Source organism: Streptomyces sp. NPDC037271 (assembly GCF_055603605.1).
This window is the reverse complement of sequence record NZ_JBVJVN010000009.1, coordinates 77273-133761: the sequence shown is the minus strand read 5'-3', so window position 1 is coordinate 133761 and position 56489 is coordinate 77273. Positions and strand designations below refer to the sequence as shown.

At 73.7% G+C, this 56489-nt stretch carries 46 protein-coding genes and 3 pseudogenes (1 of these 49 cut by a window edge); 21 read left to right on the top strand and 28 right to left on the bottom strand.

What is annotated here, in order from left to right; all coding sequences use genetic code 11:
* Window positions 1-1710: the 3' portion of a protein translocase subunit SecD gene (secD, locus tag ACZ7G3_RS18045; protein WP_470926808.1), read on the top strand. The gene continues 636 nt to the left of window position 1, outside the view; only the last 1710 of its 2346 coding nucleotides appear in the window; its start codon lies off the left edge, out of view; its stop codon occupies window positions 1708-1710.
* A gap of 150 nt (window positions 1711-1860) precedes the next feature.
* Here secD and ACZ7G3_RS18040 read toward each other — a convergent pair whose 3' ends face one another.
* On the bottom strand, window positions 1861-2688 hold the full coding sequence (locus ACZ7G3_RS18040; RefSeq protein ID WP_470926633.1) for a GntR family transcriptional regulator: 828 nt from the start codon (window positions 2686-2688) through the stop codon (window positions 1861-1863).
* Window positions 2689-2855: 167 nt separating this feature from the next.
* Between ACZ7G3_RS18040 and ACZ7G3_RS18035 the strand changes: the two genes are divergently transcribed.
* Together ACZ7G3_RS18035 and ACZ7G3_RS18030 are read left to right on the top strand one after the other, a co-directional pair.
* Window positions 2856-3701: a (2Fe-2S)-binding protein gene (locus tag ACZ7G3_RS18035; protein ID WP_470926631.1), complete on the top strand. Its 846-nt coding sequence runs from the start codon at window positions 2856-2858 to the stop codon at window positions 3699-3701.
* Between the two features lie 290 nt (window positions 3702-3991).
* Window positions 3992-5035 carry a DUF2637 domain-containing protein gene (locus ACZ7G3_RS18030; protein ID WP_470926629.1) on the top strand — a complete coding sequence of 348 codons (1044 nt, stop codon included), beginning with the start codon at window positions 3992-3994 and terminating at the stop codon, window positions 5033-5035.
* Window positions 5036-5168: 133 nt separating this feature from the next.
* Here ACZ7G3_RS18030 and ACZ7G3_RS18025 read toward each other — a convergent pair whose 3' ends face one another.
* The 3 genes from ACZ7G3_RS18025 to ACZ7G3_RS18015 form a co-directional block, all read right to left on the bottom strand.
* Window positions 5169-5552 (bottom strand): ATP-binding protein, encoded by a 384-nt coding sequence (locus tag ACZ7G3_RS18025; RefSeq protein WP_470926628.1) that lies wholly within the window; start codon window positions 5550-5552, stop codon window positions 5169-5171.
* A 225-nt stretch (window positions 5553-5777) separates the two neighbouring features.
* A complete protein-coding gene (locus ACZ7G3_RS18020) occupies window positions 5778-7520 on the bottom strand; it encodes a pyruvate dehydrogenase (RefSeq protein ID WP_470926626.1) in 1743 nt (580 codons plus the stop codon).
* Between the two features lie 28 nt (window positions 7521-7548).
* Window positions 7549-8817 carry a protein phosphatase 2C domain-containing protein gene (locus ACZ7G3_RS18015; RefSeq protein ID WP_470926624.1) on the bottom strand — a complete coding sequence of 423 codons (1269 nt, stop codon included), beginning with the start codon at window positions 8815-8817 and terminating at the stop codon, window positions 7549-7551.
* 1104 nt (window positions 8818-9921) lie between these two features.
* Between ACZ7G3_RS18015 and ACZ7G3_RS18010 the strand changes: the two genes are divergently transcribed.
* On the top strand, window positions 9922-10905 hold the full coding sequence (locus ACZ7G3_RS18010; protein WP_426599348.1) for a helix-turn-helix domain-containing protein: 984 nt from the start codon (window positions 9922-9924) through the stop codon (window positions 10903-10905).
* 108 nt (window positions 10906-11013) lie between these two features.
* Window positions 11014-11496 carry a DUF456 domain-containing protein gene (locus tag ACZ7G3_RS18005; protein WP_470926622.1) on the top strand — a complete coding sequence of 161 codons (483 nt, stop codon included), beginning with the start codon at window positions 11014-11016 and terminating at the stop codon, window positions 11494-11496.
* Here ACZ7G3_RS18005 and ACZ7G3_RS18000 read toward each other — a convergent pair.
* The 4 genes from ACZ7G3_RS18000 to ACZ7G3_RS17985 all read right to left on the bottom strand — a co-directional run bounded on the left by ACZ7G3_RS18000 (window position 11485) and on the right by ACZ7G3_RS17985 (window position 16099).
* Window positions 11485-12009, bottom strand: a complete 525-nt coding sequence (locus ACZ7G3_RS18000; RefSeq protein ID WP_470926621.1) for a methylated-DNA--[protein]-cysteine S-methyltransferase — start codon at window positions 12007-12009, stop codon at window positions 11485-11487. The two genes, ACZ7G3_RS18005 and ACZ7G3_RS18000, sit on opposite strands and share 12 nt — an antisense overlap.
* The gene (locus ACZ7G3_RS17995) at window positions 12006-13529 is read right to left on the bottom strand and encodes a DNA-3-methyladenine glycosylase 2 family protein (protein WP_470926806.1); all 1524 of its coding nucleotides are present in this window, start codon (window positions 13527-13529) and stop codon (window positions 12006-12008) included. Before ACZ7G3_RS17995 ends, ACZ7G3_RS18000 begins: the two co-directional genes overlap by 4 nt.
* Before the next feature lie 71 nt (window positions 13530-13600).
* On the bottom strand, window positions 13601-14713 hold the full coding sequence (gene rsgA / locus ACZ7G3_RS17990) for a ribosome small subunit-dependent GTPase A (protein WP_470926619.1): 1113 nt from the start codon (window positions 14711-14713) through the stop codon (window positions 13601-13603).
* 495 nt (window positions 14714-15208) lie between these two features.
* A complete protein-coding gene (locus ACZ7G3_RS17985; RefSeq protein WP_470926617.1) occupies window positions 15209-16099 on the bottom strand; it encodes an NAD(P)-dependent oxidoreductase in 891 nt (296 codons plus the stop codon).
* 186 nt (window positions 16100-16285) lie between these two features.
* On the opposite strand from ACZ7G3_RS17985, the gene ACZ7G3_RS17980 reads away from it, so the two are divergent.
* The gene (locus tag ACZ7G3_RS17980; protein ID WP_470926804.1) at window positions 16286-17377 is read left to right on the top strand and encodes a GlxA family transcriptional regulator; all 1092 of its coding nucleotides are present in this window, start codon (window positions 16286-16288) and stop codon (window positions 17375-17377) included.
* Window positions 17378-17543: 166 nt separating this feature from the next.
* Here the strand turns inward: ACZ7G3_RS17980 and ACZ7G3_RS17975 are convergent, their stop codons facing one another.
* Window positions 17544-18200 carry a hypothetical protein gene (locus tag ACZ7G3_RS17975; RefSeq protein ID WP_470926615.1) on the bottom strand — a complete coding sequence of 219 codons (657 nt, stop codon included), beginning with the start codon at window positions 18198-18200 and terminating at the stop codon, window positions 17544-17546.
* Entirely contained in the window at window positions 18197-18595 is a 399-nt protein-coding gene (locus ACZ7G3_RS17970) for a hypothetical protein (RefSeq protein WP_470926614.1), read from the bottom strand. Before ACZ7G3_RS17970 ends, ACZ7G3_RS17975 begins: the two co-directional genes overlap by 4 nt.
* A 237-nt stretch (window positions 18596-18832) precedes the next feature.
* Here ACZ7G3_RS17970 and ACZ7G3_RS17965 point away from each other — a divergent pair, with 237 nt between their 5' ends.
* Genes ACZ7G3_RS17965 through ACZ7G3_RS17955 form a run of 3 tightly spaced genes read left to right on the top strand, consistent with a single transcriptional unit; the run spans window position 18833 to window position 23960 of the window.
* Window positions 18833-22633, top strand: coding sequence for a CHAT domain-containing protein (locus ACZ7G3_RS17965; RefSeq protein WP_470926613.1), 3801 nt, complete (start codon window positions 18833-18835; stop codon window positions 22631-22633).
* A complete protein-coding gene (locus ACZ7G3_RS17960; RefSeq protein WP_470926611.1) occupies window positions 22630-23307 on the top strand; it encodes a hypothetical protein in 678 nt (225 codons plus the stop codon). Before ACZ7G3_RS17965 ends, ACZ7G3_RS17960 begins: the two co-directional genes overlap by 4 nt.
* Entirely contained in the window at window positions 23307-23960 is a 654-nt protein-coding gene (locus ACZ7G3_RS17955; protein ID WP_426599357.1) for an RES family NAD+ phosphorylase, read from the top strand. The genes ACZ7G3_RS17960 and ACZ7G3_RS17955 overlap by 1 nt, the downstream gene beginning before the upstream one ends.
* 274 nt (window positions 23961-24234) lie before the next feature.
* Here the strand turns inward: ACZ7G3_RS17955 and ACZ7G3_RS17950 are convergent, their stop codons facing one another.
* From ACZ7G3_RS17950 to ACZ7G3_RS17940, 3 genes are read right to left on the bottom strand one after another with little or no spacing between them, the layout of a single operon-like run.
* Entirely contained in the window at window positions 24235-25869 is a 1635-nt protein-coding gene (locus ACZ7G3_RS17950) for a hypothetical protein (protein ID WP_470926610.1), read from the bottom strand.
* The gene (locus tag ACZ7G3_RS17945) at window positions 25847-26605 is read right to left on the bottom strand and encodes a hypothetical protein (RefSeq protein ID WP_470926608.1); all 759 of its coding nucleotides are present in this window, start codon (window positions 26603-26605) and stop codon (window positions 25847-25849) included. The genes ACZ7G3_RS17950 and ACZ7G3_RS17945 overlap by 23 nt, the downstream gene beginning before the upstream one ends.
* Before the next feature lie 26 nt (window positions 26606-26631).
* On the bottom strand, window positions 26632-27315 hold the full coding sequence (locus tag ACZ7G3_RS17940) for a hypothetical protein (protein WP_470926606.1): 684 nt from the start codon (window positions 27313-27315) through the stop codon (window positions 26632-26634).
* Between the two features lie 238 nt (window positions 27316-27553).
* On the opposite strand from ACZ7G3_RS17940, the gene ACZ7G3_RS17935 reads away from it, so the two are divergent.
* Entirely contained in the window at window positions 27554-28243 is a 690-nt protein-coding gene (locus ACZ7G3_RS17935) for a 4Fe-4S single cluster domain-containing protein (RefSeq protein WP_470926605.1), read from the top strand.
* Here ACZ7G3_RS17935 and ACZ7G3_RS17930 read toward each other — a convergent pair.
* Entirely contained in the window at window positions 28218-29411 is a 1194-nt protein-coding gene (locus ACZ7G3_RS17930; protein ID WP_470926603.1) for a macro domain-containing protein, read from the bottom strand. The genes ACZ7G3_RS17935 and ACZ7G3_RS17930 overlap by 26 nt on opposite strands.
* Window positions 29412-29595: 184 nt before the next feature.
* On the opposite strand from ACZ7G3_RS17930, the gene ACZ7G3_RS17925 reads away from it, so the two are divergent.
* From ACZ7G3_RS17925 to ACZ7G3_RS17910, 4 genes are read left to right on the top strand one after another with little or no spacing between them, the layout of a single operon-like run.
* Window positions 29596-31881, top strand: a complete 2286-nt coding sequence (locus tag ACZ7G3_RS17925; protein WP_470926602.1) for a serine/threonine protein kinase — start codon at window positions 29596-29598, stop codon at window positions 31879-31881.
* 57 nt (window positions 31882-31938) lie between these two features.
* A complete protein-coding gene (locus ACZ7G3_RS17920; RefSeq protein ID WP_470926600.1) occupies window positions 31939-33585 on the top strand; it encodes a hypothetical protein in 1647 nt (548 codons plus the stop codon).
* A 32-nt stretch (window positions 33586-33617) separates the two neighbouring features.
* Window positions 33618-35621, top strand: coding sequence for an AAA family ATPase (locus ACZ7G3_RS17915; RefSeq protein WP_470926598.1), 2004 nt, complete (start codon window positions 33618-33620; stop codon window positions 35619-35621).
* Window positions 35618-36217, top strand: a complete 600-nt coding sequence (locus ACZ7G3_RS17910; RefSeq protein ID WP_470926597.1) for an FHA domain-containing protein — start codon at window positions 35618-35620, stop codon at window positions 36215-36217. Before ACZ7G3_RS17915 ends, ACZ7G3_RS17910 begins: the two co-directional genes overlap by 4 nt.
* 164 nt (window positions 36218-36381) lie before the next feature.
* Here the strand turns inward: ACZ7G3_RS17910 and ACZ7G3_RS17905 are convergent, their stop codons facing one another.
* Complete coding sequence (locus ACZ7G3_RS17905; RefSeq protein ID WP_426599367.1) at window positions 36382-37701, bottom strand: radical SAM protein; 1320 nt, start codon at window positions 37699-37701, stop codon at window positions 36382-36384.
* 107 nt (window positions 37702-37808) lie between these two features.
* Between ACZ7G3_RS17905 and ACZ7G3_RS17900 the strand changes: the two genes are divergently transcribed.
* Complete coding sequence (locus ACZ7G3_RS17900) at window positions 37809-39065, top strand: FAD-binding protein (protein WP_470926595.1); 1257 nt, start codon at window positions 37809-37811, stop codon at window positions 39063-39065.
* A 158-nt stretch (window positions 39066-39223) separates the two neighbouring features.
* Here the strand turns inward: ACZ7G3_RS17900 and ACZ7G3_RS17895 are convergent, their stop codons facing one another.
* The 3 genes from ACZ7G3_RS17895 to ACZ7G3_RS17885 form a co-directional block, all read right to left on the bottom strand.
* Entirely contained in the window at window positions 39224-40489 is a 1266-nt protein-coding gene (locus tag ACZ7G3_RS17895) for an alpha/beta hydrolase family protein (protein WP_470926593.1), read from the bottom strand.
* Window positions 40490-40574: 85 nt separating this feature from the next.
* The gene (locus tag ACZ7G3_RS17890; protein WP_470926591.1) at window positions 40575-41099 is read right to left on the bottom strand and encodes a hypothetical protein; all 525 of its coding nucleotides are present in this window, start codon (window positions 41097-41099) and stop codon (window positions 40575-40577) included.
* Window positions 41096-42817, bottom strand: a complete 1722-nt coding sequence (locus tag ACZ7G3_RS17885) for a PHP domain-containing protein (protein ID WP_470926589.1) — start codon at window positions 42815-42817, stop codon at window positions 41096-41098. The genes ACZ7G3_RS17890 and ACZ7G3_RS17885 overlap by 4 nt, the downstream gene beginning before the upstream one ends.
* 150 nt (window positions 42818-42967) lie before the next feature.
* Between ACZ7G3_RS17885 and ACZ7G3_RS17880 the strand changes: the two genes are divergently transcribed.
* On the top strand, window positions 42968-43552 hold the full coding sequence (locus ACZ7G3_RS17880; protein WP_470926587.1) for a TetR/AcrR family transcriptional regulator: 585 nt from the start codon (window positions 42968-42970) through the stop codon (window positions 43550-43552).
* An 18-nt stretch (window positions 43553-43570) separates the two neighbouring features.
* A pseudogene (locus tag ACZ7G3_RS17875) lies at window positions 43571-44014 on the top strand (WYL domain-containing protein); the annotation flags it as partial.
* A gap of 16 nt (window positions 44015-44030) precedes the next feature.
* Here the strand turns inward: ACZ7G3_RS17875 and ACZ7G3_RS17870 are convergent.
* The 7 genes from ACZ7G3_RS17870 to ACZ7G3_RS17840 all read right to left on the bottom strand — a co-directional run bounded on the left by ACZ7G3_RS17870 (window position 44031) and on the right by ACZ7G3_RS17840 (window position 50456).
* Window positions 44031-44873: an isocitrate lyase/PEP mutase family protein gene (locus ACZ7G3_RS17870; protein WP_470926586.1), complete on the bottom strand. Its 843-nt coding sequence runs from the start codon at window positions 44871-44873 to the stop codon at window positions 44031-44033.
* The gene (locus ACZ7G3_RS17865; RefSeq protein ID WP_426599375.1) at window positions 44870-45343 is read right to left on the bottom strand and encodes a hypothetical protein; all 474 of its coding nucleotides are present in this window, start codon (window positions 45341-45343) and stop codon (window positions 44870-44872) included. The genes ACZ7G3_RS17870 and ACZ7G3_RS17865 overlap by 4 nt, the downstream gene beginning before the upstream one ends.
* Before the next feature lie 108 nt (window positions 45344-45451).
* The gene (locus ACZ7G3_RS17860) at window positions 45452-46504 is read right to left on the bottom strand and encodes a rhamnogalacturonan acetylesterase (protein ID WP_470926584.1); all 1053 of its coding nucleotides are present in this window, start codon (window positions 46502-46504) and stop codon (window positions 45452-45454) included.
* Complete coding sequence (locus ACZ7G3_RS17855) at window positions 46501-47652, bottom strand: glycoside hydrolase family 43 protein (RefSeq protein WP_470926582.1); 1152 nt, start codon at window positions 47650-47652, stop codon at window positions 46501-46503. Before ACZ7G3_RS17855 ends, ACZ7G3_RS17860 begins: the two co-directional genes overlap by 4 nt.
* Window positions 47653-47788: 136 nt before the next feature.
* Window positions 47789-48448: a response regulator gene (locus ACZ7G3_RS17850; RefSeq protein WP_470926580.1), complete on the bottom strand. Its 660-nt coding sequence runs from the start codon at window positions 48446-48448 to the stop codon at window positions 47789-47791.
* On the bottom strand, window positions 48445-49623 hold the full coding sequence (locus ACZ7G3_RS17845; RefSeq protein ID WP_470926578.1) for a sensor histidine kinase: 1179 nt from the start codon (window positions 49621-49623) through the stop codon (window positions 48445-48447). Before ACZ7G3_RS17845 ends, ACZ7G3_RS17850 begins: the two co-directional genes overlap by 4 nt.
* A complete protein-coding gene (locus tag ACZ7G3_RS17840) occupies window positions 49620-50456 on the bottom strand; it encodes a lysostaphin resistance A-like protein (protein WP_470926576.1) in 837 nt (278 codons plus the stop codon). The genes ACZ7G3_RS17845 and ACZ7G3_RS17840 overlap by 4 nt, the downstream gene beginning before the upstream one ends.
* Window positions 50457-50630: 174 nt before the next feature.
* On the opposite strand from ACZ7G3_RS17840, the gene mmuM reads away from it, so the two are divergent.
* Entirely contained in the window at window positions 50631-51539 is a 909-nt protein-coding gene (gene mmuM, locus ACZ7G3_RS17835; RefSeq protein ID WP_470926575.1) for a homocysteine S-methyltransferase, read from the top strand.
* Between the two features lie 75 nt (window positions 51540-51614).
* Here mmuM and ACZ7G3_RS17830 read toward each other — a convergent pair whose 3' ends face one another.
* The 3 genes and pseudogenes from ACZ7G3_RS17830 to ACZ7G3_RS17820 all read right to left on the bottom strand — a co-directional run bounded on the left by ACZ7G3_RS17830 (window position 51615) and on the right by ACZ7G3_RS17820 (window position 53477).
* On the bottom strand, window positions 51615-52646 hold the full coding sequence (locus ACZ7G3_RS17830; RefSeq protein ID WP_470926573.1) for an alpha/beta fold hydrolase: 1032 nt from the start codon (window positions 52644-52646) through the stop codon (window positions 51615-51617).
* Window positions 52647-52671: 25 nt separating this feature from the next.
* Window positions 52672-52842, bottom strand: a pseudogene (locus ACZ7G3_RS17825) (mycothiol transferase); the annotation flags it as partial.
* 8 nt (window positions 52843-52850) lie between these two features.
* On the bottom strand, window positions 52851-53477 hold the full coding sequence (locus ACZ7G3_RS17820) for an SAM-dependent methyltransferase (RefSeq protein WP_470926571.1): 627 nt from the start codon (window positions 53475-53477) through the stop codon (window positions 52851-52853).
* A gap of 86 nt (window positions 53478-53563) precedes the next feature.
* Here ACZ7G3_RS17820 and ACZ7G3_RS17815 point away from each other — a divergent pair, with 86 nt between their 5' ends.
* The 3 genes and pseudogenes from ACZ7G3_RS17815 (at window position 53564) to ACZ7G3_RS17805 (ending at window position 56352) form a co-directional block, all read left to right on the top strand.
* Window positions 53564-54172, top strand: a complete 609-nt coding sequence (locus ACZ7G3_RS17815) for a helix-turn-helix domain-containing protein (protein ID WP_470926569.1) — start codon at window positions 53564-53566, stop codon at window positions 54170-54172.
* A 102-nt stretch (window positions 54173-54274) separates the two neighbouring features.
* Window positions 54275-54466 (top strand): annotated as a pseudogene (locus ACZ7G3_RS17810) (transposase); the annotation flags it as partial.
* A gap of 572 nt (window positions 54467-55038) precedes the next feature.
* The gene (locus ACZ7G3_RS17805; protein WP_470926567.1) at window positions 55039-56352 is read left to right on the top strand and encodes a vanadium-dependent haloperoxidase; all 1314 of its coding nucleotides are present in this window, start codon (window positions 55039-55041) and stop codon (window positions 56350-56352) included.
* Window positions 56353-56489 lie beyond the last annotated feature (137 nt).

Here is a 56489-nt window from a genome sequence, read left to right as displayed (position 1 = left end):
CTCGACAACAAGATCATCTCCTCGCCGCAGGTCGACCCGTCGGTGGCCTGCGGGGCCGGCATCGCCGGTGGCTCCACGCAGATCACCGGTTCCTTCGACGACGCCGAGGCCCGCGAGCTGGCCCTGCTCGTCAAGGGCGGCGCCCTGCCCGTACCGGTCGAGACCATCGAGCAGCGCACCATCGGCGCGACCCTGGGCGACGAGGCCATCTCGGCCGGCGCCTGGGCCGCCGTCATCGGCACCGCGCTGACCGGGCTGTTCATCATCGTCGTCTACCGGCTCATGGGCGTCCTCGCGACCGTGGCCCTGCTCTGCTACGGCCTGATCGCCTACGCCGCCCTGGCCGCGATCGGCGCCACCCTGACCCTTCCCGGCCTGGCCGGATTCGTCCTGGCCATCGGCATGGCGGTGGACGCCAACGTCCTCGTGTTCGAACGGGCCCGCGAGGAACAGGCCGCCCGTACCCGGCCGAGCACGCGCTCGTCGCTGACCGCCGGTTTCCGCAGTGCCTTCAGCGCGATCGCCGACTCCAACATCACCACGCTGATCGCCGCCGCCCTGCTGTTCTTCCTGGCCTCGGGCCCGGTGAAGGGCTTCGGCGTCACCCTGGGCATCGGCGTGCTCGCCTCCATGGTCAGCGCCCTGGTGATCACCCGGGTGCTCGCCGAGTTCGCCGCGAGCCGCCCGTCGGTCTTCCGCCGCCCGCACATCACCGGCATCTCGACCACCGGCCCGGTCCGCGACGCCCTGCTGCGCCGCGACCCGTTCCTGATGCGCCGGCCGCGCCGCTGGCTGGCCGCCTCCGCGGTCGTCCTCGTGGTGGCCGGCTCCGGCATCCTGGTCCGCGGCCTGAACTTCGGCATCGAGTTCACCGGCGGACGGCTCATCGAGTACTCCACGGCCACCCAGGTCGACGCCGACCGGGCGCGGGACGCCCTCGCCGACGCGGGCTTCCCCCGTGCGGTCGTCCAGTCCTCCGGTGACAGCGACCTCACCGTGCGCACCGAGAAGCTGACCAACGCCGAGGCGGAGACCGTCACCAAGACCATCGGCGAGCTGGGCGGCGAGACGGAGAAGGTCCGCGACGAGCTGATCGGCCCCAGTCTGGGCGAGGAGCTGCGGAAGGACGCCCTGATCGCCCTGGCCCTGGCCCTGGCCGCCCAGCTGCTGTACCTCGCCGTCCGTTTCCGGTTGCTGTTCGGCACCGCGGCGGTCGGCGCGCTCGCCCACGACGTGGTCATCCTGGTCGGCGTGTTCGCCTGGCTGGGCAAACCGATCGACGGGGTCTTCCTGGCCGCGCTGCTCACCGTGATCGGCTACTCGGTCAACGACTCGGTCGTCCTCTTCGACCGCATCCGGGAGCTGCTCGCCGGCCGGGACCGGAAGACGCCGTTCGCCCGGCTCACGAACCAGGCGATCCTGCAGACCCTGCCGCGTACGGTCAACACGGGTATGGGCGCGGTGCTCATCCTCGCCTCGCTGGCCCTGCTCGCCGACGACTCGCTCACCGACTTCGCCCTCGCCCTGCTGATCGGCGTGGGGGTCGGCACGTATTCCTCGGTGTTCACCGCCTCTCCGCTGGCCATCGAGATGTACGACCGCGGCAGCGGATCGCGCCCCGCACGCCGCAAGGGCCGGGCCGCGGCCACGGCCGGGGCCGCGGAGAGGAAGGTGCCGGCGAGCCGCACCGAACGGGAGGAGGTCGGGTAGAGGCAACACCCGCGGCGCCGCACCCGCGGCGCCGCGTTCGGACACCGCGTTCAGAGCACCGGGCTCAGGCACACCGCGGTCAGAGCACCGGGCTCAGGCACACCGCGGTCAGAACGCCGGGCTCAGGACGCCGCGTTCAGAGCACCGCGTTCAAGGCGCCCCGGTGTAGTGCTCCCCCACCAGGGCCCGCACCACGTCCAGGTCGCCGGCGATCAGCGCGTCGAGCAGCGCCGTGTGTTCGTGGGCGTCGGCGATCAGGTCGGCCCGCCCCCGTACCGCGGGGGCGCCGGCCGGCGGCCACTGGGCGCGGCGGTGCAGGTCACCGGCGATCCGGACGAGCTGGTCGTTGCCGGCCAGCGCCAGCACCGCGCGATGGAAGGCGCGGTCGGCCTCGGCGTACGTGGCCGGGCAGCCGGACGACGCGGCCCGGACGGTGGCCTCGGCGAAGGGGCGCAGCTCCGCCCAGCGCTCGGCGGGCACCGTGCGGGCCAGGCGGAGCATCACGGGGACCTCGATCAGGGCCCGGACCTCCGCGAGCTCGGCCAGTTCCCGGTCGCCGCGCTCGACGACGCGGAAGCCGCGGTTGGGGACGACTTCGACGGCGCCCTCCAGGGCGAGCTGCTGCATGGCCTCCCGTACGGGCGTGGCGGAGACGCCGAACCGCTCGCCGAGCGCGGGCGCCGAGTAGACCTCGCCGGGGCGCAGCTCACCGGAGACCAGCGCCGTGCGCAGGGCGTCGAGGACCTGCCCGCGCACGGAGGAACGCTGGACGAGGGCGCGCGGGCGGGGCGGGGGAGGTTCGCTGTGCGTGTGTTCGCCGCGCGCGGCCCCGACCGGCTCCCCGGCACCCCGTGCCCGTGCCCGGTCCGTGTCCCCGGCGCCGGGCTGCGCCGGGACCCGCACCGGCCGGGCGGCGCCGGCGGATGTACCGGTCCGCCCGGTGCCCGCCCCGGCCGCATCCTGCGCGCTCGGTCTCACGGGTCCTCCTGAGGGACGTGTCGGTACTTGGGGTCATTACGGCGGGTTGTCGCTTGTCCGTCAAGCACCATAAGGGCACGGGCCGTCAGTTCAAATCCCGAGGATCTTCGGTAAGGTAAGGCTTACCTGAAACTGTCCGTTGCTCCGACGTGGATCGGTGGTCCCGCATGCCTGTCACCCGCTCGGCCTTCACGGACGCCTACGCGCGCCTGTCCGAGGTCCTCCCGGGTCTGGGCGTCACCGAGCTGGACGCGGCCCACGAGGTCCCGCGCGGTGGCGGATGGGTCGGCGCCGCCTCGCTCGCGGCCGGCGGGGCGGAGCTGGAGGCCTTCCTCGCCTGGGACGACGCCCAGGTGCTGCGGGACTACGGGCAGCGGGCCCGGCCGGACGTGGTCGCGAGCTTCGGGCTGCACCGGTACGCGTGGCCGGCCTGCCTGCTCATCACCGTGCCGTGGTTCCTGCACCGCCGGGTGCCCCGCTGTCCCGTGACCGACGTCGCGTACGACCGCTCCGCCGCCGGCCTCCCCCTCGGCCGCATGGCCGTGCGGCCGACCGGCTTCGCCTGTCTGCCGGGGGATCCGGCCGCGACGCTGCCAGGCGCCCGGGTGGTCGCCGACGAGGAGGCGCTGCGGACCGAGGTACGGGCCGCCGTCGCCGAGCACCTGGAGCCGGTGCTGGCCGGGTTCGGACCACGCATGCGACGGCGCGGACGCGCCCTGTGGGGCATGGCGACCGACGAGGTCGTCGAGGGCCTGTGGTACGTCGCCCATCTGCTCGGCGAGCAGGAGCGGGCACGGCACGAGCTGGAGCTGCTGCTGCCGGGCGCGACCAAGCCGTACGTCGGCGATGCCGCGTTCCGGGAGCTGAAGGGGCCGGACGGCGAACCGCTGCACACCCGGGACCGGGCGAGCTGCTGCATGTTCTACACGCTGCGCCCCGAGGACACCTGCGCCACCTGCCCGCGCACCTGCGACGCGGACCGCGTCAACAAGCTCCTCGCCACGGCGAGTTGATCCTCACCGGGCACGCTCTCGCGCGACCGTCCCCGGGATCGTCGACTAAGATCACCGACGTCGTTCACACATCCCTCACGCGTGGCGGGAACTTTCCGCGGAACCACACGTACGGGTAGTCTTATTCGAACTCAACTCCCGCCCCTCACGCGGCAGTTCGAGCAGAACGTCGCCTTGGGCACCCCCTCGCACTCTCTTGGCGGCCTCTTGCCCCGAAACCCCCTGAGGGCCGCTGGGTTTGGGCCACCATGGCGGGCGTTACGCCCTATCCCAATGCAAGGGACCCCTAGATGAGATTGACCGACATATCGCTGAACTGGCTGCTTCCGGGCGCCGTGCTGCTCCTGGGCATGCTGGCGGCGGTGGCGGTGCTCGCGCGTGGCAAGCGTTCCTCGGGGAAGGACGCGGGCGCGGACGACTCGTGGGAGCGCATGGAGGAGCGCCGCAGGCGCAAGGAAGCCCTCTACGGCAGCGTCTCCTATGTCCTGCTCTTCTGCTGCGCCGCGGTCGCCGCGGCGCTCTCCTTCCACGGTCTGGTCGGCTTCGGCGAGCAGAACCTCGGTCTGAGCGGCGGCTGGCAGTACCTGGTCCCGTTCGGACTCGACGGGGCGGCGATGTTCTGCTCCGTCCTCGCGGTGCGCGAGGCCAGCCACGGTGACGCGGCGCTCGGCTCCCGCATACTCGTGTGGACCTTCGCGTTCGCGGCGGCCTGGTTCAACTGGGTGCACGCGCCCCGCGGCATCGGTCACGCGGGTGCCCCCCACTTCTTCGCCGGCATGTCCCTGTCGGCGGCGGTGCTGTTCGACCGGGCCCTGAAGCAGACCCGCCGGGCCGCCCTGCGCGAGCAGGGTCTGGTGCCGCGTCCGCTGCCGCAGATCCGCATGGTCCGCTGGCTGCGGGCTCCCCGGGAGACGTACCGTGCCTGGTCGCTGATGCTCCTGGAAGGCGTGCGCAGCCTCGACGAGGCGGTCGAGGAGGTGCGCGACGACAGGCGTCAGAAGGAGGAGAAGAAGCTGCGGCGGCGCGAGCAGGAGCGCCTGGAGCGGGCACAGCTGAAGGCGATCAGCCGGGGCCACGGTCCCCGGGGCCTCCTCGGTCGTGGAGTCGAGGTCGAGGTGCAGCAGGTGGAACGGGGCACCGAACGCGCCGCCGCGGAGCCTGCCATATCCACGCCGGAGCCACTGCCCGTGGGCGGGCGTCCCTCCCTGCAGCCCGTGCGTCGCGGAACTGACCAGGTCACCGTCGACCTCACCGCGGAGGACGACACCCAGGCCCTGCCGCGCCTCGACTCCCTGGAGCGCAAACTCAAGGACCTGGAGCAGCAGTTCGGCTAGAGGCGGCCCCGGGCGCGGTCACCGGTCATCGGCCAATCGGTCATCAGCCATCGGCCATCGGCCATCGGCCATCGGCCATCGGGAACCGTCGCCCGGGCAAGGGGCGTGACCAGGTGTCACGCCCTTTCGTCATTCACGCGGCCTCGGCGTCCAGTCGGAACCAGACCGACTTGCCCACCCCGTGCGGCCGTACGCCCCACGCGTCCGCGAGGGACTGCACCAGGACCAGTCCCCTGCCGTTCGTGCTCTCCTCCGGCTCGGCGGACCGCGGCCGGGGCAGCCCGCCGACGAAGTCCCGTACCTCGACCCGCAGTCCGTCCGGTTCCACCGTCGCCGTCAGGACCGCGTCGTCGTCCGTGTGGACGAGCGCGTTGGTGACCAGTTCGCTGGTGAGCAGTTCGGCGATCTCCGACCGTCCGGGCTTGCCCCAGTGCCGCAGCAGGTCGCGCAGCGCCCGGCGCGCCTCGGGCACCGCCCTCAGGTCCGCCTGCCCGAGTCTGCACCTGAGCTGTGACACCGCCCGCCTCTTCCTGTCCCCCGTCCGCGTGCCGATGTCCGTTTCCTTCCGCTCGACGTCCCTCGAACACGTTCACGGGGGAATCCTTGCCCGGCTGGGTCCCGGGCAGTCATGTCGCACGCTCAACGACCGGTTGTTCGGCCACGGAGCGGCCGAACTGGCCGGTTCCCGCCGGGTGGACGACGGGAATGCGACGGAAATGCGGCAGGGACGTCCGGTCAGGCCCTACGGTCGCGGCACGTTGCGCAGGTTCGACCGGGCCATCTGGACCATGCGTCCGACGCCGCCGTCCAGGACGATCTTCGAGGCGGACAGTGCGAAGCCGGTGACCATGTCGGCGCTGATCCTGGGCGGGATGGACAGGGCGTTGGGGTCGGTGACGACGTCGACGAGGGCCGGCCCCTTGTGCTTGAACGCGGCCTTCAACGCCCCGGCCAGCTCCTTGGGCTTCTCCACCCGCACCCCGAAGGCGCCGCAGGCCTCGGCGACGGCGGCGAAGTCGGGGTTGACGTTGGCCACGCCGTGCGAGGGCAGGCCCGCGACCAGCATCTCCAGCTCGACCATGCTGAGCGAGGAGTTGTCGAAGAGGACGACCTTCACCGGCAGGTCGTGCTGGACGAGGGTGAGGAAGTCGCCCATCAGCATGGTGAACCCGCCGTCACCGGACATGGAGACCACCTGCCGGCGCCGGTCGGTGAACTGGGCGCCGATCGCCATCGGCAGCGCGTTCGCCATCGAGCCGTGCGAGAAGGAGCCGATGACGCGGCGCTTGCCGTTGGGCTGGATGTAGCGGGCGGCCCAGACGTTGCACATGCCGGTGTCGACGGTGAACACGGCATCGTCGTCGGCCATCTCGTCGAGCACGGCGGCGACGTACTCGGGATGGATCGGCACGTGCTTGTCGACCTTGCGGGTGTACGCCTTGACCACGCCCTCCAGGGCGTCCGCGTGCTTCTTCAGCATCCGGTCGAGGAAGCGGCGGCTCTTCTTCTCCTTCACCCGCGGGATCAGGCAGCGCAGGGTCTCCTTCGCGTCGCCCCACACCGCGAGGTCCAGCTTGGACCGCCGGCCCAGGTGCTCGGGCCGGACGTCGATCTGCGCGATCTTCACGTCGTCGGGCAGGAAGGCGTTGTACGGGAAGTCCGTGCCGACCAGGATCAGCAGGTCGCACTCGTGGGTGGCCTCGTAGGCCGCGCCGTAGCCGAGCAGCCCGCTCATCCCCACGTCGTACGGATTGTCGTACTGGATCCACTCCTTGCCGCGCAGGGCGTGCCCCACCGGCGACTTGATCTTCCCGGCGAACTCCATGACCTCGGCGTGCGCGCCCGCCGTGCCGGCGCCGCAGAACAGGGTGACCTTGTCGGCGTCGTCGATCAGCCGCACCAGCCGGTCGATCTCCTCGTCGCCGGGCCGGACGGTCGGCCGGGAGGTGACGAGTGCCGTCTCGGCGGCCTTCTCCGGCGCGGGCTCGTCGGCGATGTCGCCGGGCAGGGAGACGACGCTGACGCCGCCCTGGCCGACGGCGTGCTGGATGGCGGTCTGGAGCAGCCGCGGCATCTGCTTCGGGCTGGAGATCAGCTCGCTGTAGTGGCTGCACTCGCGGAACAGCTGGTCGGGGTGGGTCTCCTGGAAGAAGCCGAGGCCGATCTCGCTGGACGGGATCTGCGAGGCGAGGGCGAGGACGGGGGCGGCGGAGCGGTGGGCGTCGTAGAGGCCGTTGATGAGGTGGAGGTTGCCGGGGCCGCAGGAGCCGGCGCACGCGGTGAGCTTCCCGGTGATCTGGGCCTCCGCCCCGGCGGCGAAGGCTGCGGTCTCCTCGTGCCGGACGTGCACCCACTCGATGCCGGAGTGGCGGCGCACGGCGTCCACGACCGGGTTGAGGCTGTCGCCGACGACTCCGTAGAGGCGTTCGACCCCGGCACGGGTGAGGATGTCGACGAACTGTTCCGCGACGTTCTGTTTGGCCATGGCTCCAGCTATGGCACAGCGAGCGGCGTCACGCCTCCCAGACGGCGGCGGCCGTACGGTCGTCGGCGTGGCCCTTGACCCGGACGCGGCTGTCGGCGAGGAACTCCGCGAGGCCGGGCGGGGTGCGTCCGGCCCATCGCCGTGCGAGGAGTTCGCCCAGCTCGGGCTCGCTCAGCAGCGGCTCGGCGAGGCCCGCGGTGCACATCAGGAGCACATCACCCGGGCGGGCTACGGAGGCGCGGAAGCGGAACGGCTCGCGTGGTGGTCCGGCGAGCGGTTCGCCGTTCGGGCCGGGTGGTGGGGGGATGCCGAGGTCCATGGTGAGCCGGTCGCCGCCGCGCGTCCCGTTCGGCGCCTCGCCCCGCTTGCCGTCCGGCCTGCCGCCCGGTGCCGAGCCGAACCCGACGACGGGTTCGCCCGTGACGTCGCCGGCGCTCGGCTCCATGTCCCGCCAGGCGCCGTCCCGCAGCCGGAACAGTCCGCCCGCGCCGACGCCGAAGAACACCCGCGTACGGCACTCGGGGTCGGCGGGCAGCAGCAGACAGCGCAGGGTGGCCGCGTACTCCTCCGGGTCCAGGCCCTGTTCGGCGGCGCCGGCCCGGAGCCTGCCGAGACTGCGGTCGGTGAGGCGGTGCAGGCCGGACTTGAGGTCGCCGCGCCGGGCGGCCCGCAGGTCCTCGGCGAGCCGGTCCCGGCTGCGGCCCACCGCCCGCCCGATCCACCGGCACACCTCGGCGGCGGCGAGGTGCGCCCCGGCGGTCGCGCGGGCACCCGTCGCCATCGCCACCAGGATCAGTGCCTGCTCCCCCGCGCCGAAGCGGGCCACGAGCAGCGCGTCGCGCCGCGGGTCGCCCCGGTACCGCGCGGAGTCCCCCCGTACGGACACGGCCCGCAGCGTGCAGGTCCCGTACCGGGCGCCGTCCAGCACGGTGTCCGCCACCAGCCCGTCGAGCCCGTCCGGGTCGGCGGGCGGCAGCGCGGTGGGCTCGGCGTCGTAGGTGGGCGGCCCGGAACCGACGTAGTCACACGTGGAGGGGGAAGCGTCGCCGGTGCCGTACCGGGCCGCCTGCGTGGGCAGCGGCTCCGGAGGCTGGGACGGGAGGAAGGGCGGCGGGAGCGGGGGCAGACCGGGGCTGGTCCTGGGCGGGGGCGGTGGTGCGCCGGGGGCCGACCGGGCGGAGGGGAGGGGGGTGGCGGGGGGTTCCGTGAGATCGGCGGGGCCGGTCCCCGAGGTGGTGCGGCCGTGCGGTCCAGGTCGGTGCCCGGCCGGTCGCGGAGGCGGCGGGGCCGGCCGCACGGGGTCGGGCTGCCGCTCGGCTGCCGGTTGTGGGGTGCCGGGCTGCCGCTCGGCTGACGGCTGTGGAGTGCCGGGCTGCCGCTCGGCTGACGGCTGTGGAGGGCCGGACTGCCGCTCGGCTGCGGGCCCTACGGGACCGGGCTGCCGCTCGGCTGACGGTCGCGGGATGCCGGACCGCCGCTCGCTTGACGGCTGTGGAGGGCCAGGCTGCCGCTCGGCTGCGGGCCCTACGGGACCGGGCTGCCGCTCGGCTGACGGTCGCGGGATGCCGGACCGCCGCTCGCTTGACGGCTGTGGAGAGCTGGACTGCCGCTCGGCTGGGGGCTGTGGAGCGCCGGGCTGTTCCCTGCCGGACGGCCTCGCCCCGGACGGCCGTCCGGGTTCCGGCGGGAAGTCGTCCGGCGGGAAGCTCACCGGGCCGGCGGGTGCGGCGGGCGGCGGTTCCCAGGGGGCCCGCGGCCGGGGCGGGCCGGGAGAGCCCGGCGCAGCGCCGCCGCGGAGGCCTTCGTCGACGTCCGGTGAAGCCGCTGGAGCGTCCGGACCCGCGGTACGGGGGCCGGGGATGCCGGCGGGCGGCGCCGCCCGCCGAGGGGGCCGGTCCCCGGCCGGAGGCGGTTGCGGCGGTTGCGGCTCCTCCCGGGTGTCCTGGTCCGGCCGGCCGGACACCGTCCCCGCCGCCGAGGCGAAGCGGTCGTCCACGGAATCGGGTGCGGCCGTGGGGCCGGTGTCGTCGGTGGAGTCGTCGTACAGCTGCGCCCACCAGTCGTCGTCATGACCGGCGGGCCTTCCCCCCTGCTGACTCATGCCCCTGATTGTCCACCGCCGGAGCCGTATGAAAACGGTGCATCCGGAAAATCCGGGCGCACCGGCGCGCGCCGGACGGCGTGTCGGGGGACACCTCGAACGATGGTGCGAGGCGGGTGCGAGGTGGGGTGGCCGAGCGGTCCCACCCCCCACGGGAGAACCGCCCGGCGACGCCACATTGGCAGAGTGACCGGCGGTACGGCGATGATGTCCGCAGGCGGGTTCCCGCCGTGGCCGTTTTCCGCCACGGCGGCTGCGCGCGGGTGATGGCGGGTTTGTTCTCGGGGAGGGGCGACGTTGGTGCTGGGAGTGCTGGGGCTGGAGGACGCGCACGAGTCGGCGTACCGGGCGCTGGTGTCCGTGGGCGCCGCCGACGTGCCGGATCTCGCCCGTCGGCTGGCGCTCGGCGAGCAGGACACCGAGCGGGCCCTGCGCCGGCTGGAACAGAACGGGCTCGCGGCCCAGTCCTCGGCCCGGCCCGGCCGCTGGGTCGCCGCGCCGCCGGGAGTGGCGCTGGGCGCGCTGCTCACCCAGCAGCGGCACGAGCTGGAGAAGGCGGAGCTGGCGGCGGCGCTGCTGGCCGAGGAGTACCGGGCGGCGGCGGCCGAACCCGCCGTGCACGACCTGGTGGAGGTGGTGACCGGCGCCGCGGCGGTCGCCCAGCGCTTCTTCCAGCTCCAGCTGGCGGCGAGCGAGGAGGTGTGCGCGCTGGTCACCGGCACCCCGGTCGCCGTCACCGGCATGGAGAACGACGCGGAGGAACAGGCCACCGGACGCGGGGTGCGCTACCGGGTCGTGGTCGAGCGGTCGGTACTGGACAAGCCGACCGGCATCACGGAGCTGACCGCCGCGCTGGGCCGCGACGAGCAGGTGCGGGTGGTGGACCGGGTGCCGACCAAGCTGGTCGTCGCCGACCGGTCCCTCGCCCTGGTGCCGCTCACCGCGCGCTCCTCGGAGCCGGCCGCGCTGGTCGTGCACGCCAGTGGCCTGCTGGAGCTGCTGTCGGGCCTGTTCGAGTCGGTGTGGCGGGACGCGCTGCCGCTGCGGCTCGGCGCGTCCGGCGTCAGCGAGCACGGACCGGACGGGCCCGACGAGACCGACCTGGAGATCCTCTCCCTGCTGCTGGCCGGCCTGACCGACGCGAGCGTCGCCAAACAGCTCGACCTGGGCCTGCGGACCGTACAGCGGCGGGTGAAGCGCCTGATGGAGCTGACCGGGGTGACGACCCGGCTCCAGCTGGGCTGGCACGCGTACGAGCGGGACTGGGTGGCCCGGAAACGCTGAACCGGCCCCACCGGCCCCCACCCGCCCCACCCGCCCCGCCCGCTCCGCCCGCCTCGTCCGCTCCGCCGGGCGGCTGCGCCGCGCACCCGTCTCCGGCACCCTGGACAGATGGGAGCGTGGGACCTCATGCTGTCCGGCCTGGTCATTCTGCTCGGGCTGTGCGGCGTGCTGCTCCCGGGCATGCCCGGGGCGTGGCTGGTGTGGGCCGGGGTCCTGTGGTGGGCGTTGAAGGACCCGCGGCCTGTCGCGTGGGCCGTGCTCGTCGGCGCCACGGTCGTCCTGCTCCTGTCCCGGGCGGTGCGCTGGACGCTGCCGCCCCGGCGGCTGGGCGGGGACGACGCCACCCGCCGGGTGACGGCGTACGCGGGTGCGGGCGCCCTCCTCGGCTTCGTCCTGGTCCCCGTGCTCGGCGCGATCCCCGGCTTCGTGGGCGGCGTCTACCTCGCCGAACGGCTGCGGCTCGGCCGGCACGGCGAGGCGGTGGCGGCGCTGCGCACGGCGATGCGCTCGGGCGGCTCCAGCGTGCTGACGGAACTGTTCGCCTGCCTGCTGATCACCGGGGCGTGGCTGGGCGCGGTGCTAGCGGGCTAGCGCGGCGCCCTCCAGGGCGAGCAGCCGCGTCTTGCGTTCCAGACCTCCCGCGTACCCCGTCAGGGAGCCGTCGGCGCCGATCACCCGGTGGCAGGGGCGCAGGATGAGCAGCGGGTTGGCGCCGATCGCGCCGCCCACGGCGCGTACCGCGGGCCGGGAGGCCCCGATGCGCGCGGCGATCTCGCCGTAGGTGGTGGTCGTCCCGTAAGGCACGGCGTCCAGGGCGTCCCACACGCGCTCCCGGAAGGCGGTGCCCTCGGCGCGCAGCGGCAGCCGGAACTCCGTCAGCTCCCCGGCGAAGTAGGCGGCGAGCTGCTCCTCGGCCGCCCGGAAGGGCCCCGCGTCGTGCCGCCAGCCGTCCTGGACGCTCCGGCCGCCCTTCTGCCCGGGTACGGACAGGGAGGTGAGCGTCCCGTCCGGGCCGGCGGTGAGGAGCAGCCGGCCGACGGGGCTGTCGGTCTCCGTCCAGTACGTGGTGGTCGTGGTGGTCGTGGTCGTGGTGGTCGTCGTCATCGGTGCTGCTCCCACTCTCCTGCTGCGCGCAGGTGGTTCAGGGCGTACGAGCGCCAGGGGCGCCAGGTGTCGGGCACGGCCGGCCCGGGCGGGGCGACGTCCGGGTCGCCGAGGGCGCGGGTGCGCACGACGGCGGCCGTGCGGGCGTCCAGGCCGGGCACGGTGAGCAGCGCGCGCTCGGCGTCGTCCCGGTCGGCGCCCGGGTCCAGGCGTACGGTGCCGTCGGCGAGGGCCGCGGCGAGCGCGCCCGGGGTGCCGTCCGGCTCTGCCCCGGCGAGGACGGCCGGTTCGGGGAAGAGGTGGGTGAGGGTGCCGCACGGCGCGTCCAGCGTCTTGCCGTACCGCCGCACCAGCCGCTCGGCCTCCGCCCGCCCGGCCACGGTCCGGACGGCGAGTTCGTCGGGGTCGGCGGTGCCCGGTGAGCGCAGCCCGGGGCGGGCGGCGACCAGCGGGCCCAGCCGGGGGTCGGCGCCGAGTCGCTCGTCGACGGCGTACGGGTCGGCGTCGAGGTCGAACAGCCGGCGCAGCCGTTGCACGGCGGTGGTCAGGTCGCGGAGGTCGGTGAGATGGAGGCGGGCGGCGAGCCAGCCGCCGCTGCCGGTGCGTGGTCCGCCCGGCCGTTCGTCGACGGCGACGATCCCCGTGCCGTACGGGAGGCGCAGGGTGCGCCGGTAGACGCGGTGGCCCGGGGGGCCGCTCATCTCCTCGACTCCGGCGACGGCCTCCCGCTGGAGCAGGTCGAAGACGGGCCCGGACTGGTAGGGGCCCCGGTGGGCGAGCCGCAGCGGGATGCCCGCGGAGGGCGTGGCCGACCGCCGGGAGGCCCGGTCGCGTGCCGGTGCGGCGGCGCGCAGCGCGCTCGGGGTGGCCGCGTAGACGGCCCGGACCGTGTCGTTGAACTGCCGCACGCTGGCGAACCCCGACGCGAACGCGATCTCGGTGACCGGCAGGCCGGTGGTCTGCAGCAGGACCCGCGCGGTGTGCGCCCGCTGGGCGCGGGCCAGGGCCACGGGTCCGGCGCCGAGCTCGGCGGTGAGCTGCCGCTGCACGTGGCGGGCGCTGTATCCGAGCCGGCCGGCGAGTCCGGCGACGCCCTCGCGGTCGACGACGCCGTCGCCGATCAGCCGCATGGCCCGGCCGACGACGTCGGCGCGGACGTTCCAGTCCGCCGAGCCCGGCACGGCGTCCGGACGGCACCGCCGGCAGGCCCGGAACCCCGAGCTCTGCGCGGCGGCGGCCGTCGCGTAGAACCGCACGTTGTGCCGCTTCGGCGTGACCGCCGGGCAGCTGGGCCGGCAGTAGATGCCGGTCGTCTCGACGGCGAAGAAGAAGGCACCGTCGAACCGGGCGTCCCGGCTGCGGACGGCCTCGTACCTGCTGTCCTCGGACGCCGTCCTGCCCTCGGACGCCTTGCTGTCCTCGGGCACCCTGCCGTCCCCGTGCGCCCTGCCGTCCCCGTGCGCCCTGCTGTCCTCGGGCCCGGTCCTGTCCTCGGGCGCCCGATGCTCCGCGGTCTCCATCACACCGTCCAGTCTCCGCCAGGCCGGAGACCCGGGCTGGCGGAAATCGGACATGGCGTTCGGCGGGACGGCTACCGCACGCGGCCCCGCTTGGCCTCCATCGCCGCCTTGCCGATGGCGCCCCGGCGCTTCCACTCCTTGCGGATCTCGGCCCGCAGCCGGGCATCGGTCTTGGCGACGATGCGCTGGTTCTCCCGCATGAGCTTGCGGTAGCTCTCCAGGCGCCGCACGGACAGCTCACCGGTGTCGATGGCGGCGGCGACGGCGCAGCCCGGCTCGCTCTCGTGGGCGCAGTCGTGGAACCGGCAGTCGCCGGCCAGCTCCTCGATCTCGGCGAAGACCTGCCCGACCCCGCTCCCCGCGTCCCAGAGCCCGACGCCCCGCAGGCCGGGGGTGTCGATCAGCACTCCCCCGCCGGGCATGACGAGGAGGTTGCGGGTGGTGGTGGTGTGCCGGCCCTTGCCGTCGACGTCCCGGATGGCCTGTACCTCCATGGCGTCCTCGCCCAGCAGCGCGTTGGCGAGGGTGGACTTGCCCGCGCCGGACTGCCCGAGCAGCACCGCCGTACCGCCGGAGACGACGGCGCCGAGGACGTCGAGCCCTTCCCCGTGCGCGGCGCTGACGGACAGCACCGGCACGCCGGGCGCGGCGGTCCCCACGTCCTGGACGAGGTGCGCCAGGGTCACCGGGTCGGGGACGAGGTCGGCCTTGGTGAGCACGACCAGGGGCTGCGCCCCGGACTCCCAGGCGAGCGCGAGGAAGCGTTCGATCCGGGCGAGGTCGAGTTCGGCGGCGAGCGACACGGCGACGATGGCGTGGTCGACGTTGGCCGCGAGGATCTGCCCCTCGGACCGCTTGGAGGAGGTGGAGCGCACGAAGGCCGTACGGCGCGGCAGGTACGTCCGTACGTAGCGCGGGTTGCCGTCCGGTTCGACGGCGGCCCAGTCGCCGGTGCAGACGACGCGCAGGGGGTCGTTCGGAGTGACGAAGGCGGTGTCGGCCCGCAGGACTCCACCGGCGGTGACGACGTCGCACTGCCCGCGGTCGACCCGGACGACCCGGCCGGGCAGCAGCCCTTCGGCGGCGTACGGGGCGAACGCGTCGGCCCAGTCCTCGTCCCAGCCGTACGGCACGAGCGGATGCGAGGAAGACGGGAACGAGCTCGGGAGAGAGGAGAAAGACAAGGGGGTGACCCTTCACAGGGGTGGCCCCGGCACCGCGCTCACGAGCGCGGGAAGGAGTGAGGTCAGCCGGCGGCCACGGAGGTGGACTTGACGAACTTCCGGATGCGGGCAACGCCCATCGCAACGACAGCCATCGGTCGACACCTCCCAGATCGGTCACACACATCGAACAGTGGCGGCAGAGCGGCCACGGGAACGGACACAACCCTAGCCACCCTCCCGGGGACGCACCAGCGATTTACCGGCGCCGCGCTTCGGTGCGGCGCGGTCCCACGGCCCGCGGTCGACGCGCGGCACGGGGCCGGGCACGAGAGCGCACTCGCCGGCGCTGCCCCGGACGGGCGGCGAACCGGAACAGACCGGGCTGCTCCGGACGGGCGATGAACCGGAACAGGCCAGGAGCGACTCGACGCGCACCTCTCTGCCCGGGGCCCGTCACGCCCGGCGGGAGCCGCCGGGTGTGACGGGCCGTCCGTCGGCCGCCCGGCCCTCTGCTCAGCCCCTCTCGCTCGGCTTGCGCAGGACTTCGATCACACCGGCGTAGCTGTCGGAGCCGTGGCCGGCTGCCTTTGCCCGTTCCATCATCGACTTGAGGAGCGCCGGCAGCGAGGTGTCGACGCCCCGGGCCTGCGCGGCGTGGACCAGGTGCTCGATGGTCGCGATCTGTACGTCGATGGTGGCGTCGTCGCCCGGGTAACGCCCGGCATCGATCTGGGGCGCGTACGTGGTCATGAAGCCGGTGACCGCGGTGAGCCAGCGGATGGCGACGGGGGTGAACGCGGCGGCGTCGACGCCGTCGGCTCCGGCCAGGGCCGTCCCGTGCAGCCAGCCGGTCAGCGTCGACCACATGAGCCCGAGCAGGGCCGCGTCGTAGAGGGACGCGAGGCCGGGATCGGTGCCGAGGTACACCGGGTCGCCCAGCGCCTCCAGAACCCCGCGGTGCCTGTCGAGGACGGTCGGCGAGCCGCTGTAGAGGAACATCATGCTCGGGTCGCCGACGCCCGGCGGGGTCGTCATGATCCCGCCGTCCAGGTGGTCGGCCCCGTGCGAGCGCAGCCACCCGTCCAGCTCGCGGGCCTGCTCGGCGCTCCCGGAGGTGACGTTGACCACCGCGCGGCCGTCGAGGGCACCGGCAGCGGGGTCCAACACGCCGCGCAGCACGTCGTAGTCGAAGAGACAGGGGATCGTCAGCCGGCTCGCGGCAATGGCCTCCTGGGGAGTGGCCGCCGGCCGAGCGCCTCGGTCGACCAGGGCGCGGGCCTTGTCGGGCGTGCGGTTCCACACGGTGACGGAGTGCCCCCGGTCGAGCAGTGCGGTGGCGAGTGCGGAGCCCATGGACCCGAGTCCGATGACGGTGACGGCCTGCTGTTCGTTGGTGCTGGACATGCTTCAACTCCTGCTGATTCCGTGATGTCCGAGGTGGGCGTGGCCCGGTTCGCCGTGCACCTGGGAGTGCCGCCCATCGGTCCCACCACGCTCGCAGGGCGGGCCGGTCCGGGACAGTGACAGCAGTGACAGCGACCACCAAAATCGTGCCGTTACGCTGGCGGGGTGAGCGTTGGTTCAGTCGCCGTGGTCGTGACCGAGGAGATCGACGTCCCCGCCTGGGACCTCTACGAGTTGAGCATTCCGTGCACGGTCTTCGGCAAGCCGCAGCCCGACCTGGCGGATCCCTGGTACGACTTCCGCCTGTGCAGCCTCGGCGACGGGGGCGCCGGGCCGGAGGGCGAGCGGCCGGGCCCGTCCGGGTTCTCGGTCCGCACCCCGTACGGCATCGACGACATCGTGGGCGCCGACACCGTCATCGTCCCGTCCGTGCCCGACGCCTGCGTCGACGAGGGCCGGCCCCTGCCGCAGGGGCTCGTCACCGCGCTGCGCCGGGCGTACGACGCGGGGGCCCGTGTGGTCTCCCTGTGCAACGGCGCCTTCGCGCTCGCCGAGGCGGGGCTTCTCGACGGCCGCCGCGCCACCGCGCACTGGATGCACGCGGCCCAACTCGCCGAGCGGTACCCGAAGGTGGAGGTGGACGACTCGGTCCTGTACGTGGACGAGGGCAACGTCCTGACGAGCGCCGGGCTCACCGCGGGTCTCGACCTGTGCCTGCACCTCGTACGCCGTGACCTCGGCGCGCACGTCTCCAACCAGCTGGCCCGCCGCATGGTCGTCCCCGCCCACCGCCCCGGCGGACAGGCGCAGTTCATCGACATGCCGATGCCCGCGACCGACGACGCCGGCCTCGCCCCGGTACTCGCATGGGCCCGTGCCCACCTGAACGAACCACTGACCATCGAGGGCCTGGCCCGGCGCGCGGCCCTGAGCCCGCGCACGTTCTACCGCCGCCTCCAGGCCGCCGGCGGGACCACACCCCTGCAGTGGCTCCTCAACGAACGGCTCACCCTCGCCCGCAGCCTCCTCGAATCCACGACCCTGCCCATCGAGCAGATCGGCACCGTCACCGGCCTCGGCACCGCGAACAACTTCCGCCACCACTTCCGCAAGCACGTCGGCGTCTCTCCCAACCAGTACCGACGAGCCTTCCCGCCACCCCGCGCACAGCGGGGTGACGTGACACCCGGCTCCCCTCCCCCTCCGAGCGAGGCCGTGCGCCTTGGCCCGGCCGGGGACGGGCTCATGGCCGCGCCCGAAGATCCCGAGGCTCCTTGAACAGGGCGTCCTCGGGCGAGCAGGCCACAGCGTTCGACCCGGGCGCGGCCGAGCTCGGCCGCGAGCTCCACGGCGGGCCGGGGCAGGCGGTGCGGGGCAGGCGGTGCGGCGGGCACGGACGGGACGGCCGACGCGCGGTGCGCTCCGTGCGGCCCCGAGGGCCCTCTCACTGGCTCGCCCCGGCCGCCGGGCAGACGTCGACGGGGCCCAGGGAGACGATGTCCGCCAGACGCACCGTCACCTCGCCCGTCTCCGTCTTGAGTACCAGTCCGCCGTCGGTGACCCGCAGGGACTGCCCGCAATGGGCGGCCGAGGAGGTCCGCACGAGCAGCCGCGGCCCCTCCTGGACCGGGCCGTACCAGGTGAGCGCGACCGCTCCCACCAGCGCCGCACCGCAGACCAGGGTGAGGAGCACGCCCAGCCGCAGCGCACGCACGGCGCGCAGTGTCTCCACGTGCGCGTCCGCCCGGAGCCGGGCGGCGGCCGGTGCGGTGTCCGGCGCGAGGGAGACCATGCCGGGCGCGCCGTGGGCCGCGCGCAGCAGCAGGAGGGCGCCGGCCGTGCCGCACACCAGGGAGACCAGGAGCGCACCGCCGACCAACGCACCGTAGGGCGCGGCGAGTTTGCTGACGTCGGTCCGTCCCTTGATCAGGCCGAAGCCGAGCAGCCCGACGAAGAGGCCGGCCAGTCCGTGCCGCCAGGCGTACGCGGCCTCCCGGACGCGGGGCAGTTCGGCGGCCAGCAGGTCCACGGTCCGGCGGGCCGCGTCGCGGTCGGAGGGCGTCGCCGGGGGTCCGGGAACGACGCGCCGGCCGGCCGTCACACGCGCTCCAGCCGTACGTTCCAGTAGGCGCCGCAGCCGGTCTCGCCCTCCGGGCGGCCGGGATGCGCGGTCTCGCACGTGCAGATGACCGGGATGCCGTCCGCGCGGCGCGACGGTCCGCGGAACGCGCGCCGGACGTGGAGGTAGGTGCACGCGCATCCGCACCGCGGGCACCGTCCGCTGAGCACCAGCGTCTCCTGGTTGACGGGCACGACGTCCAAGGCGTCCGTGTACGTCGACGCGTAGTCGGCCCGCGTCGTCTCCCGGTAGGCGACGGGCTCCCGGGCTCCCGGCGTCGAGCCGGCCGGATCCGGACCGGACTGAGCCTGACCGGCCGGAGCCGGACCGGCCGGAGCCTGGCCGGCCGTGTCGGTGCCCGTGTCCGCGTCCGCCATGTGTGCCTCCTCGCACCACCACGTGCCTGCCGGGCACGCGTCGGCCCGGATACCCGCCAGGACATCACGGGACGCCCCGCGTCGACGGGCCACGACCGGGAAACGTCCGGTTCGGACGGAGAGTGGTCGGCTGCCGGGCGGCAATCGGTCGATCTCCGGTCGGGCGGCGGCGGCCCTCGCCAACCGGCCGTGCCGGATCGCACGGACGGGCATGATGAGTACGGGAGGGAACACCGGATGGACGACGCCGCGCACGACGCACACGCCCCGCACCACTCGGACGACTCACCGGTCCGCGCACGCGCCGAGGCCGCCCTGGCCGGGACGGCGGACTGCGCCGTCCCCTTCCGTGCCGGGGAGCACAGCGGCCCCAGCGGCCCGGAGCTGGACGCCCGGATCGACGAACTGGCCCTGCTCGCCGAGGAGTCGGAACGGGCAGTCGGCCAGGAGCTCCTCCGGGCCCGGCTCAGGGCACGCCTCGGGACGCTGGTCGCCACGCGGTACGTCCTCGGCCAGCGTCCGCAGGACCGGCTCCGGGCTCGCGAGCTGCTGCAGGAGGCCCGCGAGTCGGCGCTGCTCGACGCGGAGTGCCGCGGCACCGCGCGCCGCGATCTCGTCGCCCTGCTGGCATCGCGGCTGGTGCGGTTGGAAGCGGAGGTGCGGGAGGCGGGGGTCGACGCCACGGACGGTCTGCGGCTGGACGACGTACGCATCGCCATGGAGGCCGGCAGGCCCGAGCGGTACGGCGGCTCCGGCCTTCCGGAGGACACCCAGCTGCTGCTCCAACTGCTGCCGGCGAACGACTCGGAGAACCTGAACCCTGAGCAGCGGGAACACTTCCTCCTGCTCGGTGCCGCCCTGGAGGCGGTGCGACGCGACGACATGCACGCCGTGTTCGCCTCGGCCGAGCGGCTGGTGCGGTCCGGCCGGCACGAGGGCTCCTTCCTGCCCCGTTTGCTGAACTCCGTACTGCCCACCCTGGCGTCGCTGCTGCCGCACGACTCTGCGGCGGACGCGGAGGAACAGACTCCGAACCCGACGGGCGGCATGAACGTCCTGTGGGAGATCCTGGCCCTGACCGAGGCGCAGGACCCCGGAACACTGGCCCCCGCCGAGCTGCCCAAGCTCCTCGGCGCCCTGACGGGCCGCGCGGACACCGGGCCGGACGACTCCTCGCTGTCCGCCCGGATGATCGCGGCCATGCTCCACCTGGCCCAGGCCACCCGCACCGGCGACATGACGGGCATGAACGCCGGGCTGAAACTCGTGCACGAGGCGTTCACGGCCGGCGAGTTCGACGCGGACCAGCTCACCGACTGGCTGCCGGGCGTCACGGCCGGCATGCTCGCCGGAGCCTCGATGACCGGGGGCAGTCTCCAGGACGAGGAACTGGCCGACGCGATTCTGCGCGACCTCGACCGGACCGGCGGTCCGCCGGGCGGCCAGCTGGCGATCACGCTCCGCGCGTGCGGCCATTTCCTGCGGCTGCAGATCGCCCTGTCCCGCGCGTCGGACAGCGGTGACCTGGACGCCGTCGAGTCAGTACTGCTCGAGCTCCAGGAACTGGACGACGCGCTCGCCGGGGCCGAGGAGTGGGTGACGGTGATGCACTCGTTCCTGCTGGGCTCCGCGTCTCTGGCGATGGCGCTGCTCAGCCGGACAACAGAGGACGTCCGCACGGCCGTGCACCACTTCGAGCAGGTCATGGAGCAGTCGGTGGACATCCCCGCACTCCGGAAACTGCTGGACGCCTCCTGGGCCCCGCTGCTGGCGCTCACCGCGACGGTGGAGAAGGACCCGAGCCGCCTCGCCGCGGGCATCGAGCGCACCCGGTCCACGCTCGAGGGCCCGGGAGTCACCTTCGACTTCGAGTCCCGGGTACGGAGCGCGCTCGCCATCGCGCTGGAGACGCTGTACGAGCTCACGGGCGACCCGGCCGCCCTGGACGAGGCCGTGGCGGAGCTGCGGCAGGCCCGGGCGGCGCTGCCGCCGGACGCCCCGGGCAACGCCTCCGTCCACGGATCGCTGGCGAAGGCCCTGGCCGGCCGGGCGGGCACGCGGCCCGGCACTCCCGAGGCCACCGAGGACCTGCGCGCCGCCGTGGGCGCGGCCCGGGACGCGCTGCGGGCCACGGCGGACGACGTGCTGCTGCAGGCCGGGGTGCGCCACGGACTGCGGATGGCCCGGCAGGGTGCCGACCGGGGACGCACGGCTGCCCTGTGGGCCCTGCGGATCGGTGACCCGGAGGAAGCGGTCGGCTGTCTGGAGGCCGGCCGCTCGCTGGTGCTCCGGGCCGCCGCGGTGTCCTCCGGCGTCGCCGACCGGCTGGCCGCGCTCGGCGCGCGGGACCTCGCGGAACGCTGGCGCACCACCGCGTCGGCGGCCGAGGTCCCGGCCGCCGACGGGGTGTCCCGCTCCCCGCTCGACGAGCTGCTGTCCGGATCGCCCGGCGGGCCCTCGCTCCCCGGCGACCTGCGGCGCGAGTCGCTGGCCCTGCTGCGCGGCCGGGAGCGGCCGGCCGACGAACCGTCGGCAGAGACGGTGACCGCACTGCGCGCCGGTCTGGCGCGCTCCGGGGTCGACGCCCTGGTCCATCTGGTGCCGGGCTCCGGTACCGAGGACGGCGCGCTGCTCCTCGTCACCCCTCAGGGGCCGGTCGGCGTGGTCCGGTCTCCGGCGCTGTCCGGCGACGGCCGGGCCCCGGTGAGAGACTTCCTGGCGGCCGGGGCGGCCCGGCAGCGGCTGGAGTCGGCCGACGTGGAGGTGTCGCACCAGGAACACGACCGGGCGGACCGGGCCTGGTCGGCGGCGCTCACCGCGCTGTGCGACTGGGCCGGTGGCGTGGTGGGCCCGGTTCTGGACCACCTCGGCCTCTGGGAACGGGCCCTGCACGAATTCGGGCTCACCCGTCACCCGGCGGACGCGGACGGTGCGCGCGAGGCCGCCCCGGACGGCACGCGCTCCACCGACGGGCACGGCACAGACACCCCCGACCCGGGAGACACACGCTCCCCCGACCCGGCGGACCCAGGCTCCCCCGACCCGCAGGGCACGCGCTCCCCCGACCCGGCGGACCCAGGCTCCCCCGGCGCCGAGGGGCCGCGCGAGGCCGCCGTACGGCTGGTGCTGGTGCCCTGCGGTGAGCTGGGGGTAGTGCCGTGGCAGGCGGCCGTGCTGCGGCCGCCCGCCGGGGCCGGCGGCCCGGACACCGTGCGGCTGTGCGAGGTCGCGGTCGTCTCGCACGCGGCCTCGGGACGGGAGTTCCTCCGCGCGTCGGCACGGCGGCGCATGCGCCCGGCCGAACGGCCCGCCCTGGTCTTCCACGGGCACGACCTGATGTGGGCGGAGGAGGAGGTCGAGGTGCTCCAGGAGCGGTACTACCCGGATGCCGAGCACTTCACCGAGTCGAACGGCACCACCCCCACCCCGGAGGCGGTCCTGGGGCTGCTCGGCGCGCGGGACGACGCTCCCGCCTCGCTGGTGCACCTCGCCTGTCACGGGCTGGCCGGGCCCGACCCGACCGCCTCCGCCCTGCGGCTGGCCCCGCCCCCGGCGGCCGCGGCGGACGGCGCCGTCAGCGCCGACCTCACCCTCAGCACCCTGCTGGACACCCCGTCCGGCAGCGCCCCGCCCCGGACACCGGGCCCGCTGGTGGTGTGCAGCGCGTGCGAGACGGACCTCACCACCCGCGACCACGACGAGGCCCTGACGGTGACCTCGGTCCTGGTCCACCGGGTCGCGGCCGACGCCATCGGTTCCCGGTGGCGGGTCCCCGACGGCAGCTCCGAGATCCTCATGCTGGTCCTGCACGACCGGCTCGCCGCGGGGCTCGCACCGCCGGACGCCCTGCGGGCCGCACAGCGCTGGATGATCACCCCGCCGGACCTGCGTCCCGCGGTGGCCGGGCTGGCGGACGTCTCCGGCTACCGGCTCCGCCAGGACTTCCGCGAACGGCCCGAGACCTGGGCCGCCTTCGTCCACCAGGGCAATCCCGCCCCGGCCGCACCGCCCGAGACCGCCCAGGGGGGAATCCGGTGAACCCGACCGACCTGCTCGTGTCCCTGAAGGAGAACGCCCGCCTGCTGCCGGGCGAACTCGACGAGGAATCCCGGCGGAAGGTCGTCGCCGCGCTGCGCCTGCTGTACGACGAGACCGTCGCCGGCCGGGTGCCGGGCACGGCCCGCGCGCTGCGCCGGCTGGTGCGTGCGCTGGCGGTGCTCCCGCCCGGCCATCCCGTCGCGGAACATCTCGACGGCAGGCGGTACGCCACCGGAGCCCCGAGCGTTCCGTCCGCCGCGCTCGTCGCGGATCTGATCGGCATCCTGGACGAAGCACCGGACGGGCCGGAGGAGTTGCGACGCTCCGCCCGCGCTCGCCTGCTCGCCGCCCCGGCCCTGTCGCCGCGGGAACACGCGAGCCTGCTGGCCCGTGTGCCCGACGGCGGGCCGGAGCCGCCCGGTGTGATCCGGCTCAACGACCCGGGGAACGGCCCGCGTTACCCACGGTTCCAGTTCAGGCCGGGCACGGCCGAGCCGCTGCCCGTCGTGCGGCGGATCAACGAGCTGCTGCGGGCCGACCGGGACCCCTGGGGCGCCGCCGACTGGTGGCTGGGCGGCAACGCGTGGCTGCGCGGGGTCCCGGCGGAGCTGCTCGGCACCCTGCCGGACGAGGACCTGGTCGAGGCCGCCGCCGAACTGGTGGAGGGCGGCTGATGGTCGGTCAGATCCCGCCCGAGGGCGTGCCTATGGAGCCGGTGTGCACCGAGCTGCCGGCCGGGTCCCTGCTCTGGCGCTGCCACGACGCCCGGTACGGCGTGGGGCAGTACAACCCCCGTACGGCGCACGAGCACTTCAAGGGGAGCCGCTTCGACTCCACCGAGAAGGACCCGTACCCGTACCTGTACGCCGCGCTCGATCCGGTGACCGCGCTCGCGGAGGTGCTGCTGAGGTCGGTGGAGTTCGACGAGCGGGCGGCCGTCCGGCAGGTTCCGTGGGCACAGGCGTCCCGGTACCTGCTCTCGGCGGTCCGTACGGTCTCGGACGTGACGCTGGTCGACCTCACCAGCGCGGAGGGCCTGGCGGCCGTGTGGCAGGACGACTGGCTGGTGACGAGCATGGAGTACGCGCAGACCCGGTACTGGGTCCGGCTGATCCGGGCGAACAGCCCGGACACGCAGGGCTTGTGCTGGACGTCCAAGCGCTGCATGCCGCGGAAGGCCCTGCAGTTCTTCGGGGACCGGTGCCCCGAACCGCTCTTCGCGTCCCGGCCGGAGGAGTGCTACCGGCTGGACTCCGCCACCGGCCTGGCAGAGGTCAACCGGCTGCTGGGCCCGCTGCGGGCGGTGATCTCGGAGCCCGAGTTCTGACCGGTGGAATCCGGGCCCACGGGCTCCGTCGACGGGGCCCTGCCGAGGGGCTCCGGCCGATCGCCCGGTCGCAGCACCGGCAGATCGGTCGCAGCACCGGCGGCTCGGTCGCAGCACCGGCGGCTCGGTCGCAGCACCGGCGGCTCGGTCGCAGCACCGGCGGCTCGGTCGCACAGCCGGCAGCCCGGCCGGTGGCAGTCGGTCCAAGGCCGTCGCCCGGACTGCCGCCCGGTCGGGCGGCAGTCCGGGCGACGGCGCCCGAGGCGGTCGGCGGTCAGCGCCGTCCGGCGGCCGGCAGCAGCGGCCAGGTGTCGGCGAGCTTCATGGCCGCCTCCGTCACCGCCGGGTCGCCGGATCCGGTGACCAGGCCGTTCAGGTAGGCCGCCGCCGCCGCGTCGTACAGCGCGTGCACGGCACGGATCCGCTGCTCCGTCGCCTGCCGGCGGTCCTCCCGGCGCGCCTCGGCGGTGTTCCGCGTGGCCCGTGCCCGCTCCGTCGCCGCGACGCTCTCCTCGCGGCGCCGCAGGAGTGCGTCGTGGCGTTCCACCGCCGTCCGGTAGGCGTCGAGGAAGGGGTGTTCGCGGAAGAGTCCCAGGAGGAGACTGATCCCGCCGGACAGCAGCAGGAGGGCGCAGAAGATCGCGGTGACCGTCTGGGGTGCCAGGTCGAGACGGTCCAGCAGGGTGGCGGTCGGTCCGGTGTCCGCGCCGGCGAATCCCTCGGCCTCCGGCGGCGGTTCGGTCTCGCCCTCGCTCTGCGTCACGAACTTGGCGCGCAGGACGCCGAAGAGGACGGTCAGCGCCACCCACACCCCGAGCAGGGTGAGGGACGGCAGCCACGAGGCGCGGACGGCGCCGGTCGTGGCCCGCCAGCGCAGCATGCGTCCGGCGAGGTGGGGCAGCAGGACCATGACGAACGCGGCGGCCGCCGCCAGCGTGATGGTCTGGGTGTCGGCGTCGACGCTGCCCACCCCGTGGAACGGCTGGAAGGCCGCCCAGTAGATGGGCGCCTCCACCAGCACGATCGCCAGGAGCGTCACCCACGTCAGCCAGCCGGGCAGCCCGGGCCGTTTGGCCAGTCCCTCCCAGGCGTCGGCGGGAACGTCCCCGACCGCGGCCCGCGCCCCGGTGAACGGCGTGCGGGCCGGTGCCGTGCCGTCGTCGCCTTCACCGTCGGCGGGACGGGGTGCCTCGCCGGTGCGGGGCACCGGCTGGAGGATGTCCGGCTCCTCCCCGGAACGGGTCTGCCGGGCCTGGGCGGGGACGCCCGCGGGCGTCTGCTCCGGCCGGCCGGCGCCGTCGTCGCCCTCGGCGCCGCCGTCGGCGGTGGCGTCGTCGCCGCCGCGGCGGGGCGACGGGACGGCGGGGAAGGTCTGCTCCATCCACCGGGCCTCCAGCCGGGCGCGGATGGCGTCGCGGAAGCGGTTCCAGCGGGTGGTGCGCCGGGCGAGGATGTCCAGTTGTTCCTTGGCGGTGGCGATCTGCTCCTCCGCCTCGCGCAGACGGTGGTCGAGCAGCGTCGTGTCCGCCGTGCACTTGGTGACCTCGGACTCCGCGCGGGCGTCGTGGAGCTTCTCCTGTTCCTCGGTGAGCCCGGCCTGTTCACCGATCCTTCCGATCACCCGGTCCCGCACGGAGGCGAGTTCGGCGAAGTAGGGGACGCGGTCCCCGCTCTGCAGCACCCAGGGGTCGAGCACTCCCCGCTTGGCCGCCTTGCCGCCCATGGCGCTCGCGGTCCGCAGCAGTCGCCGCTCGGCCCGGTCGTCGAGGACGGCGGAACCGTCGGGCCGCGGTACGGGCACACCGCCGCGGCCGCGGACACCGCTCGGCCGGTCCGCTCTGCGGGGTGCCGGCAGGCTCAGCCGACCGCGCCGCTGGCGGCGCGGCTCACTGGTATTCGTTGTGGACATCGGCCTTCGCCCTCTCTTCCAGGACCTCCATCCAGAACTTCTCGAACCCCTCGTACTCGCTGGCCCGGTCCCCGTACTTCATGCCGAAGCCGACGGGGTAGACGCCCATTCCGTCGATGGCGGGCAGGCCGCGTCCCTTGACCAGGGAGGCAATGGCCTTGTCCCGCCCCGCCTGCGTCGTGAGGTCGGCCTCGCCGATCGAGAACTCGGGGTCGGACTGCTCGAAGTCGCTCACCACGAGCAGCTTGGCCTTAGGGCCGTCGGAGGGCATCACCGAGGCGATGCGGTCGAGCGCGCCCCACACGTCGGAGCCGGGACGCTCCTCTTTGGCGCACTTCAGTTCCTTGAGCGCCTCGCCGGCGGCGCGGGCGCGGGCCTGGCGCCGCTGGCTGTCCTGATCCGTCGTCTCGTCGTGCGGCGGGTCGAGGTCGACCCGGTCCACCTTGCAGGACGAGATCTGGGAGGTGTAGGTGATGGGGGCGAAGTCGACGGTGCCGCACTTCTGTTCCTGGAGGAACGGCAGCAGTTCGTCCTTCAGCTTCGCCTCGGCGTCGAACCCGTTCTTCGTCGCGCCCGCCGAGCCCGAACCGTCGACGACCACTCCGCAGGGTGTGGTGAGCGCCTCGGACTGGGAGGTGCAGGACGCCAGGGCGGCGACCAGGGCGGCCGCCGGTATGAGGGCGAGCAGCCGGCCGCCGCGGGGCGGACGGGGCCGCACGTGTGCTGAGAAGTGCACGGTGACCTTCCTTGTGGAGGGGGAACTCATCCCCTGTTGCCCGTTCCGCGCAGCGCGCCGCCCCGGGTTGTCTGGCTGTCGAGGATGGCCAGGGCCTGCGCGACGGCCGCCGGGTCGGCGGCCGTCGCGGGTGCGCCGGGCCCGTACCAGCGGTCGGACAGCAGGCCGTCGTCGACCCGGTGCCAGGTGGCGTCCAGTTCGGTCCGGCCCGGCAGCCAGCCGGTGGGGCGTCGCTCCGGGATCTCGCGCGAGCGGCGGGCACGTGTCCAGGCGGCGTCCCAGTAGCAGGCCAGCAGGTGGTTGGCCTCGTCGACGAGGCCCTGGGCGCGGGACCGGCAGACGGTCGCGGAGTTGCGCCAGGCGCCGACCATCTCGCCGTAGCGGGCCAGGGCGGCCGGTGCCGGCGCACCGCGCACCGTGTACTGGGTGACGACCCGTACGGACTCCGCCTGGATCCGTTCGCTCAGCGCGCGGTTGCCGAGCAGCATGCGCGAACGCAACCGGGTGGTGCTGCGGACGACCTGCGCCCGCACGCCCAGCACATAGGGCGGCAGGCCGTCCGTGGAGGAGTGCCGCCCCTCCCCGACGTCCGTCAGCACGTCCAGCAGTCCCGGTGCGTCGCGTCGGCCGTGGCCGCGGGCGACGGCCGTCGAGACGATTCCGATTCCCAGTCTTCGGGCGGTTCCGCCCGTGCGGCCGGAATTGATCATTGGAGCTACCCCCATTCCCCGCGTGATCTCCGTGGAGATCGTGGCGCGGTGACGGAGAGAGTAGCGGAAACGATCGCCTCCGGAGAGGCGAAAACAGAGGGGGAATCGACCATTCCGGCGGGCCTCCGAAAAACAACCGGATTCCGTCCGGTATCCGGCCGGGTACAGGCGGGAACACGATTGCGGGCCGGTTCCGGAGCCCGACATACTCGCGGTCTGCACCCGAGGAGGAGCGGTCATGGACGTCCGGATCAGCGGGACCCACTTCCCCCTGGAGGCACTGGGGCCGGGCAGGCGTCTCGGTGTCTGGTTCCAGGGCTGCTCCCTGGCGTGCGCGGGCTGCATGTCCCGGCACACATGGGATGCCCGAGGGGGGACGCACGTCTCCGTTTCCGCGCTGCTGGAGTTGTGGGGGGAGGCGTTGGAAAGGGGTGCGGAGGGGCTCACGGTCAGTGGCGGTGAGCCCCTCCAGCAGCCGGACGCGCTGGCCGGGTTGCTGGCCGGCGCGGCCGGTCTGCGGGACGAGGCGGCGGGCGGCTCGGCGGCCGGGGCCGGGGGGGTCGCCGCGGCCGATCTGCTGGTGTACACGGGATACGAACTCGACGAGTTGACGGAACATCAGGTCGCGGCGCTCCGGCACGCCGACGCCGTGGTCACCGGGCGGTTCCGGGTGGCGGAGCCGACGAATCTGGTGTGGCGGGGCTCCGCCAACCAGCGCATCCGGCCGTGCACGCCCCTGGGCGTCGTCCGCTACACGCCGCACCAGGAGCGGGAGAGCACCGGCGCCCGCCTCCAGGCGGTGGTCGACACCGGGACCGCCATGGGCCTGCGGCTCTACGGGGTGCCGTTGCGCGGCGAACTGGCGGAACTGGAAAGGCGGTCGAAGAGAGCGGGAGTGTCGCTCAGCGATCCGAGCTGGCGGCCCTGAGCACGTCGGCGTGGTCCGGTCGGCGTGTCACGAGACGCACCGACCAGGTGGTGTCCTCGCGCAGTTCGCGCCGGACGGCCCACAGCAGCCAGCGGGCGGCGGTCGGGGCGGGCAGGCCGCCGCGACCCGCGCCGATCAGGGGGAAGCAGATGGTGGACAGGGGCAGGGAGAGGGTCGCGCGCTCCTCCCGGGCGAGCGCGAACGAGGCCTGCACGGCCTCGGCCAGTGCGGCGGGTGCGACGTGGTAGCGGTCACCGTCTTCCACGGGGGTGGAGACGGCGGCGTGGTGGATGCGTCGTACGCCGTGCGCGGCGAGCGCGCCGGGAGAGGTGGCGACCACGGTGCCGGGCCGCACCGGCAGGCCGGCCCGGCCGTGGCTGCGGAGCCAGGTGCTCAGCTCGCGCGGCAGGACGTCGTCGACGATCTCCCCGGCGGCGTTGCGGGTGGCGGCGGCCCTGCGCAGCGCCGCGGAGACGGTCGGACGGAAGATCTTGGACATCTCGAGGTAGACGTTCTCCGAGGAGACCAGGATGTCCGCGTCCCGCACGAGTTCCATCGGGCAGACCCGGATCTCGATCCGGGCCGCCACGTGCGCGGGCACCGGGGCGGCGGGCGGCGGATCGGCGAACAGGAGGGACGCGGCCGGTTCCGGCGCGGTCCGCGACGAGGTGTCCTCCGCCGTGCCGCCCGAGTCGGTCGGGTCACCCGTGCCGCTCGGGCTGCCCGGGCCGCTTCGGCCCGGACGGGCCGTGGCCTCCCGGGCCAACGCCAGTGCGCCGGTCGCCAGTTCGGCGAAGACCTCCAGCTCGTGGCTGCGCCGGAACCGCTCGGTGCTCACCCCGTAGACGGCCGCCGCGGCCTTCCTCCGGTCGGCCGCGGGCACACCGCGCCGGTCGGCGAAGAGCCCGAAGGTGTGCGCGGCGGCCCGGGCCAGCGGATCGCACCCCGGTCCGTCGTGCAGCGGGCCGCCGCCCGTCAGACGGCGCACGGCCGCCGCCAGCAGCCGCTCGATGCCCTCCAGTTCGTCGTCCTCCCCGCCGCACAGCCCGGCCGCGACGGCGGTGTCCCGCAGCGCTTCCCGGGCGCAATGCCGGAGCCTGGGCAGGCCGGGCCGCCGGAGGGCCCTCAGTTCATCGACCAGGGCCTGGTGCGGGGGAAGGGTGCGCATGCGGTGCATGGTAATCCGGGGGGCGCGCGAGGAGAGCGGTCCGGAGTGCGCTCTCTTTGTGCGCCGGTACGCGCCCCGGTAATTCCGTGGAACACGTTCGTACCGGAATTCCCTTGGGTATTGTCGTGCCACCCCCGCACCCATCATTGCGGTCGTCCCCGAAGTCGACTTCCCGGAAGGCCGGATGGTGACTGATTTCGTTTCTCCCACGGACGGCGGATTCACCGATGCCCGCCGGACCGAAACCCGCCCCGTACGCGACGACGTACCACCGGCGCTGGCCCGGAGGTTCGCCCTGGTGAAGCTGCTGAGGGCCGCCGAACGCCCCAGCCAGGCCGTCGTGCTGCGCGTCCGGGAGGCCGACGCTCAGGCAGGTGACGCGCCGCTGGTGCTGAAGTGGTACCACCGCATGCACGCCCCGGACCCCGCGGTGGGACGGCTGCTCGGCGAGGAGCCCGGCCCCCACCTGGAACGGCTGGTCGAGGCGGGGCTCGCCGACGGCCACCCGTACCAGCTGTTCCGGTCGCACGGGGAGACCGACCTGCGGGCCTACCTCGACGGGAGTCCCGGCCCCATGCCGCCCGCACGGGTCGAGGCCGTGGCCCGGCAGCTGCACGCCGCGGTGTCCGCGCTGCACGAGCGGGAGATCGTCCACCGCGACGTCACCCCGGACAACATCATGGTCGAGAGCCGCCGCGGGAACGCGCTGGAGCTGGTGCTCGTCGACTTCGGGGTCGCCGCGTACCGGCCCGACGAGGACCCCGGACCGCGGCGGGCCTGGCGGGGTAAGCCCAAGTACCTCGCGCCCGAGGCCGGCGCCCTCCACCAGACCGTCTCCGAGGCCGGAGACTGGTGGGCGGTCGGCATGATCCTCGCCGAACTCGCCCTGGGGACACACCCCGTGGACTTCTTCAGCGACGAAGCGGTACTCAGGGAGATCGCCACGCACGATCCCGACGTCAGCGGCGTCCGCGACGGGCGGACCCGCCGGCTGTGCGAGGGGCTGCTGACGCGCGCCCCGGAGGACCGCTGGGGCGCGGACGAGGTCGCGGCGTGGCTGGCCGGGGAGTCCCCGCCGGTCCCCGGCCGCACCCGGGAGCAGGCACCGGGCACCCCGCCACCCTCCGACCTGCGGCCCTTCCACTTCCTCGGCGAACGGCACACGGAACCGGAGCACCTGGCCCGGGCCCTGGACTGCCATCCGTCCGCCACGGACGCGATGCTGGCCGACGCCGAGGACCGCGCCGCCCTGGTGGAGTGGCTCGGCCAGTTCGAGACCGCCGGCGGGCGCAGCCCCGAGGAACTGCGGCGGCTCGCCGCGCTCCGCGGCGAGCTGCGCGAGCCCCCCGGCCCGGAGACCGGCGCCCGGCTGATCACCTGGCTCGGCCCGTACCGCGAGGTGTCCCTGTGGGGCGTGCCGCTGACCGCCGAAGGCATCCGCGCGCTGAGCCGGGGTGCCCGCCGGGACGACTCCGAGGCGCTCGCCCTGGTCCGGCACCTGACGGGGGCACCGGGGATCCTGACCGTCCTGTCCCGGCGCCCCCGCGGGGAAGGTCTGGACGAGGTGCGCGAGCGCTGGGGCGCGCTGCGGGACCGCTGGCCGCACCTGGTGCGGGAGCTGCGCCGCGCCCCGGACATCGGCGGACTCGACCGGGTCCGCAGGGCCCTCAGGCGGACCCCCGCCGTGGACGCCCGGCTCCTCGAACTGGCCCGTGAACCCGACCGCGCGGCGGCACAGCTCGCGCGGGAGGCCGCCACGGTACGGGGCCGGCTCGCCGCGCCCGTGCCCTGGTTCGACCGGCTCGTGGAGTCCGGCGAGGACGGCGAGCCGCTGCGGCTGCTGGTGGCGGCGCTGCTCGCCGAGCACGCCGTCCGCGAGGCCGCCGAGCGGCACTCGCGCCAGGTCGACGAGGAGGTCCAGCGGCTGATGGACGAGGACGCGGACGGTGTGGTGGCCGTCATGCGGCGCATGGACCGGCCGCCGACGCTGGCCTGGGCGCTGTTCGGCGCCACCGTGCTGACGGCGCCCTGGTGCTTCGTGATCGCGCTGGCCGACGCGCTCGGCCGCGCCTCCCAGGAGGCGGTCGTCACCGCGTGGGTGCAGACGGTCCCGGCGGCGGCCGCGGTCTTCGCGGCGGAGCTGCTGACCGCCGCCTACATCGGGCCGCCCGCCTACCACCCGCACCGGTCGCTGGCCGGGCTGCTGATCCGCACCGCCGACCGGCCCGCGAGGTTCGTGCGGTCGCGCCGGTTCGTGACGGTGCTGCTCGGCGCGGCCGTCCTGGCCGGTGCGGTGCTGCTCGGCTTCTACGCGCTCGCCGTCGCCCCGTGGGTGTGGCCCCTGGCCAGTGCCGTGCTCCTCGCCGGGTGGAGCGTGCGCCGCTGCCACGCCTGGCGCCGGGAACGGCGCGCCCGGCTGGCCCGCCGCGTGGGCGTGCGGCGCGGCCGGATCGCCGCGCGCCGTGCCTGACGGGCCCGTCCGGCACCGACATTCCGATGCACATGAGCAGAGAACGGGAGGCAGGGGATGAGCGCAGGAGCCGCGTTTCCCACCCTCGACCTGGTGGCACCGGCCGTGGCCTTCCCGGCCCCGGCACCACCGGTCGACCTGTCCGCGGTGCCCGATGCCGGTGCGGCACAGCTGGGCGACGCCGCCGCCCGGGCGTCCACCCACGCGGGCGACGCCGCCACGCAGGTGTCGGACGCGGTGAGCCACGGGCTGCAGGAGGCGGCCCAGGCCGCCGTGGAGGTCCTCGGCACGCTCAGCGGCGTCCTGCTCGCGGGCCGCGCCGCGATGCTCACCACCCGGGCCCTCGCCTCGGCCGCCGTCCGGGCGGCCGAGGAACAGCGCTGCCTGGAGCGGCAGGAGGCCCTGTCGGCCACCTGCGCCGAACAGTGGGAGGCGGCCGCGTACGCGGTGGTACGGGCGAACGCCCGCAGGACCGCACTGCTGGCCCGGCACGCGCGCGCCGGCGTCCCGTCCGGCGGCGACCAGGGGCCGCCGCGCCCCGACCTGCCTCCGCCACTGGACCCGGTGGGCCGTCCGCTCGGCGCGCTCCGCGCCGACCTGGCCCGTTTCGAGGAGGCCGTACGCCGGGCCGAGGAGACGCAGACGGCCTGGGAGGTCGGCCGGCTCGCGGACGTGATGGACGACGCGGACGAGGCCGACGACGCCTGGCGGCGCCTGATCCGGGAGCGCCGGGACGCCATGCTGACCCGCCACATGTCGCACCGTGAGCCGGCCGCGGAGCGGACCGGTCAGCCCCCCGCGGAACCGCCCCGGGCGACGGCGGAGACGGAACGGGACGCCGAGGCCGTCCGCCGGCTGGGCGCGGACATCCTGGCCGCGCTGGATCCGCAGGCGGCACCGGCCACCGTCGAACTGGCCGTCGCGTCGGTGGGGCGGGCCGCACGGCACGCCGGGGAGAACCCGACACGGGCCCGCCGCCACCTGGGCGAGGCCCGCAAGTTCGTGCAGGACGCCAACCGAAAGGCACGCCTTTGCCGGGCCGAGGAGGAGTGGGCCGCCGCCCAGCTGGACTTCCTCACCCGCCGCGCCCCCGAGGACACGGAGCCGCTGCCCGAGGCGCCGGACGCGGAGCAGCCCCTGCGCCGGCTCCTGGCGGACGGGGTGCCGCTCACTCCCGAGGAGCGGCGGCTGGTGGAACTCCGGGTCACCGAACGGCTGACGTATCTGGAAGGGCTGTACGTGCGCACCCAGTTGACCGGGGTGATGGCCGAACTGGCGGAGCGCTACGGCGGCCCGGCGGACGCGACGCGTCCCGAGGGGCAGGAACTGCGACTGGACTGGACCCCGGACGGCTGGGGGCCCGACCACTGGCTCCGGTTGACCCTGGTCCACGGCACGCTGCGCATCGCCACGATGTACCGCGGCGGCGGCCCGGGCGAGCGGCGGCCCGAGGACCTGGCGGTGGACGACGCACGCTGCGCGGAGGCCCGCCTCCGGATCGACGAGTTCGCCGTCGTGGCACGCGGGCTGGGGCTGGACCTGGACATGCGCGTCGAACAGACCGGGGGCGCGCTGCCGGGCCTGCGCGGCGAGGACGGCGCCGTCGCACTGGACGAGGTGCTCGCGGCGGGCGCGCGGAACCGCGCACCGGACCACGGGACCCCCGCCCGCAAACACCGGACCGTCGGTGACCGGACCCGCTGACACGGCGGGGGCACCCCCATCGGGAAGGACACATGAACCTGCAGAAGGAAGCCCGGTTCCCGCTCTTCGCGGAGGAGCTGGCGGGCACCCTGAGCGTGCACGCGCAGTACGTCCTGTACGGCAACTTCCGCGACCTGCACCTGGTGCGGATCCGCGACCGCGACCATCCGCTTCCCCTGCTGGGGGTGTTGTGGAACCGGTTGCGCCCGCTGGGCTACCAGGCGCTGCTGCTGTGCGACCAGGTCTCGGGCATCCAGGTGATGCAGGCGGACGACAACGTCCGGGAGGCGGTGCTGACGCTCCTGGAACCGCTGGACTTCCCGGGCGCCGGTCCGGCACAGACCCAGCGCACGGTGGCGCAGCTGAGGGCGATCGGTGAGGGCTGGGGGCCGGAACGGGCCAAGGTGCGCGGCGACCGCGTACTGCCGCCGCTGCGCGTGGCCCTGGTGATCGACCACGCCTCACGGCTGGTGGGCGACGTGAACCGGCTGACCCCCGAGGAGCGCGACTTCTTCCTCGCCTGCCTCCAGCTCGCGGTCGAGGCCAAGCCCGTACCGGGCCCGCCGGGCGCCACCGACGACGCGGCCGGATCGCTGTTCAACCCGCTGATCTGGCTGGCCGACGGCGAACGGGACCTGCCGAACTGGCTGCTCACGGGCAGCGAGCGGATCCGCACCGTCGCGGTGCCCGAGCCGGACGCGGACGAGCGGCGGCGGATGGCGCGGCAGCTGCGGCGGGAGTACCTGCGCGCCGCGCCGTCCTGGCAGCCGGACGGGGAGCGGACGACGACCGCGCGGGCGGCCGGCCGCGCGACGGAGGAGGAGGCGGAGGAGTCCGTCGGGGCGTTCGCGCGGGCCGCTTCCGGCATGAACCTCACCGCCATGCAGGAGAGCCTGCGCCTCGCCCTCGCCCGGCACCTCCCGTTCGACCGGATGCCGGACGCGGTCCGGATCTACCGGCTCGGCGTGGAGCGCAACCCGTGGAGCCGCGACGAGATCCGCCGGCGCATCCTCAAGGGCGAGGACCCCACGGACGAACGGGCCATCCCGCGACGGGTCCTGGGCCAGGAGGCGGCCGTGGCGATGACCCTCGACATCCTGAAGCGGGCCGCGCTGGGGCTCTCCGGTGCGCAGGCCACCAGCCCCGGGCACCGGCCGCGCGGCGTGCTGTTCTTCGCCGGGCCCACCGGCACCGGCAAGACCGAGCTGGCGAAGGCGGTCGCCTCGGTGCTGTTCGACAGCGACCAGGCGTACCTCCGGTTCGACATGAGCGAGTTCTCCGCGGCGCACTCCGCCGACCGACTGGTCGGGGCGCCGCCCGGGTACGTCGGTTTCGAGGCGGGCGGTGAACTCACCACCGCGGTACGGGAGAACCCGTTCCGGGTGATCCTCTTCGACGAGATCGAGAAGGCCGACAAGGGCGTCCTCGACAAGTTCCTCCAGGTCCTGGAGGACGGCCGGCTCACCGACGGGCAGGGCGTCACCACGTACTTCAGCGAGTGCGTGCTGATCTTCACCTCCAACCTGGGGGTGCAGCGCACCGATCCGCAGACCCAGGAGTGGCAGCCGCTGGTGGAGCCGGGCACGCCGTACCCGGAGCTGGAGGCCCTGGTCCGCAGGAACATCAAGGAGCACTTCGAACGGGTCATCGGACGGCCGGAGCTGATGAACCGGCTGGGCGGGAACGTCGTGGTGTTCGACTTCATCTCCCCCCAGGTGGCGGAGCAGATCTTCGATCTCCAGGTCGGCAACGTCCGGCGGCAGCTGGCCGCCGGGCACGGCATCGTGCTGGAACTGACCGACGAGGCGCGTGAGGTGCTGCTCGGCCACTGCACCAAGGACCCGTGGAAGGGCGGGCGGGGCATCGGCATGGTCCTGGAGACCCACCTGATCAACCCGCTGGCCCGCGCCCTGTTCGCCAAGCCCCATCTGGCCCCGGGGGCGGTGGCGCTGGTCTCGGACGTCAGGCAGGACGAGGCCGGACGGGTGGAGATCGCGGTGGACTTCGGGAACGGCGCGGAGGGCGGGGCGCGATGACGGTGCCCGGCCACGGGGGCGACGACGACGCGGGAGGGCCCGAGGACGACGGCCTGGACCTGGTCCCGCTGTCCGGTGTGCGTCCGCTCGGGCGCGGCGCCACGTCACCCGTGGCGCCGCCCGCCGCCACACCACGCCTCGTCACGTGTCCGCACTGCGGTGCCCGGCTCCCGGCCGGCACGGCCTCCTGTCCGGCGTGTCTGTCGCCGCTCCGGAGCGGCCCGGCGCCGGCGGGCACCGCGCGGGGGCCGTCCCGGACCGCGGCGCTGCGGCTGGTGTTCCGCGGCGCCGGGAGCCACCTCGAAGTACCGCCCGGCGGGGAACTGCGCCTCGGACGGGACCCGGCCTGGGCCCCGGAGGCGGCCGGCCTCCTCGCGGAGGAACCGACGGTCTCGGACCGGCACGCCGACATCACCCACGGCGAGGACGGCACGGTCTCGCTGACGGAGGTCCCGCAGGGCGCCACCAACGGGGTGCGGGTCAACGACCGGGTCCTGGCCCCCGGCCGGACGGAACGCCTCGCGGACGGCGACCGGGTGTGGCTCGGACCGGTGGTCAGCTTCACCGTGCGGGTCCCGGGACAGCCGTCCTGCTGACCCCTCCCCGCGGGCCTGGGGCGGGGAGTCGGACTCGTCTCCCCGCGGGCCCGGGGCGGGCAGCCGGCCTCCCCGCCCCGGGCCGGGCCTTCGCCCGGTCACCGCCGTCCGGCGTGGAGACCTGTGGCGGTGACTCGTGTCTTCGGGTCCGCTCGTACGGCGGCTCACACCTCGACGGGCTCGTCCTCCGGCAGGCTGTCCATGAAGGAGCTGACCGAGAAGACCGCGCGGCCGGCGCCGGGCAGGCCATAGCCGGGGGGCGAGGACAGGCCGAACTCGTCCATCGTGGCGCGGTACGCCTCGAGCAGCCGGATGTGGTACTCCAGCGGCGCGCCCTGCGGGTTGGCCTTGCCGAGCGGGGTGGTGGGCTCGGGGCACCAGGTGGTGAAGCGGGGCGTGATGCCGTGCGACATGAAGAAGCGCAGGCCCTCGGTGGTGGACGCGATGGCCTCGTCGACCGTCTTGAAGCCGAAGGGCTCGGCCATCTCCACGCCCGCCACGAAGTTCGGGATGACGTTGCGCGCGCCGAACACGTCGGTGGAGTCCAGGATGCGCTTGTGCCACTCGTCGCGGCCGACGTAGCGCTCCTTGCCGGGGCAGTACATCTTGAACAGGTACTCGTCCCACACCTCGTAGTTGGGGTGGTAGATCTGCACGCCGTAGTCCTTGAAGCGCTGGACGTCCGGCTTCGGCAGGGCCTGGGCGACGACCTTGCCGATCCACCGGCCGGGGAAGTGCTCCTCGATGGCCTTGGCGTACCGCCCGTAGAAGTCGGCCTCGTCCAGGCCCTGGACCTTCGACGTGATCGCGCCGCCGGTGAGCGTGTACGCGGTGGAGATCTTGGCGGTGTCGTACTTGTTGATGATCTCCAGCGCCTCGAGGACCTCGTCGACGTCCTTCACGCCCGTGTACGGCCGCCCGGCCGCCTTGTGCTGGCGCCAGTTGTGGTTGATGTCGCAGTACTGGCACTCCTCCTTGGCGCCGAAGTACTGGCAGACGCGGAACGCGGTCAGGTAGATCAGGTAGCCCCACTGGATGGTCGGGGCCACCTCCATGACCGACTTCCCGTTGGAGAGCTTGTGCCGGTAGTACTCGGGCATGGGCGGCACGCCGACGTCCGAGATCCGCCTGCCGTCCAGGTAGAGACCGAGCTGTCCCTCCTCGTCGGCGGCGACGCGGTAGGGGGACGCCGGGTTCACCCGGACCGAGACGACGGTGCGGCGCAGGTCGTAGGGGCCTCCGGTGAGGATGATCTCCTCGGGCGGGCGGCGCAGCGCGGCCTCGCCCAGCTCCGGCAGGGTGCCGTGGTCGAAGGAGAAGATGAAGTACGACTTCGGCTTGACCTCGCCGTCCTCGTTGTCGCTCAGCGCGGAGGGGTCGAAGGCCACCCCGCCGCGGAGCAGGTCCTCCTTGAAGACGGCTTCCCGCGGTACGTGCGGAAAGCGCTCCATCAGATCCTCGACCAGCGCGGTACGGCTGCCCATCCCGTTGTCTCCTCCCGGCTCAGGCGTTCGACTTCTCACGGTATGCCCCCGCCCGTGCGGCTTCCCGCGCGGGGCCCCTCCAGACGCGCCGGGTAGGTTTCCGCGGTATGAGCGACATCACGGTGACCAATTGGGCCGGCAACATCACGTACACGGCCAAGGAGCTGCTCCGGCCGCACTCACTGGACGCGCTGCGGGCCCTGGTGGCGGACAGCGCGAGGGTGCGGGTGCTGGGCAGCGGGCACTCCTTCAACGAGATCGCCGAGCCGGGGTCCGAGGGCGTCCTGCTGTCACTGGCCGCGCTGCCGGCCCAGGTGGACGTCGACACGGCGGCCCGTACGGTACGGGTCGGCGGCGGCGTCCGGTACGCGGAGCTGGCCCGGCTGGTGCACGGGCGGGGGCTGGCGTTGCCGAACATGGCCTCGCTGCCGCACATCTCGGTCGCCGGGTCGGTGGCGACCGGCACGCACGGTTCCGGGGTGGGCAACGGGCCGCTCTCCTCGTCCGTGCGCGAGGTGGAGCTGGTCACGGCGGACGGTGGGACGGTGACCGTCGCCCGCGGCGACGAGCGGTTCGGCGGCGCGGTGACCTCGCTCGGCGCGCTGGGCGTCGTGACCTCGCTCACCCTCGACCTGGAGCCGGCCTACGAGGTCGAGCAGCACGTCTTCACCGAGCTGCCGCTGGACGGCCTGGACACGGCGACGTTCGAGACGGTGGTGGCGGCTGCGTACAGCGTGAGCCTCTTCACGGACTGGCGGGCTCCCGGCTTCCGGCAGGTGTGGCTGAAGCGGCGCACCGACCAGCCGCTGCCCGACTTCCCGTACGCCGCGCCGGCCACCGAGAAGATGCATCCGGTGCCGGGGATGCCCGCCGTGAACTGCACCGAGCAGTTCGGGGTGCCGGGCCCCTGGCACGAGCGGCTGCCGCACTTCCGCGCCGAGTTCACGCCCAGCAGCGGTGCCGAGCTCCAGTCGGAGTACCTGATGCCGCGCGAGCACGCGCTGGACGCCCTGCGTGCGATGGACGCGATACGGGAGGTCGTCGCGCCCGTTCTCCAGACCTGTGAGATCCGCACGGTCGCCGCGGACGAGCAGTGGCTGAGCCCCTCCTACGGCCGGGACACCGTGGCCGCGCACTTCACCTGGGTCGAGGACACGGCCGCGGTGCTGCCGGTGGTGCGGCGGCTGGAGGCGGCACTGGCACCCTTCGCGGCCCGGCCGCACTGGGGGAAGGTGTTCACGACACCTGCGGGGGCGCTGCGCGCGCTCTACCCGAGGCTGGACGACTTCCGGGCGCTGGCCGGGGCGCTGGACCCGGCGGGGAAGTTCACCAACGCGTTCGTACGGGGGGTGCTGGCCGGCTGAGCCGCCCGGGCGCCCCGGCCTCGGTCTCGGTCTCGGTCTCCGGTCCCGCGAGCGGTGGTACCGCACCGCTCGGCGGGCGTGCCCGGCCGGGCGCCCGCCCGCACTCACTCACTCACGCGAGAACACCGGCACCCCGACCTCCCCCACCTCCCCGGCCTCTAGGCCAGGGAGCGGAACCAGCGCACCACGGCCGCGGTGCCCGCCTGGTGCGAGCCCAGGTGCCGGGAGTTCTCGTAGTCCGGGGTGCCGAGGTCGACGGTCCGGACGTGGACGCCGCGGGCACGCAGGGCGGCCCGGCAGTGGGCGGTGTTGGCGGTGACGGCCTGCTCGTCGCCTTCGGCGTGGTAGAGCCGGAGCGGGGCCCGCGGTGTCCAGTCGGCGCACACCCCGTCGGTCACCCGCAGGGCCTCGGCCAGCCTCCCGGAAGGGTGCTCCAGCATGGCCCGGCCGTGGGGTGTGAGCAGTTCCTCCAGCGTGTCCGGGGTGCCGAGCACGACGTCCTGGCCCGGGTGCGTGCCGTCGAACAGGCCCTCGATCGTGCGGTGGTAGTCCTCCTCGAACACCTCGGCGGGGCTGTCGTAGAGGTGGTGCAGCCGGTTGAAGGCGACCAGGGTGAGGGCCGCGTAGATCACACCGGCCTTCTGTTCCGTCTCCCCGGCCAACAGTGCGGGCAGTTCCACGTCCCGGAAGGCGTAGGCGCCGCTGACCGGTGCCACCGCGCCGAGCCGGAACCAGTCGTCGGCGCGTTCCTGGAGCGCCCGGGCGAGTCCCAGTGCCGCCGAGGCGCCCTGGCTGAAGCCGGTGGCGAACACCTCGCGGCGCAGGTGGCGTCCCTGTTCCGCGGCGACGGCGCGGGAGGCGCGCAGCATGTCCAGGGCCGCGGTGGTCTCGGAGGGGATGTCCATCCACGGGTGCGGTCCCGGACCGAGGCCCAGTCCCAGGTAGTCGGGGAGCGCCGTGGCGAATCCGGCGGAGGCGTGGGTGAGGGCGGGGGCCTGGTCCCACACGCTCGTCGAGACGGACGCCACGTCACCCTTGAACAGTTCGGTGCCGTGGGTGAACGACACGGTGCGCAGCCGTCGTTCGCCGTTGCGGGGCAGGGCCAGCAGGCCGCTGGCGGTGGTGGGGCGCCCGTGCGGGTCCACCGTGCGGTACACGATCCGGTAGGTGTCCACCCCGTACCGCACGGTGCCGGTGTCCCAGGCGCCCTCCTCGTCGCCCGCCAGTTCGGCCGCCACTTCGCCGGCGGACAGCGTCCGCAGGTGCTCGGTGGAGACGACCGCTCCCCGCACGCCGTCCGCCGCGACCCGGGCGGGCCCTGCGGGACCGCCCGGGGCCTCCTGCGCCACGGAGACGGCCGTTGCGCTCACTGACAGGGCCGCGGCCACCGCCGCGGCCGTCATCACTCTGCTCGTCCGGTTCATGCGACGACCGTACGAAGCGGACCGTGTGCGCGGCCATGCGGTCAACCCGTGTGCCACCGGGGGGTTTTCCCCCGTGCGGACGTCGTCAGTGGTCCGCGCAGCACGGCGTCGGGTCGGGGTCCTCGAACGGCACCAGGGTGCCGCCCGCCGCGGGCATGGCGGACAGGACGAGACGGCCGTTCTGCCACTGCGGTCGGACGTGTTCCCGGGTCACCAGCCTCATGTCCGGGTCCGGTTCGCCCGGTGTGCCCAGTACGGTCACCCGGTCGATCGCGGAGCGCGCGAGCAGCTCCGCGAGCGTCAGTGTGCCGGTGAGGGCGCCCGCGCCCGGGTAGAGGACGGCACGGCCGGCCTCGTCCGGGGCGCCGTCGCGGACCTCGTACCCCTGGGCGGTGAGCCGGTCCCGGGCGGTGCGCAGGACCGGCTCCCGTTCGGCGGCCAGCGACAGGGCGACGCGCGGGCGGCCGTCCCGCACCAGGTGCGTGCAGCCGAAGACGCCCTCGGGGAGGTCGAGTTCGGCCGCGAGCGCCTGGAGCAGGTGGTCGGCCTCGCGCAACGTCGCCGCGTCGGTGTCGATGCCGATGACGTACGGCGCGGAGGGCTGCTTCACGACGGCAGGATCCACACCGGGTTGGAGTAGAACCACAGGTCGCGCCACGGGTCGGCGTCCCCCACGACGTCGATGGCGGGACCGGCCGGGTCGACCTTCGCGCCCAGCGCGCCGACGGCGGACCGGTTGCCGTCGGTGCCCCGCGTACGGAGGTAGACGGGGCGGTCGACGCGGCCGAGGTCGTAGGTGAGCCGGACGGTGCCGGTGTCCTTGTTCACCTCGTACGACTTGACCACCCGCGCCGTCGGCGCGGTGAAGGTGTCCTTGTCGGCGACCTCGCCGGTCACGTCGCCCTGGATGACGTCGACCCGGGCCAGCTTCGGGGTGAACCCGGCCCAGTTGGGGCCGCCGGCCAGGGCCACGTCCATGGACAGGGTGACCCGGGTGCCCTTGCGGACGTGCAGGGCGCCGCCGAGCGTGGCCCAGCGGCCGCCGCCGGACACGCGCACGTCGAGGCCGCTGATGAGCTGGCCGTGGTCGACCCAGATGCGGCCGGCGCGGATGCCGTCCATGACGGCGGCGTAGTTGAAGCCGTCGGAGCCGACGTGGGTACGGCTGTACTGGCCCGGCCAGTAGTCGCCCTGGGTGACGTCGATCCGGCCGGCGTAGACCGGGTCGTCGTAGCGGCCGTTGGCGTTGAAGTCGCCGCCGCCGCGCGCGGCGGTGTCGCCGTACACCTGGTGGGAGTCGGAGTTGGCGGTGATCCACCAGGGGCGGCCCTCGGCGAGCAGGCTGTCCCACAGGCCGCCGACGGTGGCGGTCATCCAGTCGAAGCCGCCCCAGGTGCGGTAGCTCTCCAGCGGGTAGCCGGGGAAGGAGTTGGCGCCGGGGCTGCCGTCGTAGATGCCGCGGGCGCGGCCCATGCCGAGCGGCTTCGGCAGGCCGGCCGCTTGGTGGCCGGGGGCGCCCTCGAAGCCGACCGCGATCTGCCGGTCGCCGGTGCCGGTGGCGTCGCGCCAGGCGCGGATCTCGTGCGGGGAGTCGATGCCCTTGCGCGCCGGGTGGTTGGCGAGCATCAGGGCGTCCTTGACCTTGCGCCGCTTCACCTGGTCGGCGAGGAAGGAGAGTCCGGCGACGGCGAGGGCCTCGTTGGCGGGCGTGGAGGCGGTGGCGCCCTTGACTCCGCCGTCGTAGCCGGTCTCGAACTGCTTGAGGACGGAGACCTCGTTCTTGCCGGGGTGGACGAAGACCGTGCCGTGCTCGGCGGCCGGGATGTTCCACTCCAGGCCCTGGAAGACGAGGGTGTCCTCGTAGGTGTCGCGGGCCTCGCGGATGTCCGGGTTGACCTTCTCCACACCGATCTTGGCGTGGGTGACGCTGCCGTGGTCGGTGATGACCATCCAGTCCATGCCGTGCCGGGCGCCCTGGCGGACCTGGTCGACGACGCGGTACTTGCCGTCGCTGCTGTACTGGGTGTGGATGTGGTGGTCGCCGGCGAGCCAGAGGAAGCCCTTCTTGCGGCGGCCGTTGCCCGCGGCCTGCGCGGGGGCGGCGGCCGCGGTCTGGGCGAGGACGGTGCCGGCGGCCAGTCCGGCGCCGAGCAGACCCGCACGGCGCAGCAGACCGCGGCGCGACTGCTGTTCGGGGCTCAGGGCCTCGTCGGGGACGCTGGTGTCGAAGGCGGCGGGCAGGGGCTGCGCGGCCTCGTGGTCGTGGTCGTGCGTGTGTGCGTGTCCGTGGTGGTGATGGCCGTGCCCGTGACCGTGTCCGTGCCCCATGAAGTTCCTCCTGGATACCGCCGCCGTGCGCGGCTCCGAGGAGAATCGAGGCAGAAGATGAACGTTTAACGACTCGGAGATGAGCCCCGCCTGCCGCCCTGCCTGCTCTAGCATGAAACCTAGGATCCCTAGGAAGAGGGAAGGTGGCCCATGCCCCGAGCGGGCCTTACGACCGAACGCGTCGTCGCGGCCGCCGCCGACCTCGCCGACGAGGCCGGGTTCGAGAGTGTCACCGTCTCCGCGCTCGCCCGGCACTTCGGGGTGAAGGACGCGAGCCTGTACACACACGTCAGAAACCTCCAGGACCTGCGCGTCCGGGTCGCGCTGCTGGCCGGCGGCGAGCTGATCGAGGAGATCGCGGCGGCCGTGGCCGGCCGGGCCGGGAAGGAGTCGCTGGCCGCCTTCGCGGGCGCCTACCGCTCGTACGCCCTGCGCCACCCCGGCCGCTACGCCGCGACGCAGATCCGCGTCGACCAGTCCGTCGCCGCCGGCTCCCCCGCCCTGCGCCGCACCGCCGAGATCACCTACGGCATGCTGCACGCCTACGGCCTCACCGAGCCCGACCTCACCGACGCCGTACGCCTGCTGCGCAGCACCTTCCACGGCTACTGCGCCCTGGAGGCCGCCGGCGCCTTCGGTGCCCCGCGCGACGTACAGGCCTCCTGGGAGAAGGCGGTCGACGCCCTGCACGTGGCGCTGGAGCACTGGCCGCGCGAGCGGACGGACGCGGCCTGAGGGGGTTCCTCGGGACCTTCCGGCAGGTGGTACGTCACGGGCGCGGACGCCCGGATCGGCGAGGACCGGACCTTCCGGCTCGATCGCATCGCGGACGCGCGGACCCTGCCCGGCTCGTTCGAAGCGCCCGCGGGCCCCGCTCCGGCACAGCGTGTGGTGTCAGCGTTCGCCACGGCCGAGTACCGGCACGAGGTGACCCTGCGGATCCACGGGACGGTCGAGCAGATCCGCGCCCGCCTGCCCGCCGGCGTCGCGAGCCTGGAGGAACACGAGCCCGTGGCGGGCGAGGGCCGGGCGGCCGAGCGCTGGCTGCGCGTCGAGCTGCGGGCCGAGCGGCTCGACTGGCTGCCCCCGGTGCTCGCCTCACTCGACCGGCCGTTCGTCGTCGAGCGCCCCGATGAACTGCGCGACCTCGTCCTCGCGTTCGCCGATCGCCTCACGTCCTACGCCCGCCAGGCCTGACGGCGACGAACCGGTGTCATGGGATGGCCCGCCTGAGGGCCGGTCGGCTCAGGGCCCGCACCTCGTCGTACGCGGGCGTCGCGCCGCCCGGGGACCGGCCCGCACCGATGTCGGCCGCCGCCCGGAGGGCCGCGCCCAGCGCCCGCCGGTACAGCAGCGAGCCGAGGCTGACGCGGCCCACGCCGAGGTCGGCGAGGTGCGGCAGCGAGGGGCCGGTGGGCGAGTAGAGGACGTTGAGGGGCACGTCGAAGTGCGCGGCCAGGGCCGCGATCCGGCCGGGGTCGGTGAGGCCCGGGACGAAGACGCCGTGGGCACCGGCCTCGCGGTAGGCCTCCAGGCGCCGCACCGTCTCCGCCGCGCGCCCCTCTTCGCCTGCGTCTCCGTCGCCCGCGCCTCCGCCCTCGCCTTCGCCCCCGCCTTCGCCTTCGCCTTCGCGGAGCCAGTACGTGTCCGTGCGCGCGTTGACGAACAGGCCGGGGGCCGCCGTTCTGACCGCGGCGATCTTGGCCGCGTGCCGGTCGGCGGGGCCCAGAGCGTCCTCCAGGTTGATTCCGACCGCTCCGGCCGCCGCCAGCCGCCGCGCCAGCTCCCCCACCTCGTCGGGGTCGTCGCTGAAGCCGTCCTCCACGTCGACGGAGAGCAGGAACGGCGCCGAGCCCAGGGTGACGGCCAGCCGCAGCGTCTCCTCGCGGGTCGCCGACGCCCCGTCCGGCAGCCCGCTCGCCGCCGCGACGCCCAGGCTGGTCGTACCGATGGCCCGGAAGCCCTGCCCGGCGAGGGCGAGCGCGGAGGCGTGGTCCCAGGCGCACGGCAGCAGCAGGGGTTCGCCGGGGCGATGGAGGCGGGCGAAGGCGGTCACGACAGATCGCCCACCGCGTCGGCGTAGTACACGGATTCGGTGAGGTGCACGGCGAGTTCGCGGAAGCTCCAGCCCTCGCCGGGCGAGTGGTCGAGCTGCTCGTCGGTGAGCGCGTCGAGGCGGTTGGCCCAGATCCGGGCGAGCCGGACGAGGCGGCTGCGGGCCTCGTCGAGGTCCTCGGCCGTGAAGGGGGACCGGTCCGCGTCCGTGGTGATCATGGAGGCGTGCCAGTGGTCGGGCTGGGTCTCCTCGCCGGCCAGCCGGGCCTCCAGCTCGGCGAGGTGGTCGACCATGTGGTCGGCGACCCGGCGGATCGCCTTGTGCGGGGTGTAGACGCGGCCGTCGACGTGCGCGGGCCGCCCGTCCCACCGGGTCCAGGTGGCGGCCAGGGCGAGGACGTGGTCGACCATGCCGGTGACCGCGGCGGCGGGCGTGAGGGGGACGGTGGTGGCGGTGTTCGTGTCGCTCATGTCCCCCACGCTAGGGGCCGGTTGTTTCGGTGCGCGCCGAAGTGTCCCCGTCCCCCGCGCGCGGGTGGTCCGGCCTCCGGCTGCCCTTCGCCGCCGGAGGCCGGACGCTCACCGTGCCCGTACCGTGCCGCGCGGTACCAGGTGCTGGGCGACCAGCTCGTCCCGTACCAGGCCCGCGTAGACGGTGGCGCCGTGCGCGGACGTGTGGGTGTTGTCCCGTTTCTCGTCGGTGAGGTAGAGGGCCTTGGAGCCCTCCACGCCCAGGGACTCCACGAGCGCCTTGGTCTTCGCGGTCAGGTCGATCAGCGGCACGCCCTCGGCGGCGGCGACCGAGCGGACGACGGCCGGGTGGTCGACGCCGAGTCCGTTGACGAGGAGGGCGGTGCCGTTGTTCAGGGTGCCGTCGGCGTTGAACCAGCGGCGCACGACCGGCGTGACGAGGACGGGCCGGCCGCCGCGCTCCCGCACGCCCGCCACCAGCGTCTCGAGGTTGGCGCGGTAGGTCGCCCCGTCGGTCGTCTTGTCGTTGTGCGCGAGCTGGACGAGCACGAGGTCCCCGGGCCGGATCCGTGCCCGCACGGTGCCCCACAGCCGCTGGTCGGCCAGGTAACTGACCGTGCTCTCCCCGGAGTCGGCGTGGTTGGCGACGGACAGGCCCTTGCGGAGGTACCGCGGCAGCTGCTGGCCCCAGCCGGAGTAGGGCTCCCCCGGCTGGTCGCAGACCGTGGAGTCCCCGACGAGGAGGACCTGCCGCGCGTGCCGGGCGGGTGTCACCCGGATACCGGCGAGGGCGGGCACCGAACCGCCGATCACCAGGTCCAGGCCCGGGCTGCCGTCGGGTCCGGTGGGCTCGCCCTCGGGCGTGCGCACGTCGACGGTGAAGCTCCGGGCGACCCGCTCACCGGCCCCGGTGGCCGTCTCCGCGAGCAGCGACCGCCCGGTCTCACCGCCGATGGCGGTCCGGGCGGCATCCTCGCCCCCGAGCAGCACCTTCACGTCGTACGTGCCCGGCGGGACGTCGAAGTGGCAGGCCGTGGCGGTGCAGTCGGCCATCCCGTGGGCGCCGTCCTGTGCCCCGGTCCGGGCCTGAGCGGGTACGGCGGTCAGGGCTCCGGCGGCCAGCGCGACGGCGACCAGGGTGACGGCGGCTGAACGTCTCACGCCCGCCCCCGCCCCGCGTGGTCGGCGACCGGGACGCCGAAGTCCGGTGTGCCGTCCGCCTTCCAGCCGAACCGCTGGATGCGGGTGTGCCGGTTGGGGTCGTCGAGCGGGTCGCCGTCGATCTCCTTGTACTGGCGGGCGTGGTAGACGAGGACGTCGGTGCGGCCGTCCCGGTCGACGGTGAAGCAGTTGTGGCCGGGGCCGTACTGGCCGGTGGCGTCGTTGCTGGTGAAGACGGGCGTCGGCGACTTCGACCAGTTCGCGGGGTCCATCAGGTCGGCGTCCGCGTCGACGGTCAGCAGGCCCATGCAGTAGTTGGCGTCGGTGGCGCTGGCCGAGTAGGTCATGAACAGGCGGCCGTTGCGGGCGATGACCGACGCGCCCTCGTTGACCTTGAAGCCGACGCACTCCCAGTCGTACTCGGGTGTGGAGAGCCGTATCTGAGGGCCCTTCAGCGTCCAGGCGTTCTCCATCTCGGACAGCCACAGGGCGGTGTTGTTGTCCATGCCGGGCTCGTACTGGGCCCAGGCGAGATAGCGGGTGCCGCGGTGGGTGAAGGTCGTGGCGTCCAGGGAGAAGGTCTCCCAGGCCGTCTTCACCTGGCCGCGCTCCACCCATGTGCCCCGGAAGGGGTTGGGGTGGGAGTTCTCCAGGACCCAGATGCGGATGTCCCAGACGCGCTCGGCGGGCGCGGCGGCGAAGTAGATGTACCACTTCCCGCCGACGCGGTGCATCTCCGGCGCCCAGATGTGCGCGCCCATGTCGCCGGTGGCGTGTTTGCGCCAGATCACGGACTCGCGGGCGGTCGCGAGACCGTCCAGGGTGCGGGAGCGGCGCAGGATGATGCGGTCGTACTCGGGGGCGGTCGCCGTGAAGTAGTAGAAGCCGTCGGTGTGCCGGCGGATGTGCGGGTCGGCGCGGTTGCGGACGAGCGGGTTCACGTACGGGGCCGCCTTCCTCGGCGTGGCGGAGGCGGACGCGGCGGTGGCGGCGGACGCGGCGGCGGGGACGGCGGCCAGGGCCCCCGCGACCGCGGCGCCCTTCAACAGCAGGCGTCGCCCCGGGGCTGCGGGCCCGTCAGGCGAAACGGGCTGACCGGACCGGCTGGGCCGGCTGGGCTGGGCGGGCTGATCGTCGGCGCGGCTCATGCGGGCTGCCTCTCGACAGGGCGCCCGACACGACTGGTTCGTCATGTCGAACGTCATCTGTGATTACGAACGTCGAAAAGGTAAGGGTGTGGCATGGAGAGGTCAACGGGTCGGACGCCGATAGCCGAGCGGCGCGTCAGTTCACCAGGCCGTGGCGGTAGGCGTAGACGACTGCCTGGACCCGGTCGCGCAGACCGAGTTTGGCGAGGATGCGGGACACGAAGGTCTTGACGGTCTCGGGGCTGATCACGAGGGCCGCGGCGATCTCACTGTTGGACAGGCCGTCCGCGATGAGGCGGAGGACCTCCGTCTCCCGGGGGGTCAGCGGGCTGTCGCGCGGGGTGCCCTCGGCGGGCCGGATGCGGGCGGCGTACCGGCCCACGAGCCGCCGCGTCACGTCGGGGTCCAGCAGTGCCGCGCCCATGGCCACGGTACGGATGCCGTGCAGCAGCCGGTCCGGCGGCGCGTCCTTGAGCAGGAACCCGCTCGCTCCGGCGCGCAGCGCCTCGTACACGTACTCGTCCAGGTTGAACGTCGTCACCACGAGCACCTTGACGGGATGTGCCACCCCGGCACCGGCCAGCAGGCGGGTCGCCTCGATGCCGTCGAGCACCGGCATGCGGACGTCCATCACCACGACGTCCGGGCGCAGTTCGCCGGCCAGGTCGACCGCGGCCCGGCCGTCCCCGCACTCGCCCGCCACCTCCAGGTCGGGCTGGGCGTCGATGATCGTCGCCAGCCCGGTGCGGATCAGTACCTGGTCGTCGCAGACCAGGACCCGGACCGGCGCGCTCATGACGGGCTCCCCGCGGGTATGCGGGCACGGACGACGAAGCCGCCGCCCTCCCTGTGGCCCGCGCTGAAGTCGCCGCCCAGGACGTCGACCCGTTCACGCAGACCGGCCAGGCCCCGTCCGCTTCCGCCGGGCGACGCGGCCCGCGAACCGGACCCGTCCGTGCCGACCTCCACGGTGATCTCCCTTTCGCCGTGGTGCACCAGGACCGAGGTGCGGCTGCCGTGGTCGTACTTGAGGGCGTTCGTCAGGGCCTCCTGCACGACCCGGTAGGCCACGAGGTCCGCGCTGCCGGTCGAGGTCGGCGGCGTGCCCTCTTCGGTGAACTCCACCGGCTGCCCGGCCCGTCGGGTCTGCTCGACGAGGGTGAGCAGCCTGCCGACGGGCGGCGTCCTGCTCTCGCTGCCGTGGTCGGTGCCGAGCGGGGTGCCGTGGTCGGGGTTGAGCAGGTCGAGGAGGTGCCGCAGGTCGGTGATGGCCCGCCGGCCGGTGTCGCTGACGGCGGTCAGGCTCTGGTCGAGGCGCTCGGGCGCGGCGGTCAGATACCGTGCCGCCTCGGCCTGGACGACCATCGCCGTCACGTGGTGGGTCACGACGTCGTGCAACTCGCGTGCGATACGCGTGCGTTCGGCGGCGCGGGCGTCGTCGGCGACACGGGCCCGGCGCTCGGCCTCCGCGGCCCGGACGGAGCGCATCCACACGCCGACACCCCACGCGAGGACCATGGCAAGGTAGAACGTCACGAACTCGGCCGCCGGTTCCCCCGGACCGCGCCGGTGGAGCACCACGGCAAGCGGCACGTACGCCACGGACAGGACGACCAGGGTGACCCGCCGGTACCGCTCCAGATAGGACCCCGCGCTCAGCAGCGCGATGGGCAGCGCGGTACCCGCGATCAGGTGGTACCCGTTGATCTGGTCGACGGCGAAGCCGGTCGCGACCAGGGCGAGGCAGAGCACCGGCCACCGCCGGCGAAGGGCGAGCGGAAGACACTGGAGGACGAGCGCCGCGCCGCCCAGCGCGTCGAGGGACTGGGTCGGCAGACCGCCGACCTCCGTCCCGTTGCCGCGCAGCCCCGGCAGGAGCGACGAGACGAGGAGCAGCACCCCGAAGGGGAGATCCCGGACCGTGACGTCGAGCCGGTGCCACAGCTCCAGAATCCGCCGACGACCGATCACCGGGAAAGTGTAGCGGTGGAATCGACACGCGCCGCGCGCCGGGAGCGGGGCACGATGTTGCCGCGCCGGTGGGCCAGCCACAGGAACACGATCGTCAGCAGCGCTCCGAAGCCGACCGCGTAGACGCTGCCCTCCGGTCCGAATGCGCCGCCGGTGAGCAGCTTCGGACCCGACATCGCGGTGTCCAGCAGGCCATGGCTGGCGCCGTTTCCGGACACCTCGGTGCTGAAGATGCCGGCCGCGGCGAAGTTCCAGCCGAAGTGGACGCCGATCGGGACCCACAGGTTGCGGGTGGCGGCGTACGCGGCGGCGAGCATGAAGCCGGCCTCGATGGCGATGGCGATCGCGCCCCACAGGGTCGCGTTCTCGTTGAGCAGGTGCGAGAGGCCGAACACGACGCCGGTCAGGGCCAACGCGATGTACGTACCGGTGCGCTCCTCGATGATCCTGAACAGCACACCGCGGTACACCACTTCCTCGGCCACGGCCACGCCGGCCATGAAGCCGACCAGCCCCAGCGCGCCCGTCACCGAGCCCAGGCCGTCGATCTCGTAGTGCCCGGCGACGAGGAGGTTCGCGATGACGGCCGAGAACATCCCGACACCGATCACGATCCCCCACCCGGTCTTGCCCACGGCACCCTTCCGGGCCACGTCCAGGGCCGGCCGGTGCTCGGTGCGCCGCACCACCCACCCGTACACGAGCACCGCGAGCGCTGCCGAGGTGAGACCGACGACGAGCGTGAGCCAGTCGTTCTCCTTCACCGCCATGACGGCACTTCCGCTGATGGCGTAGATCGCCATGACGGCGAGGAACTGCCAGACAAACCTCACGGGAGAACTCCTTGACTCCAAGACCGGGCGGCCCGCGGCCGGAGTGCCGCGGACTGCACCCGACGCTACGGATCCGGCAGCCGAAGATCGTCACCTCACGGTGGACACCTCGCCGTAGCTCTCACGGGGGACAAGACCTCCGGTCCCACCCCGTGGAGTGACTACTGTCGAGCCATGACCAGCGACTTCGCCGACGCCCTCGCCTCCGGCCGCCCCCTCGTGCTCGACGGCGGGATGTCCAACCAACTGGAGTCGGCCGGGCACGACCTGAGCGACGAGCTGTGGTCGGCCCGGCTGCTCGCCGAGGAGCCCGAAGCGATCACCGAAGCACACCTCGCGTACTTCGCGGCGGGCGCGGACGTGGCGATCACCTCCAGCTACCAGGCGACCTTCGAGGGCTTCGCCCGGCACGGCATCGGCCGGGAGCGCGCGGCCGAACTGCTCGCCCTGAGCGTGGAGCTGGCCCGGGAGGCCGCCCGCCGGGCCCGGACGGCCCGCCCTCTGTGGGTGGCGGCGTCGGCCGGCCCGTACGGCGCGATGCTCGCGGACGGCTCCGAGTACCGCGGCCGGTACGGGCTCGGCGCCGGGGAGCTGGAGCGCTTCCACCGGCCCCGCCTGGAGGTCCTGGCCGCCGCCCGGCCGGACGTCCTCGCCCTGGAGACGGTGCCCGACACCGAGGAGGCGGCGGCGCTGCTGCGGGCGGTGCGCGGACTCGGCGTGCCCGCCTGGCTGTCGTACACGGTCGTGGGCGGCCGCACCCGCGCCGGTCAGCCGCTGGAGGACGCCTTCGCCCTGGCGGCGGACGCGGAGGAGGTCATCGCGGTGGGCGTGAACTGCTGCGCCCCCGAGGACGTGGCGGGCGCGGCCGAGACCGCCGCCCGGATCACCGGCAAGCCGGTCGTCGCCTACCCCAACAGCGGGGAGACCTGGGACGCGCGGGCCAGGGCGTGGCGGGGGCGTTCCTCGTTCGCCCCCGAGCTGGTGCGGGGCTGGCGGGCGGCGGGGGCACGGCTGGTCGGCGGGTGCTGCCGGGTGGGCCCTGACTCCATCACGTCGATCGCGTCGGCACCGGCGCCGGCATGAGGCGGCGGCATGAGGCGGCGGTCGTGCGGCCCGCCCACCAGTGCCGTATCCGGCAGCGTTCGCCTCGTAGTCCCGTCATCCGTCGAGGAAACGCAAGAGCTCGGCGGTGACGAACCGGGGGTTCTCCTCGACGAGCCAGTGCCCGGCGTTCGGCACGTCCACCGCCCGCACGATGTTGGTCATGCGCGGGGCCACGGTGCCCCGGATCGCGTCCAGCTGTCCTTGGGCGGTCATGAGCAGGACCGGGTCAGATATCGGTGCTGCTGCCACGGTGTCGCGGACGTCTTCGTCGAGGGCACGGTAGAGCTCGAAGCCGCCCGACAGGGCCTCGGGCCGACTGTAGGTCCGTGCGTACTCGTCGATCTCGGCGCCGGTGAACGGGGACCGGTCAGAGGTGCCACCGAACGCCGTTCCCCCGAACGAGACTTGGGGATAGAACAGTGCCAGGTACTCGCGGACGTCGTCGCCCACGACCGTCTCGGGGACCCGTCGCTGGGAGTGGAAGGCGATGTGCCAGCTCAGTGAGCGGTAGGTGGGGGCGTCGATCGCGGGCCCGGGCAGCGGCAGGTCGAGATAGCCGAGGCGTGCGGTGTCGTCGGGGAACTGGCTGGCGTACTGGAACGCCACCGCGGCGCCGAGGTCGTGCCCGATGACACGGGCGTCACTCACCCCGAGTCGATCCGCGATCAGCGTGTGCACGTACCGTGCCAGCGTGGCTTTGTCGTAGCCGGTCGGTGAACCGGTGCTGTCACCCAGTCCGGGAAGGTCGACGGCGTAGACGGTGTGGTGCTCGGCGAGTTCCGGCATGACCGGCCACCAGCTGTACCAGGTCTGTGGCCACCCGTGTATCAGCACTACCGGCGTGCCGCTGCCGCCGGTCACGTAGTGCATACGGACGCCGTCGACATCGGCGAACTCGTGTCGGAAGGTGTCCTGGAACCGGGGATCGTCGCGGGTGACGGCGGCGTGGGCGGGGACGTCGTCGCCGGTTGCCGGCGGGGAACAGGCCGCGGCGCCGATCGTGAGCAGAAGGGTCAGGACGACGGTTGCCGCCGTGCGCGCGGATCGGAGTAAACGGCGCGGCAGCGCCCGTGGTGCGGTAATCATGGGTTCCTGTCCTGGAGAAGGTGGATCAACGCCCGGTCGTGCCGTCGATGAGTCCGCGGAGGACGTCCGCGTGACCCGCGTGACGGCCGGTTTCCTCGACCATGCGGGTGAGTGCCCAGCGGACGCTGGGAGCGGGGCGGCCCGGCGCGGTGTTGGGCACCGTGGTCTCTCTGCCTGCGCCGGATGCGGGCGCCGGCCGCCGTGTCATGCGGTGCGGCGGATGAGGAGGACGTGGTCGGTGACCTCCGCGGTGCGCCCGTCCGGTCCGGTCGCGATCCGGCGGGGCGCGTCGGCCCGCTCGACCGTCCATGTCCGCGGGGGCAGGTCGATGCCCTCGGCGACTTCCCGCGGGCCCGGGTAGCGGATGTCGGGATCCTGGTTCCACGACCACGGCGCGGTCGAGCCGTGGTCCACGACCAGCAGTCGTCCGCCCGGGCGCAGTGCGTACGCGGCCGAGCGCAGGGCGGTTGCCCGGTCCAGGTCGAAGGGGGTGTGCAGGTAGTGGGCGCAGACCAGGTCGAACGTGCCGGGCGGGAAAGAGCCGTGCAAGTCGGCCCGCACGGTGGCGACGCGGTCGCCCAGGCCGTGTGAGCGGGCGAGGGCGGTGAGCCGCTCCACCGCCACGGCCGAGATGTCGACGGCGGTGACCTGCCACCCCTGGCCGGCGAGCCACAGCGCGTCGCCGCCGCCGCCGCATCCGAGGTCCAGCGCATCGCCGGGCGGCAGGCCCGTCACCGTCTCGGTGAGGCGGGCGTTGGGCCGTGGGCCGCCGGTCGCCGGCCGGTCCGCGTGGACGCCGTCCCAGAACGCGACCGCATCGGTGCTGCTCATCAAGGCTCCTTGTGTCGGTGTGCGTTCAGTCTTGCCAGACACCCCCGAGGTGGCACGGAATCTTGCGGTTACGGCAAGATGGCCTGATGGATCGCGAGACGGACAACGAAGTGCTCGACTCGGTGGGGCCGCGCCTTCGTGCGCTGCGCCGGGACCGCGGCATCACCCTCGCCGACCTCACGGCAACAACCGGCGTGTCGGAGAGCACGCTGTCCCGGCTGGAGAACGGGCAGCGTCGGCCGAGTCTGGAGCTGCTGCTGCCGCTGGCCCGCACCTATGACGTTCCGTTGGACGACCTCGTCGGCGCCCCGCGCACCGGCGACCCCCGGATCCACCTCAAGCCGATCAGGCGGTTCGGGATGACCTTCGTGCCCCTGTCCCGGCGACCGGGCGGGGTGCACGCGTTCAAGATGGTGATCCCCGCCCAGCCGGAACCACTCGAACCGACCCCGCAGACCCACGAAGGCTTCGAATGGCTCTACGTGCTCAACGGACGTCTGCGGCTCGTGATCGGCGAGCGCGACCTGACGCTGCCGGCCGGTGAGGCAGCCGAGTTCGACACGTCCTTGCCCCACTGGCTGGGCAGCGCCGACGGCGGCGCGGTCGAGCTTCTCATCCTGTTCGGCCTGCAGGGGGTACGTGCGCACGTCCGCACCGACCCTCACCGGTCGTCTCAGGCCGAGCGCAGGCCGTGAACTCGAAGAGGGATCCCGTATGCGCGCCGGCAGCGAGCGTCACCGCATGGACGCTGCGGTCGGCAACATGGCACCCGCTGCGCACCGTTGGATGCCGGAGCGGAAAACGGCTGGACGCCGGCGGAGGAGGCCGGGCACGCGGGTCCCGATCGCATCCGCCGGCTGCTGAACCGGATCGAGTGGGACGCCGATGAGGTCCTGGACGACGTACGCGACTACGTCGTGGAACACCTCGGTGACCGGGATGCCGTCCTGATCGTCGACGCCACCGGGTTTCCGAAGAAGGGCGTCCGTCGGTCGGCACGCGTACGGCCGCCCGTGAGGTCCTGCGGGCCTCGACCTCGATCTGCGGCCTGGTCGCCGTGGCTCCGGCCGCCCTGTTCGACCCTGCTGGAGCAGCCCGGCTCACGCCTTGCCGCGGGCTGGTGCCGCCTCCGACGGTCCTCCGTGCCATCCGGGCATCGGACGTCCCAGCACGGCAACCTCATCCTGGCCGAGGGAGGCCGGAAGCGCGCGTCGCGTTCGACGCGCCGGCGGATCTTGGCCATGCGGACCAGCGGACCAGCGGACCAGGTGGCGGTCGGCGGGTCGGCGGGTCGGCGGGTCGGCGGGTCGGCGGAACCTTGAAGGCCTCGGACCGGCATCCCGTTCACCTCGCGCCCCACGTGACTCACGCCACAACAGGGGAATGTGTCCGTCCGTGCCCCCGTGAGCAGGAACGTCGAGATTGGGCGCGGGGAATCACCGTGTTCGCGCCCGCTATCAGATGGAACCGGTCCCACGGAAGGCGGATGCACGTGGCACTCCAACGCACCATCGACAGCGGCAAGTTCAGGACTCCACTTCTCCTCGCCGGAGCTCTGGCGATGGCAGTCGGCAGCCTCGCCGCCGTGCCCGAGCGGGCGATGGCGGCCCAGCAGGCCGAACTGGCGGCGGGGGCCGGGCAGTCCGACCATGTCGTGTACTGGAACAAGGTTCTGGTGGAGAGCTTCCAGGGCCTGAAGGAGGCTGACGCCACTCCGGGGAGTCTGGCACGGGCGGGCGCGATGATGAACGTTGCCGTGTACGACGCTGTCAACGCGATACACCCCATCGGTAAGCCGTACCTCATCAGACCCACGTCCGGTGGGGGCGGGTCCGTCGACGCGGCGATCGACCACGCCGCCTACGGCGTGCTGAGCAGAACGCTGCCCCAACTGGACTTCACCGACGAGCTCGAAACGGCCCTGGCGATGTCGCCGAGCACGACGCCCGAAGCCTTCGCCATTGGCAAGGACATAGGTGAGAAGACCTCAAGGGCGATCACGTTCCTGCGAGAGCGGGACGCCTCTTCCATCAACGTGCCGTACACCCCCGGAGACCAGCCGGGCGACTGGCGCCCCACCAGTCCCGGTGTCCCCCCGCTGACGCCCAACTGGGGTCGAGTGAAGCCCTTCGGGATCGAGTACGGCTCGCAGTTCCGACCGCCCCTGCCCCCAGCCCTCACCAGCGCCCAGTACGCGGCGGAGATGAACGAGGTCAAGGAGTACGGCGGTGCCGACCCAGCCACCACCAAGCGGACGGCGGAGCAGACGGAGATCGCGCATTTCTGGGCCAACGACCTGGACGGCACCTACAAGGCCCCGGGCCACCTCTACGCCCTCACCAACGACGTCGTCGAGAAGCGGTGGCCGGACAGTCGCCCGACGCAGACGGCCCGCCTGTACGCACTGATGTCGATCGCGCTGGCAGACGCCGGCGTAGCCGCCTGGGACGCCAAGTACATCACCGAGGTGGACCTGTGGCGGCCCGAGACTGCCATTCACCTTGCGGACACCGACGGGAACGCGGCCACCACGAAGGACGCTTCGTGGCAGCCTCTCTCGCAGGATCTGGAGGGCAATCACTTCTCGCCACCGTTCCCCGCGTACATCTCCGGCCACGCCACCTATGCGGCTGCCTGGGCGGGCATCATGAAGAGGTACACCGGCAGCGACACCTTCGACTACACGCTGGAAGCGACGACGGTGGATCCGTTCGCGAAGGACGCCGTCCGGTCGTTCAACTCGTTCAGCGAGATCGCACGGGAGAACGCGCTCAGCCGCGTCTATCTGGGTGTGCATTTCCGCTCGGACGCCGAACAGGGCACCGTGGTCGGTGACAAGGTGGCCGACTACGTGTACAACAACGTCCTGCGCTGACGGGTCACCCCGTGGGGGGGGGGGGGGGGGCGGCGGGGGGGGGGGGCGTCCTCCCCCCCCGTCGGTGGTCCCCCCCCTTTTGTGCGCTGCGGACGGAACGGAAAGGGGTTGGGGTGACAAGGTCCCTCCAGGGAAAG

Bases quoted from the DNA above. Each gene is read 5' to 3' on its own strand.
- ACZ7G3_RS18035 (WP_470926631.1), top strand. From the start codon at position 2,856: ATGCCTGTCACCCGCTCGGCCTTCACGGACGCCTACGCGCGCCTGTCC.
- ACZ7G3_RS18030 (WP_470926629.1), top strand. From the start codon at position 3,992: ATGAGATTGACCGACATATCGCTGAACTGGCTGCTTCCGGGCGCCGTG.
- ACZ7G3_RS18020 (WP_470926626.1), bottom strand. From the start codon at position 7,520: ATGGCCAAACAGAACGTCGCGGAACAGTTCGTCGACATCCTCACCCGT.
- ACZ7G3_RS18005 (WP_470926622.1), top strand. From the start codon at position 11,014: ATGGGAGCGTGGGACCTCATGCTGTCCGGCCTGGTCATTCTGCTCGGG.
- ACZ7G3_RS18000 (WP_470926621.1), bottom strand. From the start codon at position 12,009: ATGACGACGACCACCACGACCACGACCACCACGACCACCACGTACTGG.
- ACZ7G3_RS17995 (WP_470926806.1), bottom strand. From the start codon at position 13,529: ATGGAGACCGCGGAGCATCGGGCGCCCGAGGACAGGACCGGGCCCGAG.
- ACZ7G3_RS17985 (WP_470926617.1), bottom strand. From the start codon at position 16,099: ATGTCCAGCACCAACGAACAGCAGGCCGTCACCGTCATCGGACTCGGG.
- ACZ7G3_RS17970 (WP_470926614.1), bottom strand. From the start codon at position 18,595: ATGGCGGACGCGGACACGGGCACCGACACGGCCGGCCAGGCTCCGGCC.
- ACZ7G3_RS17965 (WP_470926613.1), top strand. From the start codon at position 18,833: ATGGACGACGCCGCGCACGACGCACACGCCCCGCACCACTCGGACGAC.
- ACZ7G3_RS17955 (WP_426599357.1), top strand. From the start codon at position 23,307: ATGGTCGGTCAGATCCCGCCCGAGGGCGTGCCTATGGAGCCGGTGTGC.
- ACZ7G3_RS17950 (WP_470926610.1), bottom strand. From the start codon at position 25,869: ATGTCCACAACGAATACCAGTGAGCCGCGCCGCCAGCGGCGCGGTCGG.
- ACZ7G3_RS17940 (WP_470926606.1), bottom strand. From the start codon at position 27,315: ATGATCAATTCCGGCCGCACGGGCGGAACCGCCCGAAGACTGGGAATC.
- ACZ7G3_RS17935 (WP_470926605.1), top strand. From the start codon at position 27,554: ATGGACGTCCGGATCAGCGGGACCCACTTCCCCCTGGAGGCACTGGGG.
- ACZ7G3_RS17930 (WP_470926603.1), bottom strand. From the start codon at position 29,411: ATGCGCACCCTTCCCCCGCACCAGGCCCTGGTCGATGAACTGAGGGCC.
- ACZ7G3_RS17925 (WP_470926602.1), top strand. From the start codon at position 29,596: ATGGTGACTGATTTCGTTTCTCCCACGGACGGCGGATTCACCGATGCC.
- ACZ7G3_RS17920 (WP_470926600.1), top strand. From the start codon at position 31,939: ATGAGCGCAGGAGCCGCGTTTCCCACCCTCGACCTGGTGGCACCGGCC.
- ACZ7G3_RS17915 (WP_470926598.1), top strand. From the start codon at position 33,618: ATGAACCTGCAGAAGGAAGCCCGGTTCCCGCTCTTCGCGGAGGAGCTG.
- ACZ7G3_RS17910 (WP_470926597.1), top strand. From the start codon at position 35,618: ATGACGGTGCCCGGCCACGGGGGCGACGACGACGCGGGAGGGCCCGAG.
- ACZ7G3_RS17905 (WP_426599367.1), bottom strand. From the start codon at position 37,701: ATGGGCAGCCGTACCGCGCTGGTCGAGGATCTGATGGAGCGCTTTCCG.
- ACZ7G3_RS17900 (WP_470926595.1), top strand. From the start codon at position 37,809: ATGAGCGACATCACGGTGACCAATTGGGCCGGCAACATCACGTACACG.
- ACZ7G3_RS17895 (WP_470926593.1), bottom strand. From the start codon at position 40,489: ATGAACCGGACGAGCAGAGTGATGACGGCCGCGGCGGTGGCCGCGGCC.
- ACZ7G3_RS17885 (WP_470926589.1), bottom strand. From the start codon at position 42,817: ATGGGGCACGGACACGGTCACGGGCACGGCCATCACCACCACGGACAC.
- ACZ7G3_RS17880 (WP_470926587.1), top strand. From the start codon at position 42,968: ATGCCCCGAGCGGGCCTTACGACCGAACGCGTCGTCGCGGCCGCCGCC.
- ACZ7G3_RS17865 (WP_426599375.1), bottom strand. From the start codon at position 45,343: ATGAGCGACACGAACACCGCCACCACCGTCCCCCTCACGCCCGCCGCC.
- ACZ7G3_RS17855 (WP_470926582.1), bottom strand. From the start codon at position 47,652: ATGAGCCGCGCCGACGATCAGCCCGCCCAGCCCAGCCGGCCCAGCCGG.
- ACZ7G3_RS17850 (WP_470926580.1), bottom strand. From the start codon at position 48,448: ATGAGCGCGCCGGTCCGGGTCCTGGTCTGCGACGACCAGGTACTGATC.
- mmuM (WP_470926575.1), top strand. From the start codon at position 50,631: ATGACCAGCGACTTCGCCGACGCCCTCGCCTCCGGCCGCCCCCTCGTG.
- ACZ7G3_RS17830 (WP_470926573.1), bottom strand. From the start codon at position 52,646: ATGATTACCGCACCACGGGCGCTGCCGCGCCGTTTACTCCGATCCGCG.
- ACZ7G3_RS17820 (WP_470926571.1), bottom strand. From the start codon at position 53,477: ATGAGCAGCACCGATGCGGTCGCGTTCTGGGACGGCGTCCACGCGGAC.
- ACZ7G3_RS17815 (WP_470926569.1), top strand. From the start codon at position 53,564: ATGGATCGCGAGACGGACAACGAAGTGCTCGACTCGGTGGGGCCGCGC.
- ACZ7G3_RS17805 (WP_470926567.1), top strand. From the start codon at position 55,039: ATGGCAGTCGGCAGCCTCGCCGCCGTGCCCGAGCGGGCGATGGCGGCC.